The sequence below is a fragment of the Bacillus sp. CHD6a genome, assembly GCF_001293645.1.
Lineage (GTDB): Bacteria > Bacillota > Bacilli > Bacillales > Bacillaceae_I > Sutcliffiella_A.
The window spans coordinates 1-55,069 of record NZ_LBMD01000029.1; the positions used below are offsets into that span (position 1 = coordinate 1).

General features: G+C 40.3%; 52 protein-coding genes, 2 tRNA genes, 1 rRNA gene, 1 pseudogene and 2 riboswitches. Of the genes and pseudogenes, 17 read left to right on the top strand and 39 right to left on the bottom strand.

The genetic code is table 11. The features are described 5' to 3' along the window. Positions 1 to 43 precede the first annotated feature (43 nt). The 4 genes from guaA to AAV98_RS17080 all read right to left on the bottom strand — a co-directional run bounded on the left by guaA (position 44) and on the right by AAV98_RS17080 (position 6,296). Positions 44 to 1,564, bottom strand: coding sequence for a glutamine-hydrolyzing GMP synthase (gene guaA, locus AAV98_RS17065; protein WP_060666790.1), 1,521 nt, complete (start codon positions 1,562 to 1,564; stop codon positions 44 to 46). A 199-nt stretch (positions 1,565 to 1,763) separates the two neighbouring features. Continuing rightward, positions 1,764 to 1,865: riboswitch (purine riboswitch) on the bottom strand. A gap of 41 nt (positions 1,866 to 1,906) precedes the next feature. After that, complete coding sequence (locus AAV98_RS17070) at positions 1,907 to 4,126, bottom strand: transglutaminase TgpA family protein (protein ID WP_060666742.1); 2,220 nt, start codon at positions 4,124 to 4,126, stop codon at positions 1,907 to 1,909. 2 nt (positions 4,127 to 4,128) lie between these two features. Then, on the bottom strand, positions 4,129 to 5,343 hold the full coding sequence (locus tag AAV98_RS17075) for a DUF58 domain-containing protein (RefSeq protein ID WP_060666743.1): 1,215 nt from the start codon (positions 5,341 to 5,343) through the stop codon (positions 4,129 to 4,131). Then, the gene (locus AAV98_RS17080) at positions 5,343 to 6,296 is read right to left on the bottom strand and encodes an AAA family ATPase (RefSeq protein WP_269433477.1); all 954 of its coding nucleotides are present in this window, start codon (positions 6,294 to 6,296) and stop codon (positions 5,343 to 5,345) included. The genes AAV98_RS17075 and AAV98_RS17080 overlap by 1 nt, the downstream gene beginning before the upstream one ends. A 372-nt stretch (positions 6,297 to 6,668) precedes the next feature. On the opposite strand from AAV98_RS17080, the gene AAV98_RS17085 reads away from it, so the two are divergent. Beyond that, positions 6,669 to 7,361, top strand: coding sequence for a Na-translocating system protein MpsC family protein (locus AAV98_RS17085; protein WP_060666744.1), 693 nt, complete (start codon positions 6,669 to 6,671; stop codon positions 7,359 to 7,361). A 140-nt stretch (positions 7,362 to 7,501) separates the two neighbouring features. Further along, positions 7,502 to 7,903, top strand: coding sequence for an anti-sigma regulatory factor (locus tag AAV98_RS17090; protein WP_060666745.1), 402 nt, complete (start codon positions 7,502 to 7,504; stop codon positions 7,901 to 7,903). 107 nt (positions 7,904 to 8,010) lie between these two features. Here AAV98_RS17090 and AAV98_RS17095 read toward each other — a convergent pair whose 3' ends face one another. From AAV98_RS17095 to AAV98_RS17125, 7 genes are all read right to left on the bottom strand, one after another. Further along, complete coding sequence (locus AAV98_RS17095; RefSeq protein WP_060666746.1) at positions 8,011 to 8,379, bottom strand: VOC family protein; 369 nt, start codon at positions 8,377 to 8,379, stop codon at positions 8,011 to 8,013. Between the two features lie 152 nt (positions 8,380 to 8,531). Continuing rightward, complete coding sequence (locus tag AAV98_RS17100; RefSeq protein ID WP_060666747.1) at positions 8,532 to 9,134, bottom strand: 4Fe-4S single cluster domain-containing protein; 603 nt, start codon at positions 9,132 to 9,134, stop codon at positions 8,532 to 8,534. Further along, a complete protein-coding gene (locus tag AAV98_RS17105; protein WP_060666748.1) occupies positions 9,134 to 9,844 on the bottom strand; it encodes a ComEA family DNA-binding protein in 711 nt (236 codons plus the stop codon). Before AAV98_RS17105 ends, AAV98_RS17100 begins: the two co-directional genes overlap by 1 nt. Before the next feature lie 5 nt (positions 9,845 to 9,849). Then, entirely contained in the window at positions 9,850 to 10,059 is a 210-nt protein-coding gene (locus AAV98_RS17110; protein ID WP_060666749.1) for a DUF2997 domain-containing protein, read from the bottom strand. Positions 10,060 to 10,063: 4 nt separating this feature from the next. Further along, a complete protein-coding gene (locus tag AAV98_RS17115; RefSeq protein WP_060666750.1) occupies positions 10,064 to 10,516 on the bottom strand; it encodes a hypothetical protein in 453 nt (150 codons plus the stop codon). A 14-nt stretch (positions 10,517 to 10,530) separates the two neighbouring features. Next, positions 10,531 to 12,189 carry an AAA family ATPase gene (locus AAV98_RS17120; RefSeq protein WP_060666751.1) on the bottom strand — a complete coding sequence of 553 codons (1,659 nt, stop codon included), beginning with the start codon at positions 12,187 to 12,189 and terminating at the stop codon, positions 10,531 to 10,533. A 329-nt stretch (positions 12,190 to 12,518) separates the two neighbouring features. Beyond that, positions 12,519 to 13,505, bottom strand: coding sequence for a LacI family DNA-binding transcriptional regulator (locus AAV98_RS17125; RefSeq protein ID WP_060666752.1), 987 nt, complete (start codon positions 13,503 to 13,505; stop codon positions 12,519 to 12,521). A gap of 79 nt (positions 13,506 to 13,584) precedes the next feature. On the opposite strand from AAV98_RS17125, the gene AAV98_RS17130 reads away from it, so the two are divergent. Beyond that, positions 13,585 to 14,433, top strand: coding sequence for an HAD-IIB family hydrolase (locus AAV98_RS17130; RefSeq protein ID WP_060666753.1), 849 nt, complete (start codon positions 13,585 to 13,587; stop codon positions 14,431 to 14,433). 189 nt (positions 14,434 to 14,622) lie between these two features. On the opposite strand, the gene AAV98_RS17135 is transcribed toward AAV98_RS17130, so the two are convergent. The 7 genes from AAV98_RS17135 to AAV98_RS17165 form a co-directional block, all read right to left on the bottom strand. Beyond that, positions 14,623 to 17,214, bottom strand: a complete 2,592-nt coding sequence (locus AAV98_RS17135) for an ABC transporter permease (protein WP_060666754.1) — start codon at positions 17,212 to 17,214, stop codon at positions 14,623 to 14,625. Beyond that, on the bottom strand, positions 17,211 to 17,894 hold the full coding sequence (locus AAV98_RS17140; protein ID WP_060666755.1) for an ABC transporter ATP-binding protein: 684 nt from the start codon (positions 17,892 to 17,894) through the stop codon (positions 17,211 to 17,213). Before AAV98_RS17140 ends, AAV98_RS17135 begins: the two co-directional genes overlap by 4 nt. Positions 17,895 to 18,366: 472 nt before the next feature. After that, positions 18,367 to 19,374 (bottom strand): sensor histidine kinase, encoded by a 1,008-nt coding sequence (locus tag AAV98_RS17145; RefSeq protein WP_060666756.1) that lies wholly within the window; start codon positions 19,372 to 19,374, stop codon positions 18,367 to 18,369. Between the two features lies 1 nt (position 19,375). After that, the gene (locus tag AAV98_RS17150) at positions 19,376 to 20,062 is read right to left on the bottom strand and encodes a response regulator transcription factor (protein WP_060666792.1); all 687 of its coding nucleotides are present in this window, start codon (positions 20,060 to 20,062) and stop codon (positions 19,376 to 19,378) included. A 154-nt stretch (positions 20,063 to 20,216) separates the two neighbouring features. Next, positions 20,217 to 20,465 (bottom strand): hypothetical protein, encoded by a 249-nt coding sequence (locus tag AAV98_RS17155; RefSeq protein ID WP_156317843.1) that lies wholly within the window; start codon positions 20,463 to 20,465, stop codon positions 20,217 to 20,219. Positions 20,466 to 20,605: 140 nt separating this feature from the next. Beyond that, a complete protein-coding gene (locus AAV98_RS17160) occupies positions 20,606 to 21,130 on the bottom strand; it encodes a hypothetical protein (RefSeq protein WP_060666758.1) in 525 nt (174 codons plus the stop codon). A 163-nt stretch (positions 21,131 to 21,293) separates the two neighbouring features. Next, positions 21,294 to 21,845, bottom strand: coding sequence for an HD domain-containing protein (locus tag AAV98_RS17165; protein ID WP_060666759.1), 552 nt, complete (start codon positions 21,843 to 21,845; stop codon positions 21,294 to 21,296). 311 nt (positions 21,846 to 22,156) lie between these two features. Between AAV98_RS17165 and AAV98_RS17170 the strand changes: the two genes are divergently transcribed. Next, on the top strand, positions 22,157 to 22,798 hold the full coding sequence (locus AAV98_RS17170) for a hypothetical protein (protein WP_060666793.1): 642 nt from the start codon (positions 22,157 to 22,159) through the stop codon (positions 22,796 to 22,798). Between the two features lie 542 nt (positions 22,799 to 23,340). Here AAV98_RS17170 and AAV98_RS20770 read toward each other — a convergent pair. Further along, a pseudogene (locus tag AAV98_RS20770) lies at positions 23,341 to 23,559 on the bottom strand (ABC transporter ATP-binding protein); the annotation flags it as partial. 117 nt (positions 23,560 to 23,676) lie between these two features. Between AAV98_RS20770 and AAV98_RS17180 the strand changes: the two are divergent. The 5 genes from AAV98_RS17180 (at position 23,677) to AAV98_RS17195 (ending at position 26,858) form a co-directional block, all read left to right on the top strand. Further along, the gene (locus AAV98_RS17180; protein WP_060666761.1) at positions 23,677 to 23,880 is read left to right on the top strand and encodes a hypothetical protein; all 204 of its coding nucleotides are present in this window, start codon (positions 23,677 to 23,679) and stop codon (positions 23,878 to 23,880) included. Positions 23,881 to 23,913: 33 nt separating this feature from the next. Further along, complete coding sequence (locus AAV98_RS17185; protein WP_331456876.1) at positions 23,914 to 24,510, top strand: STAS domain-containing protein; 597 nt, start codon at positions 23,914 to 23,916, stop codon at positions 24,508 to 24,510. A 314-nt stretch (positions 24,511 to 24,824) separates the two neighbouring features. Further along, positions 24,825 to 24,986: a DUF1540 domain-containing protein gene (locus AAV98_RS20075; protein ID WP_082380942.1), complete on the top strand. Its 162-nt coding sequence runs from the start codon at positions 24,825 to 24,827 to the stop codon at positions 24,984 to 24,986. A gap of 230 nt (positions 24,987 to 25,216) precedes the next feature. After that, a riboswitch (purine riboswitch) is annotated at positions 25,217 to 25,316 on the top strand. A gap of 78 nt (positions 25,317 to 25,394) precedes the next feature. Further along, entirely contained in the window at positions 25,395 to 26,378 is a 984-nt protein-coding gene (gene guaC / locus AAV98_RS17190) for a GMP reductase (protein WP_060666763.1), read from the top strand. Between the two features lie 135 nt (positions 26,379 to 26,513). Next, positions 26,514 to 26,858: a hypothetical protein gene (locus AAV98_RS17195; RefSeq protein ID WP_060666764.1), complete on the top strand. Its 345-nt coding sequence runs from the start codon at positions 26,514 to 26,516 to the stop codon at positions 26,856 to 26,858. Between the two features lie 91 nt (positions 26,859 to 26,949). On the opposite strand, the gene corA is transcribed toward AAV98_RS17195, so the two are convergent. Beyond that, on the bottom strand, positions 26,950 to 27,909 hold the full coding sequence (gene corA / locus AAV98_RS17200; protein ID WP_060666765.1) for a magnesium/cobalt transporter CorA: 960 nt from the start codon (positions 27,907 to 27,909) through the stop codon (positions 26,950 to 26,952). Between the two features lie 130 nt (positions 27,910 to 28,039). Between corA and AAV98_RS17205 the strand changes: the two genes are divergently transcribed. Beyond that, positions 28,040 to 28,267, top strand: coding sequence for a hypothetical protein (locus AAV98_RS17205; protein ID WP_060666766.1), 228 nt, complete (start codon positions 28,040 to 28,042; stop codon positions 28,265 to 28,267). Between the two features lie 121 nt (positions 28,268 to 28,388). On the opposite strand, the gene AAV98_RS17210 is transcribed toward AAV98_RS17205, so the two are convergent. The 4 genes from AAV98_RS17210 to AAV98_RS17225 all read right to left on the bottom strand — a co-directional run bounded on the left by AAV98_RS17210 (position 28,389) and on the right by AAV98_RS17225 (position 34,738). Then, positions 28,389 to 29,096, bottom strand: coding sequence for a M48 family metallopeptidase (locus AAV98_RS17210; RefSeq protein ID WP_060666767.1), 708 nt, complete (start codon positions 29,094 to 29,096; stop codon positions 28,389 to 28,391). Positions 29,097 to 29,344: 248 nt separating this feature from the next. Continuing rightward, positions 29,345 to 31,498: a DEAD/DEAH box helicase gene (locus AAV98_RS17215; RefSeq protein WP_060666768.1), complete on the bottom strand. Its 2,154-nt coding sequence runs from the start codon at positions 31,496 to 31,498 to the stop codon at positions 29,345 to 29,347. A 3-nt stretch (positions 31,499 to 31,501) separates the two neighbouring features. After that, positions 31,502 to 32,821, bottom strand: coding sequence for an ATP-binding protein (locus tag AAV98_RS17220; protein WP_060666769.1), 1,320 nt, complete (start codon positions 32,819 to 32,821; stop codon positions 31,502 to 31,504). A 3-nt stretch (positions 32,822 to 32,824) separates the two neighbouring features. Continuing rightward, positions 32,825 to 34,738: a TerB N-terminal domain-containing protein gene (locus tag AAV98_RS17225; RefSeq protein ID WP_060666770.1), complete on the bottom strand. Its 1,914-nt coding sequence runs from the start codon at positions 34,736 to 34,738 to the stop codon at positions 32,825 to 32,827. Positions 34,739 to 34,961: 223 nt separating this feature from the next. Here AAV98_RS17225 and AAV98_RS17230 point away from each other — a divergent pair, with 223 nt between their 5' ends. Then, positions 34,962 to 36,896 (top strand): DUF2075 domain-containing protein, encoded by a 1,935-nt coding sequence (locus AAV98_RS17230; protein WP_060666771.1) that lies wholly within the window; start codon positions 34,962 to 34,964, stop codon positions 36,894 to 36,896. 366 nt (positions 36,897 to 37,262) lie between these two features. On the opposite strand, the gene AAV98_RS17235 is transcribed toward AAV98_RS17230, so the two are convergent. The 4 genes from AAV98_RS17235 to groES form a co-directional block, all read right to left on the bottom strand. Continuing rightward, a complete protein-coding gene (locus AAV98_RS17235; protein ID WP_060666772.1) occupies positions 37,263 to 38,111 on the bottom strand; it encodes a hypothetical protein in 849 nt (282 codons plus the stop codon). A gap of 25 nt (positions 38,112 to 38,136) precedes the next feature. Next, the gene (locus AAV98_RS17240; protein ID WP_060666773.1) at positions 38,137 to 39,132 is read right to left on the bottom strand and encodes a DUF4917 family protein; all 996 of its coding nucleotides are present in this window, start codon (positions 39,130 to 39,132) and stop codon (positions 38,137 to 38,139) included. A gap of 764 nt (positions 39,133 to 39,896) precedes the next feature. Next, complete coding sequence (gene groL, locus AAV98_RS17245; RefSeq protein WP_060666774.1) at positions 39,897 to 41,528, bottom strand: chaperonin GroEL; 1,632 nt, start codon at positions 41,526 to 41,528, stop codon at positions 39,897 to 39,899. A 234-nt stretch (positions 41,529 to 41,762) separates the two neighbouring features. Continuing rightward, on the bottom strand, positions 41,763 to 42,050 hold the full coding sequence (groES, locus tag AAV98_RS17250) for a co-chaperone GroES (protein ID WP_060666775.1): 288 nt from the start codon (positions 42,048 to 42,050) through the stop codon (positions 41,763 to 41,765). A gap of 349 nt (positions 42,051 to 42,399) precedes the next feature. Between groES and AAV98_RS17255 the strand changes: the two genes are divergently transcribed. Beyond that, positions 42,400 to 43,146: a CPBP family intramembrane glutamic endopeptidase gene (locus AAV98_RS17255; protein WP_060666776.1), complete on the top strand. Its 747-nt coding sequence runs from the start codon at positions 42,400 to 42,402 to the stop codon at positions 43,144 to 43,146. 42 nt (positions 43,147 to 43,188) lie between these two features. After that, entirely contained in the window at positions 43,189 to 43,395 is a 207-nt protein-coding gene (locus tag AAV98_RS17260; RefSeq protein WP_060666777.1) for a YdiK family protein, read from the top strand. 982 nt (positions 43,396 to 44,377) lie between these two features. Here the strand turns inward: AAV98_RS17260 and tatC are convergent. The 3 genes from tatC to AAV98_RS17280 are packed head-to-tail and all read right to left on the bottom strand — an operon-like array spanning position 44,378 to position 46,015. Further along, on the bottom strand, positions 44,378 to 45,136 hold the full coding sequence (tatC, locus tag AAV98_RS17270; protein ID WP_060666779.1) for a twin-arginine translocase subunit TatC: 759 nt from the start codon (positions 45,134 to 45,136) through the stop codon (positions 44,378 to 44,380). Positions 45,137 to 45,153: 17 nt separating this feature from the next. Beyond that, a complete protein-coding gene (locus AAV98_RS17275) occupies positions 45,154 to 45,336 on the bottom strand; it encodes a twin-arginine translocase TatA/TatE family subunit (RefSeq protein WP_010191755.1) in 183 nt (60 codons plus the stop codon). 40 nt (positions 45,337 to 45,376) lie between these two features. Continuing rightward, complete coding sequence (locus AAV98_RS17280) at positions 45,377 to 46,015, bottom strand: redox-sensing transcriptional repressor Rex (RefSeq protein ID WP_060666780.1); 639 nt, start codon at positions 46,013 to 46,015, stop codon at positions 45,377 to 45,379. A 281-nt stretch (positions 46,016 to 46,296) separates the two neighbouring features. Here AAV98_RS17280 and AAV98_RS17285 point away from each other — a divergent pair, with 281 nt between their 5' ends. Next, positions 46,297 to 48,237 carry an ABC-F family ATP-binding cassette domain-containing protein gene (locus AAV98_RS17285; RefSeq protein ID WP_060666781.1) on the top strand — a complete coding sequence of 647 codons (1,941 nt, stop codon included), beginning with the start codon at positions 46,297 to 46,299 and terminating at the stop codon, positions 48,235 to 48,237. Between the two features lie 18 nt (positions 48,238 to 48,255). Then, a complete protein-coding gene (locus tag AAV98_RS17290) occupies positions 48,256 to 48,438 on the top strand; it encodes a hypothetical protein (RefSeq protein ID WP_060666782.1) in 183 nt (60 codons plus the stop codon). 714 nt (positions 48,439 to 49,152) lie between these two features. Here AAV98_RS17290 and tsaD read toward each other — a convergent pair. From tsaD to thiL, 5 genes are read right to left on the bottom strand one after another with little or no spacing between them, the layout of a single operon-like run. Next, complete coding sequence (tsaD, locus tag AAV98_RS17295) at positions 49,153 to 50,187, bottom strand: tRNA (adenosine(37)-N6)-threonylcarbamoyltransferase complex transferase subunit TsaD (protein WP_060666783.1); 1,035 nt, start codon at positions 50,185 to 50,187, stop codon at positions 49,153 to 49,155. Further along, positions 50,184 to 50,633 (bottom strand): ribosomal protein S18-alanine N-acetyltransferase, encoded by a 450-nt coding sequence (gene rimI, locus AAV98_RS17300; protein WP_060666784.1) that lies wholly within the window; start codon positions 50,631 to 50,633, stop codon positions 50,184 to 50,186. Before rimI ends, tsaD begins: the two co-directional genes overlap by 4 nt. A 9-nt stretch (positions 50,634 to 50,642) precedes the next feature. Next, positions 50,643 to 51,338 carry a tRNA (adenosine(37)-N6)-threonylcarbamoyltransferase complex dimerization subunit type 1 TsaB gene (gene tsaB / locus AAV98_RS17305; protein ID WP_060666785.1) on the bottom strand — a complete coding sequence of 232 codons (696 nt, stop codon included), beginning with the start codon at positions 51,336 to 51,338 and terminating at the stop codon, positions 50,643 to 50,645. After that, entirely contained in the window at positions 51,335 to 51,790 is a 456-nt protein-coding gene (tsaE, locus tag AAV98_RS17310; RefSeq protein WP_060666786.1) for a tRNA (adenosine(37)-N6)-threonylcarbamoyltransferase complex ATPase subunit type 1 TsaE, read from the bottom strand. The genes tsaB and tsaE overlap by 4 nt, the downstream gene beginning before the upstream one ends. A gap of 12 nt (positions 51,791 to 51,802) precedes the next feature. Continuing rightward, complete coding sequence (gene thiL, locus AAV98_RS17315; protein ID WP_060666787.1) at positions 51,803 to 52,783, bottom strand: thiamine-phosphate kinase; 981 nt, start codon at positions 52,781 to 52,783, stop codon at positions 51,803 to 51,805. 215 nt (positions 52,784 to 52,998) lie between these two features. Between thiL and AAV98_RS17320 the strand changes: the two genes are divergently transcribed. Together AAV98_RS17320 and AAV98_RS17325 are read left to right on the top strand one after the other, a co-directional pair. After that, positions 52,999 to 53,259: a DUF3243 domain-containing protein gene (locus AAV98_RS17320; protein WP_442853690.1), complete on the top strand. Its 261-nt coding sequence runs from the start codon at positions 52,999 to 53,001 to the stop codon at positions 53,257 to 53,259. Positions 53,260 to 53,468: 209 nt separating this feature from the next. Next, the gene (locus AAV98_RS17325) at positions 53,469 to 54,392 is read left to right on the top strand and encodes a DUF2268 domain-containing putative Zn-dependent protease (RefSeq protein ID WP_060666789.1); all 924 of its coding nucleotides are present in this window, start codon (positions 53,469 to 53,471) and stop codon (positions 54,390 to 54,392) included. Between the two features lie 112 nt (positions 54,393 to 54,504). Here the strand turns inward: AAV98_RS17325 and AAV98_RS17330 are convergent. The 3 genes from AAV98_RS17330 to rrf form a co-directional block, all read right to left on the bottom strand. Next, positions 54,505 to 54,580, bottom strand: a tRNA-Asp gene (locus AAV98_RS17330). A gap of 5 nt (positions 54,581 to 54,585) precedes the next feature. Next, a tRNA-Met gene (locus AAV98_RS17335) sits at positions 54,586 to 54,662 on the bottom strand. Between the two features lie 171 nt (positions 54,663 to 54,833). Then, a 5S ribosomal RNA gene (rrf, locus tag AAV98_RS17340) occupies positions 54,834 to 54,950 on the bottom strand. Positions 54,951 to 55,069 lie beyond the last annotated feature (119 nt).

A 55,069-nucleotide genomic window follows, 5' to 3' on the forward strand; every position in this document is an offset into this window, starting at 1 on the left:
AAACAAAAGCCGACCAGGTGATCCTGATCGGCTTTTTCAATCATTATTCCCACTCAATCGTTGCAGGTGGCTTACTTGTTATGTCATACACAACGCGGTTGATGTGATCTACTTCGTTAACAATACGTGTGGAGATTACTTCTAGCACATCCCAAGGGATACGCGCCCAGTCGGACGTCATTCCATCGATGGATGTTACGGCACGGATACCGATTGTGTAATCGTACGTACGTTGGTCTCCCATTACTCCGACACTGCGGATGTCTGGAAGTACGGTGAAGTATTGCCAGATGTCACGGTCAAGGCCCGCTTTTTTGATTTCTTCACGAAGGATATGATCAGATTCACGAACAATTTCTAGTTTCTCATCAGAAATTTCACCAAGAACACGGATTCCAAGACCCGGACCTGGGAATGGCTGACGCCAAACGATTTCATCTGGAATGCCTAGTTCTGTTCCTAATGCACGAACCTCATCTTTGAACAATGTGTTTAACGGTTCAATTAGTTGGAACTGCATGTCTTCAGGAAGTCCGCCCACATTGTGGTGAGATTTGATCGTTTGTGCAGTTGCCGTACCACTCTCGATGATATCTGTATAAAGCGTACCTTGTGCAAGATAGTCGATGCCCTCTAATTTAGAAGCTTCGTCATCAAATACATAGATAAATTCATTTCCAATGATTTTACGTTTTTGCTCAGGGTCAGAAACACCTTTTAGCTTATTAAGGAAGCGGTCTTTTGCATCTACTTTAATAACATTCATGTTAAAGCCTTGACTAAACGTCTTCATTACAGCTTCCGCTTCGTTTTTACGTAATAATCCGTGGTCTACGAAAATACAAGTCAATTGGTCACCAATTGCTTTGTGAATCAGCACAGCTACGACCGAAGAGTCTACTCCGCCACTTAGTGCGCAAAGAACTTTTTTGTCGCCGACAACGTCACGGATTTTTTGCATTTCAATTTCAAGGAAGTTCTCGATTGTCCAGCTGTCTGTGCAACCACAAACGTTGTACACGAAGTTTCTTAAAAGATCGTTTCCATATACAGAGTGACGTACCTCTGGATGGAATTGAACACCGTACATTTTCTTGTCTTCATTACTGATTCCCGCAATTGGACATGCCGGGCTAGTAAGGTCAACAGCGAAGTCTTCCGGTTCTTTAACAACTAGGTCACCATGACTCATCCAAACCACTTGCTGTTCAGGAATGTCTTGGTACAATGCGGATTGGTTAGAAACTGTTGCAAGTGCTTTTCCGTATTCACGGTGACTAGCTTTTTCTACTACTCCGCCAAAGTGCATCGTCATCAACTGCATTCCGTAGCAAATGCCTAGAACAGGAATTCCAAGTTCAAAGATTTCTTCGTCACAACGGAAGGAGTTTTCACCATAGACACTGTTTGGTCCGCCAGAAAGGATGATTCCTTTTGGGTTCATTTTTTTGATTTCTTCTGCTGTAATCGTATGTGGATGTAGTTCGCTGTAGACACCGAACTCACGGATACGACGTGTGATTAGTTGGTTATATTGACTGCCGAAGTCAAGGACGACGACCATTTCTTGGATACCTTCCACCCGAATTCACCTCATAAGTTTAATATTTTTCGGAGCATATCTTTTCGTTTATTTTGACCTGAAATAGGTAAGATATGCTTTAAAACACAAAAAAACTAGAATCTTCCCCTCATATTTACATAAGAAGGCAGAATTCTAGTTTGCTAGAGGGGAACTTATATATGGATATAATTCGCCCTACCAGGAATAGAACTGCCTTCATAGTCGGGTAGTTGACGGCAACCCGGTAGAGACTCTCGAACCATATTATCGAGGATATATGAAGCCACTAAAATTTATAGTTGTATTAATTTGACCTTATTCTATCAGTGTGTTTCTACTAGGTCAAGATGATGTCTTTTTAATTAAATTTTCCCATAATTCCACCGATTTCTCCCATTCTTGCTCAGAGGAATCGCCGCGGTAAAGGACACGTTCATAACGAGCAGTGAGCGATTGCATATCTCCAGTACTGTAATAGTCATCAATATACTTGGCATACTCACGAAGGGTTTGACCTTCTTTGCGCGTGAGACCGATGGAATGCAACTGTCTTAACAAAGCAGGATACGCTTTATTAAAAGTACCCTCATCCTTTTTCCCTTTATAGCGCAGTATATAGTAATAAGGCATCCATTTATTTCGGCCAAAAAACAACACGGCACCCGCAGCAACTAACGATGCCACAAAAAGTGCTACCGGCTTCCAAGAGATATCTGTAAGATTCCACGTTCCATCCTTAGAACCGGATGCCCCTGCAGCCTCTTCATCTTCTCCGGGATCCAACTCGGGAATATTATTACGATCTGTTTCTGGTTGTTCCGGTTGTTCGATGGTATCTTCCTCTGTTGTTTCCCCTGTATTTTCTTCTACAGATTGATACACAAAGCTATACGGGTTAGAGAATCCACTTGTCGGTTCATAGGTTACCCAGCCTACTTCCGGATAGTAGACTTCCACCCAAGAGTGGGCGTTGTTGTTTGTTACTTCAAAAAGCCTGGTGTTAGTATCTGTTACATCGACAAACTCACCTTGTGTATACCCCTTCACCCATCTTGCGGGTATGTCGACAGCACGCAACAAGGCGACCATGGATGTCGAGAAGTTATCGCAATAGCCTTGCATCGTTTCAAACAGAAATTGATCCACATAGTCCTCATCCCCTGTTGGAACAGCAACTTCTGTCGTTTCGTATACAAAGTCGTTGTTACGGAAATACCTTTCCACCGCATTGACCTTATCAAAGCGCGAAGAGAACGACCCCGTTATTTCTTCTGCAAGTCCGACCACCCTGTCTGGCAAACTATCAGGCAACTGCGTGTAACGTTCCACAAACTCTTCGTTGCTTTCTTCTCCTGTTCCAGGCTGCGCTCCTTTTAAAGCTTCTATATAATACCTAGGAAAATGGTAATTTACCCGGTATTCTTCTAATTGAATTGGGTCTCCATCTTCATCCATCGTGCGAATTTTTTCTGTACTATCGTTTATGCTAAAATTAATCCCCTCTTCTTCGACTTGAATATCTGTTAAGCCAAGTGGATAGTTGATATGGGGATAGGTTTTCTCCATCGTCAATGTTGCAGAATACGCATCCGTCGGAACCTCATTACTCATCCAAGAAACCTGATCATTTCGTCCTCTATACAATTCGGCTCGTTCTCCATCTGTCGAATCCCAGCCTTTTCCTGTATAGATGTCTTTTGTTTCCACTCGCCAATAGTGAGTGCGCGTCAGTTCTGCTTGGAAAACGACGCTATCATCCGGAACAAACGGGCCCCCGAGGCGGGAATCATTTTCCCCATAGCCGATTTTGCGAACACCGCCACCTGTTCCAGAGCCATCTCCATTCCCAATAGCTTTCAAAAACGGCACAGGATCTGGCCAAATAGGCGCTGCTTTCGGCGAGAAGTAACCGGCTGTGGCAGAAAGAAGAATAAAGATAATCAGCGGTACTCCCCATCCAATCAAGAGCTTGCCACTTCTATATACCCCTTCCCGTTCTTTCAATCTCTCTAAATGGACAAACCCAACAATGGATAGTCCAACCACAATCAACCGCATAATCGCTTCATTCCCCTGATACGGTGTGAAGGTATCTAGAATGGCAACGTAGGCGATGGTAAATATAACAAATAACAACATTTGTTTTCGGTACAAGATCCAGTAGATTACCAGATAGCTTACAAGCCAAAGCAGGATAAACAGCAAGATACTCCTAAACATCCCTGTCATCGCAACCCAATCTTGTGCCCATATAATATTCACATTATATTTCAAATCATTCACAATGTACGCAAACCAGTCCTTACTCAGAAACCTGCCATCCATATAGAGGATATGAATAAAATAAAACATAAACCCGACATGAACGAAAAAGCTTAGGAGTGGGAGTATTTGCAAAAAGGAAAGCGAAAAAGAGATTAGAAGGAACACAACGAACACATATAAGTTCGCCGTATCTGTTACATCCCTTAATGGAAGGATCCATTCTAGTAATAATACAAATCCGAATACATGCATGAGCAAGGCATACCCGTTTCGTTGATAGGGGTTAGATTTTGCCATCACTAACTCACCTCACTTATAATGGGACTTTTCGGTTTAGTCGGATAAACAGTCTTAATTATAATATTTCTCCGCTTCAATAGATCCATATAGGAAAGTTCTTCTTTCGTCAATCGAACTCCCTCATCTTTTGTCAGATGAACTTCTAGATGGAGGTGTCTAGTAGAGAGTTTCTCAAGACTTTCTACCATCCCCCTGTTAAGTTTGCCTGTAATAAAAATAAACGTAACGGTTGGCTGGAATTTGCCGATTTCCATTTCAATCACTTTGGAAAAATCCCTTTTGCTGTTTGGTTGGATTTTAGCAAGGTGATAATAAATGCCTGCAAACTGTTCTTCCCCGCTTCGCAACGAGTACACCGAACGATCTTCCCCAACCGACACAAGGCCAACTTGTGATCCATACTTGAGGATAGCTTTGGTCATGGCAGCACTGTAGCTGACCGCACTTTCAAACGAGGCGCTTTGGGAACGGTCAATAAACAACAAAACATCATGTGACTGCTGCTGTTCAAATTCCTTTGTCATAATATCGTTACGGCGCGCGGTCGCTTTCCAATCAATCCATGAAAACCTGTCTCCAGGTTGATATTCTCTGACACCAACTGTCATAGATGTATCACGAACCATTTTCATTTTGGAGGATGTGGACCCTTGATCAAACTTATTTTCGTGTTGCCTATACGTCATTTCTGTATAGCTTGGATACACCAAAAAGTGCTGATTCAATTCGATGGTTCTCTCTTTTTCAATCAAGCCAAGGAAATCACCTGTGACTAAACGAATACCAGTCAATGTATGCTCCCCGCGGGGAACTCGGTCTAACGCATATTGAATCGTGATGTTGCTTTTAAACCACGGAAAAAGAATCCGCTTTGCCTGCTTTGTTTGCTGACAAAATAATAGGTCATTTGGAAGAACTTCTTCTACTAAAAGGAACGCAAGCGGAACAGGTACCGTTCTTCTAAGCGTTATGGTCCCTATTAACCTATCTCCAGCACGGTATTTTTCCTGATTGATCGTTCTTGAGACTTCAAAATCTTTAATCGGATAAACTAGAATAGTAAAAGCATAAAAGGCAAACGGCAGAAAGCTCACGAACAAAAACCAGCTGACAAACCCGCCTTGAAACATAGCATAAACAAAGGTGGTGACGACCAACAGCAGAAAAGAAACCAATTTCCAGATTTTTTTAGATTTCTGAAGAAACGCCTTCATTATCTGCTCATCGACCTTTGAACAGGAATTGGCGTACGATCAATTACCTTCTTCACCACTTGCTCTGCTGTCATCCCCTCAAACTTCGCCTCGGATTTCAGGATAATTCGATGCGGCAACACATAAGGTGCTAAATATTGAATGTCATCCGGAAGCACGAAATCTCTGCCATGAATAAAAGCATACGCTTGTGCCGCTTTCATCAATGCCACCGAACCACGGGGACTTGCACCTAAATAGACGGACTGATGAGTACGGGTACGATTGACCAAGTCAACGATGTATTCTTTTACTGTCACATCTACATGCACTTCTTTTACCCTCTTCTGCATTTCCTGAAGTTCTTCCAATGTTATAACCGGCTGCAATTCATTGATTGGTTGTTTCTTTTCCGTTGTATGTAAAATATTCACTTCTTCCTGTGGAGAAGGATAGCCCATATTCATTTTGAATAAAAAGCGGTCAAGTTGCGCTTCAGGCAATGGATACGTACCTTCATATTCAATCGGGTTCTGTGTCGCCATAACGAAAAACGGGCTTCCTAATGAAAGAGTGTTTCCATCCACCGTGACACTTCCCTCTTCCATTCCCTCTAACAGAGCCGCTTGTGTTTTGGGAGAAGTTCGGTTGATTTCATCCGCTAAGACAATATTCCCCATAATCGGGCCAGGTCTGAACTCGAACTTTAATTCTTTTGGGTTATATATGGAGCTTCCTGTTACATCGGAAGGCAAAAGGTCAGGTGTGAACTGGATACGTTTGAAGTTTGCCCCGACTGATTTGGCAAGAGACCGCACCATTAACGTTTTCCCAACTCCAGGTACATCTTCAAGCAGCACATGTCCTCCCGCAAGCAAGGCAACGATACTTAATTCTGCTACATGTTCTTTCCCAATCATAACATTTCCAATATTGTCCAATATTCGTCTCACTTGTAATGGTGTAGTTTCCAAAATCCGTACCCCCTAGATTCTATATTTATATATAAATCGACAACAATTTGATACCTAACCTACACTATATTCGCTTTTTTGTCAGAAAAAACCTTTATTACCCATGTAAATAGTTTCAATTTTCCCTATTTATAGAATAACAAAAAAAGGAGAACGAATGGTACTAAACGCGCTCAGGGAAAAAGTAGCAAAGAATATCGAATCATAAAGAAGGAATTTCGGATTCCGTGTAGAATTTTATAAATATAAGAGGGTGTAACCAACTTAAACATTTACCCCTATATCAAAAGGGTTAAACTTTATTCATCATGCATCCCTTAAAATCTTCACAGAGCACAGGGCCGTACTCCTTGTTCTTAAAGGGATGAGACAATGGAAGTGAAAGTGCAGCAATCCGAACTATCGAGTGAAATAGGAAGGTTACTCAGGAAACACTTCGGAAAAGGACCCGAGGCTGTTTTTGTAACCATCGCATCACCCTATGTCATCATCTATTTACGCCATTTTCTATCTCCTATTGAAAATATGCTGCTAGAAGACAATCACACGATGACGGTAGAAGAAATTCGAGATAAAATGATGCGTAAATTAAACCAGAAAATAAAAGAGATGATTCATTCCGTGACGGGATTACCGATAAAAGAGTTTTATTATGATTGGACTTTCGCGAACGGATCTGGCCTTTTAGTCGGAGTCGAGGAAAAAGCAGAGAAGTTTTTTGAATACAACTATCCAAATCGACATGAAGTGGAAACCATCATTACCAAGATCAGCGCCGAAGCAGAGAAACATCCAGACGTTACATATTCCCATATGTTGAACGACCGTACACTCATTGTCATTCGGGAAGGCATCCTCGTTCAAATAGAGGAACAGCTTATTGAACTAGGGTTTGAAGAAGCATTGACTCTTGCAAAACGTAAATTGGAAAAAAAGCTACTTTTTCAAGCAAAAACATCCTTCCAACAGCTGTTGCAAAAGGATATAACAGAAATATTTGTCAACTGGGACTTTGCCTTAGATAAAAGCATCATCGTGTTCATCTTAGCACCGCAAAAAACATAATCGGCAGTAATGATCTAGGCATGGAACTAGACATAAGCCAAAGAGAAGGCAGTAAACCCCTGCCCTCTCTTTGGCTTTTTTTGTTAATAGCATACCTCTCCGCTTATGGAAAATTGCTTTACCCCAGGAGGGACGCAAGGATGGAAATTAAACACCAATTCACGATCAAAGACGACAAAGATATCATATCAGTAAGAAAGTTTGGACGAGAAATAGCGACCAGTATGGGCTTTAACTATATTGATCAAGTACGTATCACCACCGCCATCTCAGAACTCGCACGAAATGTGGTTAAGTACGCCGGATGCGGCACCGTATCCATCGAAGTGATATATAAGTACACCCCCGGATTAAGCGTCATCGTAATAGATAATGGACCCGGAATAATCAGCATCGGCAAAGCCATGGAAGACGGCTACTCCACCTCCGCCAGCCTAGGCGCCGGCTTACCTGGAGTAAAAAGAATGATGGATGAATTTTTAATAGATTCCGTGATGGAGCACGGGACCAGGATAGAAGTGGTAAAGTGGTTGCGAGGGTAGAGGGCTGCGGGGACAGGTTCCCCGGCCCACCACACTTCTCCTAACACAATGTCCACAAGTTAATATAGGAATAAGTGGATTGTGGTAAATTGTTTTGTAAATAGAACTCAAACCCACTCCAAAAACTCTAACCTGTTACCAAATAGATCCCTTACATAAATTCTATTGGCCCCGGGTAAATTCTCATCCACCGCGTATTCCACCCCCTGTGAGCTCAAATAACTTTTAAATTCTTCTAGTTGGTAAACCTCAAAAGCCGGATGTGCTTTTTTAGCAGGAATAAAAGGCTCTTCCACTCCTAAATGAAGGTGAACAGTCCCTCTCGTAAACCACACCCCACCATTTTTTCTCAGGGACTCCGGCTTGTCCACTTCTTCAAATCCTAATATATCACCATAAAACTTGCGTGCTTTCTCCTCGAGCCCCTTTGGCATGGCGAGCTGGACATGATCGATTTTATTGATTGCAAATGACATAAAAAAACCTCCTGAGTAGCTAGAATATACTTCCATCTTACTCAAGGAGAATGATAATAGAAATGACGGTTATATAATGGTTTACCATAAGTTTTGCTTATTTCAAAAATTCTTTCGCAACATAAATGACCAACTGCAAAATGGACATTATCCTACAATCCCTCTAACAAATCCCTCAATGTGTTTTGGGTAACCATTCCATTTACTGCAACCGTCCCATTTTTTTCTAATCTGATCTCTAAACGATTGGGAATGTCATAAAGGCGATCTTGCAGGTGTGCATATCGATTAGTTAAAAATCGATACTGTTGATTAGCAGACCCTACCCATGGACGACTTAAATCTAATTGTTCTTGTATGAAAGGTCCATCAATCAGCAAATCGGTTACCTCTAAGAGGGACTTCCAATCTTCCCGGTTTGAAGTAGTTAAGAGCTCATAGGTATAACCACTAAAAGTCATAATAGAAAGCCCCTCCTCTTTTAACTTCCCTCCTAAAAGGGAAAGGCCATCAGATTGATCAAAAGGTTCTCCTCCTAAGAAGGTAACACCTTCAATTCCATGTTCTTCTTTACTTTTCATTATCTGCTCATAAATCTTTTGTATTTCTACTACTTTTCCAGCTTGAGTTGACCATGTCCAAGGTACTCCACAACCTTTACAGTGGATAGAACACCCTTGGACCCATAAGCAAGCTCGTAATCCAGGTCCTTCAGCTTTTGTACTCTCTAAAAAGCGATGTATTCTAAGTTCCATTAGAAATCTACTACTCTCCCTGAATTTGGATGAAGAGGCTCCTCTTTTTTGATCGAACTTATATAAATATGTGAACTCATTTTCTCTAGTATATGTGGCTTTAAAGATAAACGAAGTCCGAAATCTTCCAAAGAGGAAAAGGCTCCTGATTCGTTGCGAACCGCAACAATTTTTTTAGCCAGAATCAATCCGATAGCAGGTTGCGCAGAAAGCTCTTGTTCTGTTGCAAGGTTAATATCTACTGGGTCTAAAAGAATCTTCTGTTCGTTCACTCCCTTAAAGAACTTTTCTGCATCGCCTGAAACTGGATTGGGTTTACTTGGACGCTCAGGAATGTTGTATTCTTTATTTATTTGCTTCTTCATGGTATCTCGCATTAATACTTCCATAGATTCCAATGCTTCTATGCGCAAAAGGTACTCTGTTCTGATTTTAATCACGTGCACCACAGAAATAATCCAACTTACAAAATATAAAAATGACACAAAGGTTGCCAATGCTTCATTCTTTGAATCTACAAAAATCATCATTAACGTAAAAGGTAAAGTATAAACAATCCCCCAAATCGTCCATTTCCACTGTTTCGTTCGGTAAGAAATATAAAAAAAGGAAATGTAGTTAAAGATACCAACTGTCAAAAAAGCCCATAGCATCCATATGGAATGGGTATATTCCCAAACCTTCCCTTTTGAAGTAATCTGACGAGCCAAAGTGGTTACCTCTCTTTCAAGTTTAGTTTTGTTTCTTGCGTGATGTGGACTTCCGTTTCATGAAATTCTTCGGTATAAGAAGAGTCGATGGTTTCAGCTTCTAACAGTTCTTCTAATAACGTTATATAAGTAAGACATTCTTTCCCTTTTACTCCGAGAGTTTCTGCTAAAATCTTCCCGTCTTGTGTAATTTCAATAATTATTTTTTTCGGCATGCCACTATTCCCCCGAACTTGCCACCTGGAAACTTAACACAATCGAGTTCTGTTTGTTTACGTGCTCTGTTTCCAGGATTAATCCCTTTTCTTTCGCTCTCTCCACCAACATTTTATACGTTTTTTGTTGAACAAGACTGGTATACTCTTCGTGCAAACGCTCCACAAATTCTTCGGCAGCTTCTCTTGGTATATCTTTTTTAAATACAGCTTCAAATGTTTGATTTTCACTATATTGGAAGATAATTTGGATGTCACCGATTTTATAAGATAAATGATCATAATCTATTGATGTTGTTTGACATCCATAATTGTCTAAAGCTTGTTGCAATAATACCGAATCCTTCATAATAGTCGGGAGTATATAGATACTTCTAGAGGTTTGTTGTACTAATTCGGATGCCACAGCTTGGGTAACTGCAATTGCTACAGGAATAAGGATGATTTCGATACTCATCTTCCACTACCTCCTTAAAAGTCAACTGTTCGACCGCCACGTTTGCTTCGGATGTCTTCGTCTTTTGGCACGTGGAAATCAGTTGTATTTGACGTTTTATTATCTTTATATTCTTCCCGATATTCTTTTGGAGTTGCTGCAACTGCTCGTATATCCGCCCATTCACGAATGGCCCTTATCTGCTCGGATTGAGTTACGGAAAGTGGAACAGTCGTTTCGATAACTTTCTCTAAGTCTCGATATTCCAATCCACGATTTTGTGAAAAGGCTTCAAATAATGCAGAGATTACCACTTGTTCTATTTCTGCACCGATAAAGGTCTCGGTCAAATCTGCTAGTTTCTCTAATACACCATCATTAAACGTGAAGTCTCCTAATGCCTTAGGACTTTTTAATCTTTTAGAAAGGTGGATGTGGAAAATTTCTTTTCGTTCTCGCTTAGTTGGTAGATCCACAAAGAAAATTTCATCAAAACGTCCCTTTCTTAATAGTTCTGGTGGGATATATTGAATCTGGTTCGCAGTAGCAACAACAAATACCGGTTTCGTTTTCTCTTGCATCCAAGTAAGGATTGTACTTAAAATACGAGAAGCCGTTCCACTATCGCCACTGGAGTGAACGCCTGTTAAGCCTTTTTCCATTTCATCAATCCAAAGTATCGAAGGAGAAATGGCTTCTGCTGTTTCTATTGCTTTGCGCATATTTTCTTCACTGCTACCTACAATTCCACTAAAAATTCTCCCCATATCAAGCTTCAATAATGGAAGGTGCCACATTGAGCTAATGGACTTAGCAATTAAACTCTTCCCACAGCCTGGCACTCCAGTCAGAAGAACTCCCTTAGGTGAAGGTAAACCATACTCTTCGGCTGAATCCAACCAGGACTTGTCACGTTTTTTCAACCAGCGTTTAATATTTTCAAGGCCACCAACATCCTCCATGTTCGGTTCGCTTTTAATATATTCTAAGATGCCAGTTTTCTTAATAATCTGCTGCTTTTCTTTCAACACACTTTCTACACTGTCTATATCCAATCGACCTTCACTAACTAAAGCTAACGCAAACGCATTCTCTGCTTCTTGTAGGGTTAATCCAAGGGCTGCTTTCGCTAATCTCTCTTGTTCTTCCAACGTTAAATGAATGGTGATGCGAGTATTAGACTGATTAGCACGAATCATTTTGTTCAATACTTCTCTAATTTCTTCAAAGGAAGGAAGACCGTAATCTAAAATGCTAATGTCTTTCTGCAGCTCATATGGAATTACTAATGATGGAGATACAAAAATGACATTTTTCGGTGAAGGACTCTTCTCTACATAAGTAAGTAAATCTCGTACTTTTCGAATGATAGTTTGATCGGGTTGGCGATTGTTCCCTCCAAAGTAAACGTGAAAATCCTTCATGATAAAAATCGACGGTTCTTGGTACTTTTCAATGAATTCTAATGCTTTAATTGGATTCTTGGTTTCCTGTGTTTCGGAACGAGAACGGGACGTCAACCCATTTGTTACACTCCAAGTAAATACATTACGTGGTGTTTTAATAAGTTCAACGGCATCAGCTACTTGCTGTATATCATGGATAACACGTTCTTCTTCCCAAGTGGAAATATATATATAAGGAAATCTGGCTCTACAGTAGTTCGCAAATTCTTCAAGAAAAGTTTTAGACATTGCAGGTTTCTCCTTAACTAACAAATTCTAGGAATATATCAATGTTTCAATTATAAACCAGACTTTTGGAGAAAAATAGTAGACAAAGGTAATAATTAACAACAAATCTCCTTACAAATCCTATCTACCAACCACTATCTTGATATAGTCTGCAGAAATAGTCGATGTATGCCAAGTCCTTTTAAATCGCTCTATAATAGAAGTTAGAATTCAATTGGTCAAACGTTTGTTTAAAAATTACTACATAAACATAGTTTAGTTTTGATATAACGCCTATAAAAAAAGACACATGTTAAATGCATGTGTCTCGCTCTCTACGGCTCCCATTTTCAAGCTGTACCTCTAATAACAAGTTTAGGCTTTATTTGAATTGTGGCAGGTGACAAGGCCTCACCCTGTAGTCTTAAAACTAAACAGTCCATCACTCCAGTAACTAGTTCATCGAAAGAGTAAGCAATACTTGATAAAGGGGGTGTTGTGGTCAGACAAATGGGATGATTATCAAATCCAATAATAGATGCATCACGGGGTATGGATATACCATTAATAGTAGCGGACCGAAGTAATCCAGCTGCTACAAAGTCACTTCCAGCTAATATTCCGTCCACTCTTCCCTTATGTTGAAAAAGCTTATCGCCCAGTTGTATTCCATTTTCAATGGATATGATTTGATCATAGAGTTGAGATTTGGTGGAAGGTAGGTGATATGCTTCATGTGCTCTTTTAAATCCCTCCCACCGTTTTTGTTGGAGTGGTGATGTCTGGTGATCACAACAAAACACGAGTTTACGTCGGCCTTGTCCTAATAAATGACTCGTAGCTACAAATAGAGCCTCCTCTTCATCTACCGAAATCACATCAAATAACGTTCCTTCCAACTTCTCGTTACAAATAACCACTGCACTACTTCCCACTTTTTCTTTAATTTCACATTCCGTTAAGGAGGAGTACGTTATAACAAGGGCGTCCATTTCTTTGTGAAGAAGCCCCTCATACACTTCCCGCTCTGTTTGTTCCGAATAGAAAGTTTGGTAAACTACTGTCCTATATCCTTGATTGTGACATGCTTTCGATAAGATACTAACAAGCTGGCTGAAATAAGGATGATCTAGAACAGGAACGAGGATGCCAATGGTTTCTGTCGTTTGAAGCCGAAGATGCACAGCTTGATTGTTTCGTACATAAGAAAGTGATTGGATTGCTTGTTCTACTTTTTGACGACTTTCAGCCGAAACATGTGGGTGGTTGTTTAGAACACGAGAAACGGTGGATTTTGACACTCCACTTACACGTGCAATATCAAGAATGGTTGGCATTTTATCATCTCCACTTTTATCTTGACATGGGAACGTTCCCAGAAAGTAAGCTAATTGCAGTTAAGGAGGTTACTTTCATATGTCACAAGGTGTTTTTACTTTCACAAACGAAACAGATTTTCTGCTTTTTTTAGATTTTGATGAAACCTATTTTCCACATGAATGTAACGAAGAACAACGAATTATGTTAAAAGAATTAGAAGCTTATCTTAACCGGGTATCACTGACTTACCGTATCAAAGTCGGTTGGGTTACAGGAAGTAGTCTGCAACAAGTACAAGATAAGGTAAGAAAAGCAAATCTACATTATTTCCCCCACTTCATCTCTAGTAATCTAGGAACAGAAATATGGGAAATCGACCAAAAAAGAAACGTAAAGCCCGTTTCACAGTGGGATGATCATATTTCCCATTCTGGATTTTCGCATCAGTTAGTAGAAGATATACTTATTGAGCTAAAAAATGTATATGGAATTAAATTATATCCCCAAACTCAGTTAGGGCAACAAGAGTATAAAATGAATTATTATTATTATAAAACATCCCATGCCATTGTTGAATATCACCTTGCCATTATAAAGCGACTTGCATGTAACAGCGGTATCTCAGTGAATATCAATCGTTGCAACCCAAAAGCAGGCGATCCAGAAAATGCGTATGACATCGACTTCATTCCTAAAGGTACAGGCAAGAAGGCTGTCGTACAGTTTATGAGACATTATTATCAAGTTCCGTTCGAACGGACACTAGCATTCGGTGATAGCGGTAATGATATTGATATGTTAAAAGCAGTTAAACACGGTTATCTTTTAAAAAATGCCACAGATGAAGCGAGAAAATTGCATCGTTTCATTACCAACAAGGAATACGGAGAAGGCGTTATGGAGATATGCAAAACAATCTTTAAAGAAGATACGGTATCAAAATAAGTATTAGCCAAATCTCTTTAAGGAATCTCTGAAAAGCACTGCACGTCATAAAAAAGGCCCTTATTAATGGATATCATTAGTAAGGGTCTTCTTTACAATAGGTATTGGAAAACCACTTATAAGCAAGGTGTTGCTCCTTGTGCAACACCTCCTTTAATACTAAGCTGATTTTACCGCTTCATCAAATTCTTATATATTCTCTTGTTTCAACCCATCAATAATGTTTTCTTTTCTAATTTTAGAGGTGGAATATAGCATGGCCGAGCTGACAATGATGAAAATAGCTGCTATCACAAACAGAATATCCAGCCACGGCAGGCTAAAACCATATTCAAAGGTAACATTGACGGAGCGATGCAATACATACATAACACCTATACTAATTGGCAATCCAATTAGGAGAGAATTGACTCCATAAAAGATGCTTTCGTAATGAATCATTTTGTTAAAACCTTTCGGGGTCATTCCGACAGACTTTAGCATCGCAAATTCCCTTTTTCGCAAGGAGATACCGGTAGAAATGGTATTAAAGATATTGGCGATAGAGATTAAGGAAATCAAGGCGATGAATCCATAGGTGAATACCGATAGGAACATAATCATTTGTTGATCACGCTCTCTGCTTTGCACCGCGTTATGGATATACATGGAAGTAGGGACGACTTCCTCCAACGTTTCTTGCATCTCCATTGGATCACTGCTATTCATATACAGATAGGATTGGACTTGATTTGCCCCACCCTCATTAAGAATACTATTGAACGTTTCCATGGGGACAATGACATCCAGACCGCCAAGACTTGCCGTTTTGATTCCCATTACGAGTTTGTCGGTAAGTGCACCGATTTCCACTTCTGAAAGAGTTGTGTTTTCATTTGTATCATAGTCGCTTAATAGTAGCTCTATCGTATCACCTGGTTTTGTTTGAATGGATTCCGTTTCCACAAACTTAGACGCTTGGGAATTTTCGTAATCCTGATAGGAAATCGTATCAATAATAATAGCCTTCGGGTTTTTAGGGTCCTGATAAGTTGCAGCATCCGTTCCGACTCTATCTGCATACTTTTGAAAGCTGCTTTCACTTAAGCCATATAAATTGATGTAATAGGGGTATTTTCCGTCTTGGAGAGCCCAATGGTCCTTTTCTATACGTTCTACTAATAATGGGGGAAACATCTCTTTATCTATGAAACTCGTCAGCTGGACAGACTTATGGAGACTATGTTCCGTGATACCTTCTAGGTGTACCAACGACTCCAAACTGGAAATGTCTCCGCTTCTATCTGAAACTAAAATATCAAAGTCGATGCCCTCCTGCGACAATTCCAACGACTTGCTCAAATTATCTGTAAAAAACGAAACGGATAAAAAGAGAACGATACTGATAACAAGTGAAAACAATGTGGCATAATACCTTTTCTTATTCCTTTTTACATTTTTCAGTCCGATTTCCGCTTCCAAGCCGAATAATTTTCTGGTCAGCTTGGATGTCTTCACCGCTTTACCCGTTAGCTTGATATCCTGTGTCTGGCGGATTGCATCAATGGCCGAAACTTTGGATGCTTTACGGGCGGGCATGTAGGTGGAAATGAATATGGTGGTGATTGAAATCAAGCAAGCAACTAGAACAGAAGCAAGCGTGACAACTACTTCGAGCTTTGCACTTGTTCCCAATGCATCCGCTATATAAGTGTTGATGAACATAAAGGTAATGGCTATCCCACCAAGTCCCGCTAAGACTCCAATGGGGATACTAATCAACCCAATGACGGTACCTTCAAAGAAGACCGAATTACGCTTTTGCTTCTTGGTTGCCCCAACACTTGAAAGCATACCCAAATGCCTTGCCCGTTCCGAGACGCTGATTGCAAAAGCATTATATATCAAAGAAACAGAACCAATCACAATGACAGCCATGATGATACCTGCCAAAGAATACAAGGTCGTTTGGAGATTATCGTTATTGGAGACTCCATAATATCGGAGCAGTTCCTCATTGAAACCTATCCCACCAATATCATGTTGTTGTGCCAGTTCTTTCGCTTGTTTAAAAATAGAGCGGTTTAACTCTTTTACCACCACAACGGCATCAACATCTACCGCTGAATTCAGATTTTCCTGATCGATATAGTTAATCACTGTATATCCGGGTGCCCACGGTTCTTCCCAAGAAGGCCTTTCCATTGTTCCAACAACAGTGAACGTTTCTGTTGAATGGAGTTCCAAGTTTTCAAGATAACCCTCTTCCCCTTTTTGAACAGAATAGTTCTGCAGCAAAGGTTCCTGTTCACCTTCCATCATACGATTTCCAATTTCAACATTTATGACAGCACCGATTTTGTAGTTAATTCCTGTGTCTTTCGCAATATGATCAGACACGACTACTTCATTTGCCGCTTCAGGCAGACGTCCACTCGTTAATGTAATGGGAAATTGCTCCAGACCTTCTCGATTGTATCCTTTAAAAAAGAGATAAGGCTTATTGCTTCCCTCATTCCCTTCCAACATTGCATAACCGATATCGCTGGAAAGAATCAATGTTTCCGTATTTCCATCTTCTTTGATCGCTTTTATTTGATCACCGGTGACGTTTTTATATTGAACATGCCACTCTCCGTTGTCTGCAATAGATTCCCTTTTCAAAAGATCGAGAAAGGAAACTCCAAGCGTCGCAACAGCCATCACCATCGCAACAGAAATGATGACGCCAATAATGGTCACCAACGTCCTTCTCTTATTTTTCTTCAGATGCCTTAATGTCAGTTTATTAATGATGTTCATGGACGGATCACCTCGTCCTTGGCAACTTTTCCATCATTGATTTCAATGACACGGTCAGCCTGCAGGGCAATCCTTTCATCATGGGTAATGACGATAAGGGTCTGATTGTAGGTCTTATTGAACATTTTCAAAAGTTCCATGATTTCGCCGCTATTTTTGCTATCCAAGTTACCCGTCGGCTCATCTGCCAGAATGACCGCTGGATTACTGATAAGCGCCCTTCCTATCGATACACGCTGCTGTTGTCCGCCAGAAAGTTGATTAGGCAAGTGATTCAAACGATGGTCCAATCCAAGGATGGATGCAATATTATTGAATTGCTTTTGATCCACTTTGTGTTCATCCAATAGTAACGGCAGTGTCATATTCTCTTCTACTGTCAAAATCGGGATCAAATTATAAAACTGATAGATTAACCCGATTTGCCTGCGTCTGAAAATTGCCAGCTGTGTTTCATTCAATTGATAAATATCCGTGTTATCTACCAGCACCTTGCCACTTGACGGTCTGTCCACACCACCCAGTAAATGAAGAAGCGTGGATTTACCAGATCCGGATGGACCGATGATCGCGACAAATTCTCCTTTTCTAACTGAAAATGATACATCATCCAATGCTTTGACCGCCGTATCTCCCTTACCATAAACCTTAGACAGATTTTCTATTTGTAAAATGCTCATCGCATTCGCCTCCATATGTAAAATGTATCTTAACTATATCTGCCTAAGATGACTATAAAGTGACTACCATGGTGACAGTTTAGTCACTTAAGGGGATAGATTCATGTCCCACAGGACGAATCTATCCCCTTGTGTCGAAGCCACTGAAAAACTGATAACGTAAAGTTTTTTATGATTCCTAGCTGTTGATTGGAGCAAAAGGCGAAGACTCCTGAGGGGGATAGCGGTAGCTTGAGACCCCTCAAGCGTTGGAGGCCACTGAAAAACTGATAACGTAAAGTTTTTATTGATTCCTAGCTGTTGATTGGAGCAAAAGGCGAAGACTCCTTAGGGGGATAAAGGTAGCTTGAGACCCCGCAGCGAAGCGAGGAGGCTCAAGCACCTTCCCTAGAAAAGCGAAGCCATTTGCGGAAATCAACAGCGGTGTTTATAAAAATACTAAAATAAAGACTTTTTCAGTGGCCTCCTTCTGTCAGGTGCGAACCTTGTTATAGAACTTGATATGAAACTCGGTTCCTTTTCCTATTTCACTTCTAACCTCAATATCCCCCTGCTGGCTTGTGATGATGGTGTATGCCATGGCAAGCCCGATTCCCACGCTATCTTCTCCAGCATTTTTCCCTTTATAAAAACGCCTGAAGATATAAGGGAGATCTTCCTTTAGGATTCCATTCCCATTATCTTCTACCTTAATTTCTGTATAGAGGGGGTTTTCTGAAAACGAAATGGATACCTTGCCTCCTACTGAAGTATGTTCCACACAGTTTTTTAAAATATTGATCAACGCCTCTGCCGTCCAATGTTTGTCTCCTGTAAACGTGACAGACTCATCCCCTCGCACCAATAAAGTCTGCTCCTTAATATCCATTGGAATCAACACCGACTGCAAAGCCCTTTCTATAAGCGTGCGAACGGAAACTTTGTCTTTTTTAAAGATGACCGTCCCGGCATCAATTTTGGATAATTTTAAAAGGGAAGAAACAAGCCACTCCATTCTTTCCAATTGCACACGGATATTTTGGGTGAATTCAGCACGCTTTAATTCATCCAGTTTATGATCGCTGAGCAAATCAGCCATGACCATCATGGAGGTAAGCGGCGTTTTCAATTGATGCGAAATATCGGAAATCGCATTCGTTAATTTGACTTTATCCTGTTCCAAAAAGGTGCGCTGCTCAGAAAGCATAAGGGTAACTTTATAAATATCACTTTTTAAAATACTCAGTTCGCCCTCATGATTGTCACGGACATCCAATTTATAATTGCCATTACTGATCTGCCGTAAGTACCCTGAGAGGGATTCAATTTCCTTATATCTCCACCTCGTGAAAACCAAACTACAACCAATAAGCAGCACAGTGGTTATGAGAACAAGTATTACGGAAGATATGGTAAAAAATATGGTTGCTGTTACGCTGACTACTGCGCAGATCAAGATCATGGTGATTATGTATAGTTGGATTTCTCTGTTTCTCCACATCTCAGCGACCTGCCTTATAGCCCATGCCACGCACGGTACGAATGATTACAGGGCTTTGAGGGTTGTCCTCCAACTTTTCCCGCAATCGCTTAATATACACGGTGAGTGTGTTGTCATTGACAAAGTCACCTGCCACATCCCATATCCGGTCAAGCAGCTGAGCTCTGGTCAACACCTGCCCAATATGGTTGGCGAAAATCATCAACAGCCGGTATTCCAATGCGGTCAGCAGCACCTCTTCCCCATTTTTGAATACTTTTCCTTCCAACGTATTAATGCGGATATTCTCGATCTCTATGTAGGTTTTGGCTTGCTCCGGCTGCTTATGATATCGTCGTAAGACCGACTTAATACGCGAAAGCAGCTCACGGACACGGAACGGTTTCGTAATATAATCGTCCGCTCCCATATCAAGCCCCATCACCACATTGACCTCATCATCAAAAGCGGTAAGAAAAATCACCGGCTTGTCCTCACGCTTTTTCACCTGTTGGCAAAGATCATACCCGCTTCCATCAGGTAAAGACAAATCAAATAAACATAGATCTATCTCTTCAAGTCTAGTAGCGATCGCCGCCTCTGCCGATTTGATATCATGACAAAGAATGGTCTCATATCCTTCCTGTCGAAGTGAATACTCCAAACCCGCAGCAATCGTCCTATCGTCCTCTACCAATAACACTCTCATCTTTGAACACCCTAACCAAAAGCCTTTTCTTTTATCATATTTTATCTCTTCCTTCGCGTCAAAAACGTCATTTACACAAGGCACTACCATTCTCCCGAAGCATGGCAAGTGAATACAAATTTAAAGGTGATGCATAATTGCACCACCTTGTTCATTACTTTTCATCCAGTCCATAACGAGCCGCCATTTTTGCTTTGAATTCCTTTACCAGCCTTCTACAATAAAACAACTCTCTACATGTTTTAGTCTGATTTATTTGTTGTTTGATGTAATAGTATTCCTCTAACTCTTGCTTAGTTAATTTGCAGCCACGCTCCCGATAGGGGATGATGTCTCCCATTTGGATCACCTCTGAACCAATATATGCAGTAGAAGTGATGAGAGTGAGGTTTTGAGGAAGCACCTAGCTATCCCATAAAACATTTTCCTACTATACTATGCAAAAATAGTCGATATAAATCGATACAATTTCAAGGGCGATATCCTAACAAAAAAAATCAGCTTAATCGAACGTTTGTTTAAAAATTACTATTCAGTTAAGCACTACTCTACATCCTCTATCTCGACCTCTAAGTTATACGCTTCCGCCAATTCCGTAAACAAAACCTCGTGTTCTTCATATATTTCACCATATTCTTCGTAGAGAAGATCTCCTTTTTCCAACAAGCTTTCGTCTCCGTTATAATATCCTTCTGCAAAAATGGAGTAGGTTTCTAACAGTTTTTTATGCGCCTCAATCAACTTATCTTGTGATGGTTGCAACTCCTCCATTGTAATAACAATGGCCTCTGTATCTTCTACCACTTTTTCAAGCGCCGGAATAGTCGTTTCAACTAAATATGTATATGCACTTTCTAAATCCTCTTCCATAAACACAAATTCATCAGCTGCAATTTCCACATCCACAGCAGCTTCAATGACTGGATTGCTATCCTCAATATAGACAATTAGTTCGTCTTGCGCATCAACATGCTCTGTTATCGTATCTACTATTTCGCCACAAGCAGTCAGCACACTTCCTATGGTCATTAAGCTAACCACTAATAATGCTCTTCTTACTATTTTCATATTTCCATCTCCTTCCTTTATTATTTTAGCAGGGAATTAGAAGTAGTTATAGACTTTATTCCATTATATTGAATTGGAAAATGCAGGAGGACCGGATGAAGACCTCACCACCTCCGTTTCCACCTCAGAGATGTCCTCCTATCCTCTAAGCAAGCCCCTTCTTCTATGACTCTACAAAACCAAAAACTTCTCTAACTTCCTTTTCTAGTTCACCAATCAACTTAAATCCATCTTTCTTTGGAGTTAACGCCTTCACAATGTTTGAGTAGTACCAATGTTGCTTGTCTTTTCCACGATTAAACCGCCCCCAAATGATATCCCCATGCTCTTCCATGTCCGACCGAATGGAGCGTAAATTGTGCAGCTTATCTGCAACAATGACTTGCACTTCTTCCATGGATGCATCTTTTAACTCATCAATGGTGTGCTGTTTTCTTTCTTCCCATGATAGACTTTTGTCATTTTCAGAAGCAGCCACGACTAAATCTGCTACACGACCACCGAACTCTTTAACCAGACCATCATAAGTGGCATCCGTATCTTCGAGTGTGTCGTGCAAAAGTCCAGCAGCTACCACTTCTTCAGAACAACCTGCACCTTGCAACATCATTCCCACCGCAAAAGGGTGCGTGATATAGGGTATCTCCGTCCCTTTTCTTGTCTGGTTCTTATGTGCTGATGCAGCGAAGATAATAGCTTTCTCTACTACATTCATATTTTACACTCCCCTTTAGTTGTTATTTGAATATACCTTTCGAAAATAGTCGATATTTCTCGAACTAGTTTTAAGCCTTTTCTTACAATAAAAAAATTCCATTTAATCATACGTTTGTTTAAAAATTACTATTCAAACTGCATTCAGTTCTTACTGCTCTTCTCTTAAGTTTATACGGAATTATTTAAAAAAGACACATGAAATCCAAAAGATTCCATGTGCCTCATTAATGACCCTATAATACACGCATGAAAAATGTCCAATTAACAATAATAGGAATGTGCTTTTAAATGTTGAAAGGAGTAGAAGGAATGAAAAAATTATTGTTTGTGCTCTTCATGTTACCATTTCTTGTGAACATGCTACCTGGGTCCATCAGTGCCAATGCCAATAAACAGGAAGCTTGCATTAGTCAGTCTGAGGTAGCGTTCAAAAATCAATTCAGAAGACTTTGGATTGATCATGTATTGTGGACAAGTAATTATATTTCAAGCGCCACCACTCCAGGAGCTGAGGATCAAAAACAGGTGCTAACCAGACTCTTGAAAAATCAAGAGGATATTGGAAACTCGGTGAAGCCGGTATACGGAGAGGAAGCAGGAAACAAGCTAACGGAGTTGCTTAAGGAGCATATTGTTATTGCTGGAAAAATCGTAGATGCCGCTAAAAATGGGGACAAAAACTTGGTGAATCAGCTAAACAAGGAATGGTACAGAAATGCGGATGATATAGCGGCGTTCCTTAGTGAAGCCATTCCGAACTTATCCAATGAAGATTTAAAAGAAGCTATGTATATGCATTTGGAGTTGGTAGCCGATGACTTAACAGCAAGCTTAAATAAAGACTGGGATGCCAGAATCGTTGCCATTGATGAAGGGGTCACGCACATCATCCTCATGGCAGATGCGATATCTGGTGGTGTGGTGAAACAGTTTCCCGAGAAGTTTAAATAACCGTTCTGAGCAACAGGTAAGATTTGAAAGATTCCTTTTTTAGTAAAAGCTACTCCTAGGGATTGAAGCCACTGAAAAAGAGCTTGATTTTGAAATTTTACTTAACACCGCTGGTGATTTTCGCAAATGGCTTCGCTTTCCTAGGGGCGGTGCTTGAGCCTCCTCTCAAACGCTGAGACCACTGAAAAAGACCTTGATTTTAAAATTTTATTAAACACCGCTGTTGATTTCCGCAAATGGCTTCGCTTTCCTAGGGAAGGTGCTTGAGCCTCCTCGCTATTCGCTGCGGGGTCTCAAGCTACCTTTATCTCCCTCAGGAGTCTTCGCCTTCTGCTACAATCAACAGCTAGGAATCAATAAAAACTTTAGGTTATCAGTTTTTCAGTGGCCTCCAAACGCTTGAGGGGTCTCAAGCTACCGCTATCTCCCTTAGGAGTCTTCGCCTTTTGCTACAATCACCAGCTAGGAATTGAAAAAAACTTTACGTTATCAGTTTTTCAGTGGCTTCGAGGGATTGGAGTAGCTTTTTACACCCTGTGGAACTAACTCTCTTTATTGTTGACCATCATTCTGTATTTTTTCAACTCACTTACAACCACTTCTCTCATTCTCTCCTCTACTATCTTACTCGCGATGCTTTGGTAATTCGTAACGACAATGACGCATTTTCCTTCTTCATGAGCCAGCTTTTGAAGTAAGGCGATGATACTTTTAGCTGTGTCTTCATCCAAGTTACCTGTGGACTCGTCCGCCACGATTAGTACAGCGCTACTCTCACACGACTCCTTCCCTTCCATGTAAAAAAAATGTCGCAATTTTGTATCTTTTTTCCTATATCTAAGTTAGGATGGGAGTAAGAAGGAAGGCAGGTGATACCGATGACGCATACACATAGCTTGGTTTACGAAACAATGGAAGAAGCGGCAGATGAAATTTTGGCGTTGATTAGTAAATTTGTAGATGTGAACACTTTTTTCATTGCAAAGAATGATAAAAAGGATGTCAACATTAAACATGCCTTCAATCGTAATGATGTGGTGCTTCCCTCAGGGTTTGAAACGTTATACAGGGATTCCTATTGACAGTTTATTGTAAAAAGTGGTCGGGAACCACTTATCATTGAAGATTTGAACTTATCTCACCTAACTAAAGACATGGAAGTTACCAAAAGTCTTGGGGGCGGATCGCTAATCGGTGTTCCCATTTACTATAAGGATGGGGAGAATTATGGTACCTTGTGTGGGATGGATTTGCGTCCCTTCCATTTTACAGAAAATCACAAGGATTTATTTAAAGCCATGGCCAAATTGCTTGGAAACGTATTGGATTTAGAAAAGAAAAATTCACAAATACAAATGCTCTCGGTGCCTCTAGTCCCAATATTTGATGATATGGCTGTCCTTCCTCTTATCGGCGAGGTGGATTCGGAACGTACGTCCAGGGTCATCGAACACACTTTGGCTGAAGCGGCAAAAGGAGAATTAGAGCACATTATCATCGATTTATCCGGACTCGCTCGCATCGATTCGAAAAGCGTCGAAAACTTAATGCTTATCTCCAACTCTCTTAAACTTGTAGGAGTCCGCGTTATCTTTACCGGAATTCGACCAGATCTTGCTAAAAAAGTGAACCAATTAGTAAATACCTTCAAAGACATTTCATTTAAATCAACACTTAAACAAGCTATCCAGTCAATTAGAAAAGGCTCTTAAATGGTTATTTCATAGTCATAAGAAACAAATAAAAGGCTTTATATGCTATATCATGGCATATAAAGCCTTTTCTATTGTTAATGAAAAACGAACTGTTTGTATTTTGATATAGAATGCGGAAATAGTCGATGTTTATCGATTCCATATAAACCGCTTAGGGACAATGGAAAATAATGAATGGTACAAACGTTTGTTTAAAAATAGTTATATAGAATAAATTTTAATCTCCCAACTTTATGATGAAGTGTATACAATCTTCTATCTGTATAGAATGAACAAAGCTTGTTTATCCTAAACGTTAAGGAGGTGTTTATATGGCACAGGATGTATTATGTGAAGTAAGCAGTTGTGTTCACAACATTAATGCTCAAAACAAATGTGGCGCAACTCAAATCTATGTTGTAAACAACAAAGAACGTAACGCTTCAAACAGCGAAGAAACAGATTGCAAAACATTCGAACCTGCTGGACTCTAACTTTTATACAAAGCGGCAATCATGACGGTGATTGTCGCTTTTCTATTTTTAGTATTGATAATAATTATCATTATTATTCGTCCTTTACCAAACATCTTTACTAGATAGGAAAAAGATAGAAAAACTATATTTTATATAAAAATCGCATGAATCTCTTAATCAAACCCCTAAAATACGAACATTTATTATTTACATAACCAAAAAGTTCGCTTATAATCATAGTTGTGTTTAATTATATATTTAATTTCATTCGTATATTCTTAGAGATATGGTCTAAGAGTTTCTACTAGGAGCCGTAAAATCCTAACTACGAGTGGGTGGATTCCTCTGCCCATTTTTAGTCTGGATCTTTTTGTTGTGTAAAAACCGAACATTACTATGAAAATTAATCTTTTAGGGGTGTGTCTCATGGAAAATGTATTTGATTATGAAGATATTCAGTTAGTTCCAAATAAATGTGTAGTAAACAGCCGTTCTGAGTGTGATACAACGGTAACACTCGCTGCCCGTCATTTTAAGCTTCCTGTCGTGCCAGCCAATATGCAAACAATCATTGATGAAAAGATTGCCCTTTATCTTGCTGAAAACAATTACTTTTACATCATGCACCGCTTTGAGCCACAAAAGCGTCAGGCATTCATTGAGAACATGCATGCAAAAGGTCTTTACGCTTCCATTAGTGTTGGGGTGAAAGAAGAAGAATATTCATTCGTTGAAGAGCTTGCTGGGGCGGGACTTACTCCTGAATTCATTACAATCGACATTGCCCACGGGCACTCCAATGCTGTCATCAATATGATCCAGCATATCAAAAAACACTTACCAGAGAGTTTCGTTATTGCTGGTAACGTTGGTACGCCTGAAGCGGTACGTGAACTAGAGAATGCCGGCGCAGATGCAACTAAGGTAGGAATCGGTCCTGGTAAAGTATGTATCACGAAAATTAAAACAGGTTTCGGTACTGGTGGCTGGCAGTTGGCAGCACTTCGTTTATGTGCAAAAGCAGCAAGCAAACCAATAATCGCTGATGGCGGAATCCGTACTCACGGTGACATCGCGAAATCCGTACGTTTCGGTGCTACGATGGTCATGATCGGCTCCCTTTTTGCCGGTCATGAAGAATCACCAGGAGAAACCAGTGAGGTAAACGGAAAGCTAGTGAAAGAATACTTCGGCTCCGCTTCCGAATTCCAAAAAGGCGAAAAGAAAAACGTAGAAGGCAAAAAAATGTTCGTCGAGCATAAAGGTGCCTTACAAGATACCCTAACGGAAATGGAGCAAGATCTTCAGTCTTCTATCTCCTACGCTGGAGGAACGACTCTAGACGCCATCCGTCACGTAGATTATGTGATTGTGAAGAACTCTATTTTTAATGGGGATAAGGTTTATTAAGGTTTAGTGGAAAAAAACAGGACAGCATATTTAATCCAGAGGGGTTAGATATGCTGTTTTTTTAATTGGAATGAAATAGATCCGATTACATTTAAAGGGTACAGGGGAAAATAAAAAAAGGAAGGAGGGATACGAATGAATAATCAAGAACACGAACATCACGTTCATGATAACCATCCCCACAAGCATAGTCTTGCATGTGGTCATACAAAAATACGTCACAATGACCATATAGATTATGTCCATAATGGACACTTGCACCATGAACATAATGGCCACTGGGACGAATGTATTATCCCAGTAAGCGATAAGAATCCTGATACTTGCAACGAGATTACATGCGGATGTGATCACTCAGAAGATTGTGGCCATGAACTAGTGCCACATGGTGATCATATGGATTATTTAGTAAATGGACGATTACACCATGTACATGGAGACCACTGTGATGATCACGGACCTGTCGAGCTCGTAAGATAATCATTGTTGAAGCTTGAAGCAATAAAGCAGAGGGACAGTTCTCCGCTTCCACCCGATTTGGATGAAAGCGACTACCTGTCCCCCTGCTTTTTTATTTAAACCAGCCCTTCCACTTAAACCAAATAAACAAGCTAATCCCCATGACGACCATGACTCCAAGCGCGATAAAGTACCCGTATCTATAGGTTAGCTCAGGCATATATTGAAAGTTCATACCGTAAATACCTGCTATAAAAGTCAGTGGTGCAAAGATGGACGTGATGATGGTAAGGACCTTCATAACATTGTTGGCTTGATGTGAGTTCAAGGAAAGGTAATTATCCCGAATGTCCGCCGTCAATTCCCGGTTGGAGGTAACCATGTCAGAAAGTTTCAGGAGATGGTCATAAATATCCGCGAAGTACTCTTTCCTTTTCATAACCCCATCCAGGCGATGCGTATTGAGCATGCGGTACAGCAGATCCCGCATCGGGTTGATCGTATGTCGCAGGTCCAATAAGGAATACCTCGTATCAAACAGCTCATCCATCAGCTGATTCATCGATTTTTCTTGCGTGTTGTCCTCAATTTTGTCCAACTGATCCTCCAGCTTATATAGCAACGGAAAATAAGCATCCACAATGTCGTCTAGAATTTCATAGAACACATAATACTCATCCCAGCTTTCCACGTTTTTGGGTGGCTTGTCCAAGCTTATCCACACCGCATCCACCTCTTTAGAAGGCGCCTGATGAAAACTTACGACATAGTTTTCCCCTAAAAAGAAATTCACTTCCTCTTTATGAAGCTCGTCTTCCCTTTGTTGAATACTGTGCGTCACGAAAAACGTATGATCGTCATAATGGTCCAGCTTCGGCCGCTGCAATCTATGTATGCAATCCTCAATGGCCAATGGGTGGAAGTGGAACGTACTGTCTAAATGTTTTATTTCCTCTTCCGACGGTTGATTGAAGTCAACCCAGATCCATTTGTATGCATCCCTATCAAGGTTATTGATACTAATATCTTTGGTGATTTGATGATCTTTTGTCATTCCGGCAATTCTTATCATTTGGCTTCCCCTCACATTCGTATAGGGTTTTTATACCCAGTTTTGTGGGGTTTTAAAAGTAGCGTACTAAAATCAAACAGGCACTTAATGGGGTTATGGGTTATAGACTAGAGGGAAAGGAGTGTCAGCTATGCCTTGGCATCAGAAAATTCCTCACTTAATGAATCAGCCTATTGGCGTCTCGTTTTTAGATGGTACCGGAACTTCAGGGGTGTTATGTGGGACATCCAACGGAAAACTCTTAGTAATGGAGTATCTATACCATTCACAATTCGCTTTAAAGCAATATGATATGAATACGGTACAGAATATATATGGGTATCCGGGGTGTTCGGGTCAGCGGTTTTGGGGATATTAGAAACCCTTGGGGCGAAGCAAAGGGACGGTTCTCCTGCTCCTTTTAGAAATCGTAGGAAGCGTTAGAACAGTCCCCCTGCTTTTAAAAGTATAAGCAGTAAACTTCCCTAAGCCTCCCCTGCCTAAATAGTCATCTTCCAACTCGACTGCGCCAACCAATTTTCCTGCTCTTTATAATCAGGCGATATTTTTCCTACAAGTCGCCAGAAGGAGCGGTCGTGATTGAGATGAATCATATGGCACATTTCGTGTACTACCACATAATCGATTACTTTCATCGGAGCCATCGCCAACTTCCAATTGAAAGTTAACTGTAATTGGGAATCACAGGTTCCCCATGTAGTCTTACTATCAGATATACGGATAGAACGTGGTTTTACTTTAAAGTTACTTTGATAGGATCTTACACTCTTCTCCACTATAGCTTTGCATTGCTGGTAATAAAATCTCTTTAAAGCTTGTTTTATCCTTCCGTCCTCCACCTGTTTCACATATACATTTATATGTTTCTCATCAAACACGACATAATCTTGTCCAATCGTGGAATCTTGATAAACCTTTACAGGATAGGCGTTTCCTAAATAAAGAACCCTCTCCTCCTGACTGTATTCCTTCTCCTGCTGCGCAAGCAGTCTGTCCTTCATCTCCTTTGATTTTTCTTGAATCAGTTCCCACCTTTCCTCCAGCAATTGAATCACTTGCTCGTCCTGTGTACCTTTAGGAGCCTGGACTTCCACATTTCCATAAACGTCCATACGAATTGCAATGGATTTGCGATTTTTATATTTTATCTCAAAATGGATGGTTTCTCCTGAATATGTATGTATCATTTTATCACCTTACTTCAATGTACTTTTTCAAGTAATTATATTTGATTTTGCATGGAAAAAGTAGCGGTGATTAATTCCTTACTCCAAGTTCCAGATGAAAGAAAAGAAGCAGAGGTCCGTCCCCTGCTTCTTTTAACAACCAAAACACTATTATCCTTATATTTCTATTTAACCCACTATTTTCTTTATTTTAGGCTGTTAGGTCGAGAATCGGCAATCTTGACCCATTATTTGTATAAATAATGGGCCTATTTTCTAGCTCTACAATCAATTATTCTAAATTTATAATCTGTAAGGTACTGAATTGTACCTTCAATGTCCATTTCATGTGCAGTATGCATTTTCCAGAATAGTGTATCCGGTAAGTAGGGGGAGAACTTTGAGTTAAATAGTTCTTCCTTTGTAATATGAGGTAGTATCCTCGCTTCTTCCCAATCTTCATTTTTAAGAAAGTTAAAAACATCTCTTGAAAGAGGTCCTTCTAGCCTAACTCTATTTAAACTATCCTCAATTTTCGCATTAAACCCTAATGATCGAAGCATCCATACTAGTGTTTGAGCAATTACAGTGCCAGTAAAAGTTTCTATTATAAAGCTACCCTCTTCTTCTTTAATTACTCTTTCAGTAAGATGAATTTCATTTTCGTGATAAAAACGCCTTTTATCATTAAGAGAGTCCAGTGCTTCTTGGTTTGTGTAGTGAAACTGGTGGTCTCCGCATAGGATTTCCATTATTTTCTCTCCGATTTTTTTATGTAACTTTAATCCACTACTAGAGTATCTAGGCGGTTTTCCATTCACTGCATTTGATACATAAATTTTACTCTTTTCAGTATCAATTATTTTTATTGTCCACATCTTCCCAGAGAGAATAATATTATCTCCTTCCGTACCTAAAAAAGTACTCTTATCTAATGTTCCAATCTTTCTTACGCCTTCAAACACTGTATACTCTTCAGGTGTAATAAAAACTGCATAGAAATCTCGGCTTCTTAAAATACGTTCTCCATTCAACCCTACAATAAGTTGATTAGGTCCTTTAATCATCTCTAAGTAGTCATGTTCTAACATGTGATTAATAAGCAGCTGAACATCAACAGTGCTAAATTGATGGAAAATGTGGTTATTTTCTAACTTCTCAAGTAATGTACTTATTGTTATCCCGTTTGTTTCGGTGCAAATGGAGATGATTTGATGAAACAATATATCAAAAGGAAGAGCGTATCCTGATGCAGGTTCAACCCATTTACCTAAACCAAGTTCCATTACAGCAAGTGATTGCAATAAACTGTCATTCTTTGTGGTGTACATCTGTAGCATTTGTTTTGCATTTTGCTTTCGACCAGACCTACCAAGTCGTTGCTTAAGTGAAGATACGGTAAAAGTACTGTTTAATTGAATGACTATATCTACATCTCCAATATCCAGTCCCAGCTCCAATGTACTTGTAGCAATTACGGTTTTAGGTATCTTAGATTCCACCATTGTTTTTTCTACATACTCCCGCTCTTTTTTATCTATGGAAGAATGGTGAGCATAATAGGTCTCTCCAACCTTTTCACGCTCAGCTAAACGGTTTAAGAATACGGTGAGTTCTTCAACTGATCCACGATCATTACAAAAAATAATTGCTTTCTGATGTCGTGTTAGTTCTCTTATGTCTTCGAATAAGGACACCTCTAGTTTACTTCCTACTTCATCCTCTTCTTTTTCTGGGAAGTGCATTAAATAATACAATAACTGCTTCTCACTTCCCTGTTCATGAATAATTTCTACTTCTTCTTGAGATGTATAATTAATCCAGTTTTTTATGAATTCGAAGTTATCAATGGTTGCGGATAATCCAATAATACGAGGTCTGTTTTGAGAAAGTATTTCTATCCTGGATAAAAGTGAACGCAGATGAACACCACGGTCATTATTAAGAAAAGAGTGTATTTCATCAACAACTACAAAATCCAAATTCTTAAAAAGGTTACTAATTTGCTCAGTCCTATTAATAAATAAACTTTCAATTGACTCAGGGGTGATTTGCAAAATGCCAGTTGGTTCTTTTAATATTTTCTTTTTTACGTTCTGACTAACATCTCCGTGCCATTTATGAATTGATATATTAGTGTGTTCACAAAGCTTTTCAATTCGTATAAATTGATTATTGATTAATGCTTTTAAAGGAGAAATATACAATACCTTAAGTTGGGATAATGCTTCTTTCTCCACTAGAGATAAAATAGGCAAAAAAGCTGCCTCTGTTTTACCAGAAGCAGTGCCTGATGATACAATAACATCTTTCGAACAGTTGATGATGAATGGTATGGTTCTATCTTGAATAGGAGTAAATCGATCCCATTTCATATCCCATATCTTCTTTTGAATATTCTTAGATAACAGATTGAAAGTCATACCCTATTCCCCCTCTGAAGCAGCAAACCTAGAGATAACAGAATTCTTGGGTTGGGTTGACAGTGCTTCCTTCTCTCCAAAAATATCATTTCGATTAAATTCTGGATTTTGATGAAGAATATTCAATGCTCCTAAAAAGCTACGAATAACGTCCCCTACTGTCAAATTCTCATCCGCACCAGGTCTAGAATGTTCTTGAATGATAAAGCGCTTCATTTCATCATCTGTTACACTCGATTGGTATCCATAATGAGTGGCATGGATTTCACTTAGTTTTTGTAACAAAACAAATGTTTCATTATGTTTTAATGGCGTTATTTTAATAACAGGTTGAGATAAGTCCCTAAATTCATTTGTTTCAAAGCGATTAGATTCTAACCGGCGTTTTAATGCTCCGTAACTAAATAGCCCTCGCCTTTCATCCTCTAAAAATTCTGGAGTCCCGCCTACAGTGAAATATATTCCTTCCACATTCCCTTGTAAGGTATCATTATAAATCTTTAAAATGGTCTCATAATTCTTGTCCCTTGTTTGGGGATGAGTTATCTTATATAAGTTTATAGCTTCATCCAAATTAACCACTAAACCAGAATATCCAATGTGCTTCACGAATTGAGATATAACTTTAAGGTAGTTGTAGTAGTTATCATCATTAATTATATTTCGAACCCCTAAGTCTGTTCTTGCCTCTGTCTTAGTGTTATATTCTCCCCTTAACCATTTAATAGCTTTTCGTTGCAACTCATTGTTATCTTCTACAAAACCCTTAAAATATTGTATTAAAATGCGTGAAAAGTCGAATCCCCCAATTAGATCATCCATTTTAGAAACAGTGTTGGTTATTTCAATTTCAACATCTCTTATAAAGTCAGTATTATTAAACTCTACGGAACCATAATTTTTCTCCACAACCACTTTAGATTGTACGTCACTAATCCATTTATCGAGGATAGTTGGTAAAGCACCACCATCCGGCACTGTACCAATTGCCATGTTCTTCATAAGTTCGGTATAGATGGCAACCGCTTTTCCTTCACTTCCATATAATCGCCGTTCTGGAGTAAAGTCTGCTTTAGTAACTACAAACTTCTCTTGAAAAGCAATTTGCTGTATAAGTGCCTGTATAAAACTCTTTCCGCTTCCAAAGGGGCCAATAAAAAGCTTTATGATCGATGAACCCATTTTAATATTTTGTAAGTCCGATAGAATTTGTTTGGCTTCCTCTGCCCTACCTACCATGATATATTGCAACCCTCTACTTGGAACAACTCCCCCAGAAAGGGAATTAATTATAGAGGATGAGTCTCGCTTCTTTATATTCAATCTTTACGCTCCTTTCAACATCTGAGCAATATCTGTGAACTCATCGAAAATGATTATGTTATCCCCTTCTGACTCCACAATATTATCCCCCAAATGTTCATTTGCTTTTTCGTTCAGCTCACTTAAAAATAAGCCTAGCATTTTCCCATTTTTCTTCACAAAAGCAACAGCTTCGTCTTGAGAGTATTCACCGTTATTGAAAAAGCTTAAAAATTCTTTTTCTGCTTCTGTTAATGAGTTAATAAACTCATCTTGATCTCCATCACTTGTAGCAAATAAGGAATCCAGACCAGTGTCTAATTCAGTATTGATTGTAGGTGTTACTATAAGATTAGGTGGCTGATGTTCACTTGCACCTTTATCTATTAAAGTTGCAGGTTTGTCAGTAGACTCCAATTCCACTTTGTTCTCAGCACCGCTAAAAACCTCTTGTAGTTGCTGACTCTCTTTACTTAATTGTTTAATATCTTCCTCATTAAACTCAATTTTAGATTTTGAAGATATAACATCTATCCCTTCAGCTGTTCCTTCTACATTTTTTTGGGGAATAGCACTTCCTGTCTTTGAATTATTTTTTTCCTTAACACTTTTAAATCGCTCGTTTGATTTTGTGGCCTTTTCTTTACAACTCTCTAAAAATAAAGTCTTAAAATCTTCTGGCAGCACTTCTTCCTCCACTTTTATCCCTCTTTTTTCTCCGTTTAAAGTACGTGTGATATTTTCGGACATTCGAAAAAGTGCTGTAACTTCATCAAATATTATGGATGTGGGTTGGATTTCGTAATGATAGACATGGATAGGATCATTGTCTCTTCCAACTACTGCCCCTGAAAATAAATTAGCTACATTTCTTACGCGTTTGCTAGTAAACCATATTTGTTCCACTTTTTCATTATTTATATTGTGATGTTCTTCTATTAGTACCAGACCCTTTTTAAATACTTTATAAATTTTATTTTTATTATCTAAAAAGAACTTTGTTTCTCGGTAATTATTGATATATTGCTTCCAGTGCGTAATAGATATTTTGTCTATAGGTTTTTTATCTTCGACTATAGCTTTGTACACCGGTGGCATATAATCACTAGATTTCCATTCTGAGGCTAATGCCTCTTCTTGGAGTTCGTATAACATATCTTGAATCCAGCGGGGAAGGTAGTTAGAAAGCTTAGGATGCATATCTTTATAATTTTCAAATAATCGCACTAACATACTGACATTAAAAGATGCCCTAGGGTTAAAGGAATAGTTTATAAGTTCATATACAAATACAAAAATGTAACTGAGATCTACTTCTAAATAATTTCCTTTAAGCGCTTCTTCTCTCCAGTGGAAATACCATTTTAGTTGTTTGTCATTCATGTGGTCAAAAGTTGTCCAATATGCTTGTAATGGAATTTCTTTGGTTGGTCCTTGGGTTCGATTTTTATAGTTATTTGATTTTCTAATAAAATCTGCATGGGAATGAGAGTAGGAAAACTCAACGCGAACACTTCCAGAATTCCTTGTAGATTTTTTTGGGTTTAGTACTTCATTTACACTTTTTAGGATAGAATCTGACGTTTCTAAACTAGCGTACTTAGGTAAAATGATTTCTTTCTCATTGTAAAAAGGTTTTACGAATAGTGAAGTTGGATTTTGGATTTTTGGTTTATTCTCTTGAGGTGTCGGCTGAACAGATACATTAACTGGTGAGGGTCTCTTTAACGGTTTATTTTCAGATGTTGAATCTAACTGATTGTGCCATTTCTTAATAAAAATCATATCAATCCAACCTAATAATATTGGGATATATGTCCAGCAAAAAATTAAATAAATAAGTCCCCTGATATACTTTTTGTAATAAAAAAGATGTGCGCCTATACCTCCAAGAAAAAATGCCAAGAGATAGCCGGTCGTCTTTGATTTTTGATTCATTCTATTACCTCCTATATATAAGATTCTAAAAATTTACATATATATAAAATCATACCTTACAAAGACGCTTAAATAAATAGTTTTAGATAATTAAAACAAATATGAGTATTGTTTTTATATTCTCCTTTATTCCTATATATTTTTGTTTTTCTGTATTTTATTACTACTCCTTCCAATAAATGATAAACTAATAACAAAACAACCAATCCCTGAGGTGAACCCCTTGATCATTTACGAAGCTACCAAAACCGAGTTTATATCCGATGTTACAAATGAACTTCTAGTAGAACGTTTATACGAGTCCTATCAAAATAAAATTGGCCGCACAGGCAAAAGTGAAATTAACTCTTGGGAGAATTCTCTCCATCGAATGTCGAATGTTTTGCAGGATCAAGAGATTCCTAGTGATACATCTGTCGCAATAGAATTTAAGATTCCCAATACCTCAAAGCGTGTGGATTTTCTAATAGCCGGCCACGATGGTGAGCAGGATCATGTGGTGATTGTGGAGCTGAAGCAGTGGTCAGAGGTGGAGAAGGTAGTGACCAAGGATGCCCTTGTCTCCACTTACCTTGGGGGTAGTTTGCGGACTGTGACGCACCCTTCTTATCAGGCTTGGTCATACGCAGCCTTAATCGAAGACTTTAATCAAAATGTGCAGGATCAGCATATTGTGTTGAATCCATGTGCTTATTTACATAATTACCGAAAAATAGAGAACGATCCTATAATGGATCCCCACTATGCGGATCATTTAGCTAAAGCACCTGTCTTTGGAAAAGGTGAAATTCAGCAATTAAGGGGTTTTATCAAGAAATACGTGCGCTTTGGTGACCGTAATCAGCTAATCTATCAGATTGAGCACGGAAAAATAAGACCTTCCAAGTCGTTGCAAGACTCCCTTGCTAGCTTGCTGAAAGGAAACCAAGAATTTGTATTAATTGATGAACAAAAAGTGTTCTATGAGGATGCCTACCAGTTAGCACTGGGGAGCATAAAAAATAACCAAAAGAGTGTCATGATTATTGAAGGTGGACCTGGAACCGGAAAGTCCGTTATGGCAATTAACCTGCTAGTGAATCTTATTAACCAAGGATTAACTGCAATGTACGTATCCAAGAATTCGGCTCCTCGCAATGTGTACGCATCTAAACTAAAAGGGACAATCAAGAAAACACAAATAGACAACCTGTTTAAAGGATCTGGTAGCTTTACGGAATCTGATGAGAAAGAATTTGATATTCTTATTATTGATGAAGCACACCGGCTGAATGAAAAATCAGGCCTCTTCAGCAATAAAGGCGATAACCAAATTAAAGAAGTCATTCATTCCTCTAAATTCACTATTTTCTTTATTGATGAGAATCAAAAGGTAACACTTAAAGACATTGGCAGTATTGACCTCATAAAAAAATACTCGCATGAATTAGGTGCCGAGCTGATTCAAGGAAAGCTATCTTCACAATTCCGCTGTGATGGTTCGGATGCATATATGGCGTGGCTGGATGATGTTCTTCAAATTAAGAAAACAGCCAATGCAAACGACCGCGGAGTGGATTACGACTTCCGCATTTTCGATGATCCGAATTCCATGCTAAAAGAAATAGAAAAGCTCAATAAGAAAAACAATAAATCACGTATTTTGGCAGGTTACTGTTGGGAATGGCCAAAAAACGGCCGAAATAATACGCTTCACAAAGACATCGAGATTCCTGAACACGATTTTAGTATCAGTTGGAACCTCAATGACAGCATCTGGGCAATCGAACCAGATTCCGTCACCGAAGCTGGCTGCATCCATACCTCTCAGGGCCTAGAGTTTGACTATGTTGGAGTAATCATTGGCCCAGACCTTTCCTTTAAAAATGACCAGGTTGTGACAGATTATAAAAAACGAGCAAAAACAGATCAGTCGCTTAAGGGAATCAAGACCCTAGCAAAAGAAAATCCGGATAAAGCTCAGGCACTAGCAGACCAAATTATTAGAAATACCTATAGGACGCTTATGACGAGGGGGCAAAAAGGTTGCTTTATTTTCTGTACTAATCCTGAATTGAATGCGTATTTTAGGGAACGGTTGAATAGATCAGGAGTCTATGAGGATTTGTCGCCTAAGGTTGGGATGGTTGCGGAGGATCGAGGTAAGTATAAAAGTTGAGGGAAGGTTTGGAGAGGCAGGGTCCTCAGCCCGTCTTTACTCTAAGTGAAAACTGGTCGAGGAAACTAGTCCTCTTGATTCTTATAATAAGCGGAGATACTCCGGTTAAATTTTAAACCAGAGGGAAGGTCCTTTGCTTCCTTACTTTACGGTTTCTTATCGAATAGATAGACTAGTGAGGTATTCACTTTCTTTCACACTAGTTGTTAGAAAAACCTACTTCGTGCAAGTATTTCGTGAGTTCCAGTAATTAAAGAAAGAAACGAAGCAGAAGTCCGTCCCCTGCTTCTTCCGTTTAAAATTTTTAAAAAAGTATAAAGTAGTTGTAGCTAGTTATAAAGTAGCGTTTTGATAATCCTATATATTTTAATATTTATTTCGTTTTATTAATTTATCCATTTCATTGAAATGTTCTTCGAGTAAACTGATTTGTGTTTGACCTTCATCAATTACTTCTGCAAAATGCTTATTAAAAGAACGCACTTCAAATTCACTATTATCTACTTTCTTTAAATCAAAGAAAAACAAATGTTCATACGCTATGAGTAGCCCATTTATCGCATTTTCTATACCTAAAAATCTTGAAGTATCCCTTTCTTCAAACATCACGTATTCCAAAAAGAAACGAGTGCAGTCTTTTATATTAAAATTAACCTTATACTTATCAGCCTTTTGAATCCATACAACAACTACTGCAGCTAATACGGTAAGGTTACTCGCAACTTTCGTGAAATATTCTTTATTGTAGCTAAACTCAACATCCTCACTTTTTATATGGTCCGAATTATGCGATTGAAAATTCATGTTACCATAGGAATGGCATTTATTTGGCTTAATGTTTAATTGGTCATATATATTAGCTTCTATATTAGAAACCATACTATTGATAACATCGACGGTTCTCTTTAGATCTTCAACGTTACCACTGATACCGGATACTTTAGATAACTCATTGGTTATCTGTTCAATCTTAGAAGCCGATACGTCCAATTTATGAGTGGCATTTTCATATGTACTACTTTGATAGAATGAATAAATTATAGCTATCACCGCTAATAAAATTGAAACGATTGTACCTGCAAAACCTATATATGCTACAACTTGTACATTATCGGCAAGTCTTCCTGAAATAACAAATATTAATGAAATTACTAAAAAACATACAACATAAAAGAAGTCTTTCTCGGTAGGGAACCCTTCCTTTTTCTCACGCATAGTTTGACCCTCTTTCTAACTACAATTATTGATTAACCTGTATTTCTTTTTTAAAGTAGTCTAAGAAACTACCATGTTTGAAAAATTTCACATTCTTGTGTGCAAATTCACGTCTGATTTTAGCCACTGTTACTTCTATTTCTCTCGTTACTTCATCATTATTCATATATATCGAATAAGCAATATTTCTAATGTTTGAGTGTTTTATAGCTTCTATAATATGTTTATCCTCACTACCTAGCCTACTTCCAAAAATCGTTATTCCCCCACTGGCATTCTTTAATTGGTTATAGCAATGATTTAAATAATCGTTGGAGGCTATACTCTTTAATTTCTGTTCGTTCCTTCCTTCTGATACAAACAGTGGGGTTTTACTTTCAGTCATAGTTTGTTCTATTCTTGTCAATAAATCAGTGCCCTGATTCCTTCTTAACTTTATAGTAACTCCATCCTCACGGTACAAATGTAAAGCCCCATGAAGAAAGTATATCGGAGTATTATAATCCCTAACTTCCGTATTTGTAACATCAAAGGTAGAATTACTTCCGAAGAATACATCACATAATCCATCTGTGTTGTGGTTTAACGTCCAATAAGGTATTAAGTCATAGTTTGTTGTAAAGATTCCTTTGTTGAATTTCTTAAAGAGGTTATTCAGGAGTTCTATCTCCTCAAAGTCCGTATCTTCATATTTAATATGTACTTTATGAACAGCCTTCAGGAGTGCTTGCTTTATATTGTTATAATGTTCTCTAATTGGTTTCCCATCAACTTCAACAATAGCATTCACGTCTTCCGCTAAGTTCAGTGCATATAAGACCCATTCAAAGTTCTCTGTCCTAAATCCATTAAACAACTCTATCTCTTTATCTGAAAATATTGCGTCGAAGCCGTCTTCTTCGCCACTACAAACCTTATAAAGAGACGAATATTTAAAACTTTCACAAAAACCAATTGATAACCCGTTCCCAAATAAGAAGTAGTCATTATGAGATTGATATAATTGACTATAGTCCTCCAATGAAAGCACCCCACATATATAGAATTTCCCATCGACACTTATACTCAAATTATAACACCGTTTTCCTTATTTTGCCTTAAACATTGAAAGACGGCTATTCTCTATAAAAATATCACGTTATTATTAATGGGTTTCAGAAGTTACTAGCAATCTCATACATTTCGGAAACTTCATTTACTACCGGCATGTATGTCTCTATTATTTTTTCTCCATTCATTGCCATGGGACCACCTCAGGATGTTATTTTAACAAAAATTAGGATTTTTTCCTATCATCACCAGTTAAGTGGGGTAGAGTCGCAACCAACATAAACTGAAGTAATTATTTTACTAATTAATTAAAGGGCAACCTTATTGTGCCTCTACTTCACATTTGAGTAAGCTGCCTTACCGTATTGATTGTGGTAGCAATTTACGATACTTCTACGCAAACAAAAAACCTAAGTGAAATTAATTCTTTTAGGTCTTCTAATAGTTTGATCTATTTTGACATTATATAACTCAATTTTCGGGGGGGAATTCTCCTAATCGAATTTTCTCATTAATCACAAGGTAATGATTTCTACCCCTTTCAAATACAGACCCTTTTTCCTAATATTCTTTTAACTCAATGTATGTGGATTTATTCACCTTAGTAATCAATAAATTCTTGATATGCGAACTTTAACAACACAAAAAAGACTACCTCCTTTAACTAGGAAGTAGTCTTATTCTTACTAACTACTTATACATCGAACTTCTTCACAAGAGTGAACGTTCGGCAGGTTACATCATTCCGCCCATTCCACCCATGCCGCCCATGTCAGGCATGCCGCCGCCAGCGTTTTCTTCTGGGATGTCTGCTACTACTGCTTCGGTAGTTAGGAACATCGCAGATACGGAAGCTGCGTTTTGTAGTGCGGAACGAGATACTTTGGTTGGGTCAACGATACCAGCGTCAAGCATGTTTACCCATTCGCCTGTTGCTGCGTTGAATCCAACTCCGATTTCTTCTTTCTTTAGACGATCTACGATAACAGATCCTTCTAGGCCAGCGTTGTGCGCGATTTGGCGTACAGGCTCTTCCATTGCGCGAAGAACGATGTTAACACCTGTTGCTTCGTCGCCTTCTGCTTGGATTTCTGCTACTTTGTTGTAGATGTTTACGAATGCTGTACCACCACCGGCTACGATTCCTTCTTCAACAGCAGCACGTGTGGAGTTAAGAGCATCTTCAATGCGAAGTTTACGCTCTTTTAGTTCTGTTTCTGTCGCCGCTCCAACTTTGATTACAGCTACGCCACCAGCGATTTTAGCTAGGCGCTCTTGTAATTTTTCACGGTCGAATTCAGAAGTTGTATCTTCTAATTGTGCACGGATTTGGCCAACGCGAGCTTGGATCTCGTCTGTGTTGCCGTGTCCGTTTACAACTGTCGTGTTTTCTTTAGTTACAACGATTTTGTCAGCGCGTCCTAATTGGCTGATGTTCGCAGTTTTTAGGTCAAGACCTAGTTCTTCTGTGATCACTTCTCCGCCAGTTAGTACTGCGATGTCTTGAAGCATTGCTTTACGACGGTCACCGAATCCAGGAGCTTTAACTGCTACTGCATTGAATGTTCCACGTAATTTGTTCACTACTAATGTAGCCAACGCTTCGCCTTCTACATCTTCTGCAATCAGTAACAACGGCTTGCCTTGTTGTACTACTTGCTCAAGAACTGGAAGGATTTCTTGGATGTTCGTGATTTTCTTATCTGTGATTAACACATAAGGGTTTTCAAGAACAGCTTCCATTTTGTCAGAGTCTGTTACCATGTATGGAGATGCATATCCACGGTCGAATTGCATACCTTCTACTACTTCAAGCTCTGTAGTGAAGCCTTTGGATTCTTCTAGAGTGATAACGCCGTCGTTCCCAACGCGCTCCATAGCTTCTGCAATCAATTGACCTACTTCTTCGTCTGCTGCAGAGATCGCTGCAACTTGTGCGATGGAAGCTTTGCCTTCGATTGGCTTAGAAATTGTTTTTAATTCTTCGATTGCTACAGCAACCGCTTTTTCGATACCTTTACGAACGCCCATTGGGTTCGCTCCAGCTGTAACGTTCTTTAATCCTTCGCGGATCATTGCTTGCGCAAGAACTGTCGCAGTTGTAGTACCGTCACCAGCAACGTCGTTTGTTTTGCTTGCAACTTCAGCTACAAGTTTCGCACCCATGTTTTCGAACGCGTCTTCTAATTCGATTTCTTTCGCAATCGTTACACCATCATTTGTGATTAGTGGAGAACCGAATTTCTTTTCAAGTACTACGTTACGTCCTTTTGGTCCTAATGTTACTTTCACTGCATCAGCTAGTTTGTCTACACCGCGAAGCATGGAGCGACGGGCTTCTTCACTGAACTTAATTTCTTTTGCCATGATAGATAGACCTCCTTAGGAAAATTAGAATTTATTTTTGTTACTGCTCGGTTGATTTTCGCTGCAAGTGTTCGCTTTCCGCGGGGCGTGTGCTTGAGCCTCCTCACTTCCTTGCGGGGTCTCAAGCTACCGCTACCTCCCGCTGGAGTCTCACACCTTCCGCTACAATCAACCAGTTTGAAATTTTATAAGATGCGGGGCTAGTTCGGTTAGCTCTCCGCTTTGATGATTAGATTATTTGCTTACTACTGCAAGTACGTCTGTTTCTTTTAGGATAAGAAGTTCTTTTCCTTCGAATTTCACTTCAGTTCCTGCGTATTTAGAGAAGATTACGCTGTCGCCTTGTGCTACTTCAAGTGCTACACGCTCTCCGCTTTCTAGTACGCGACCAGATCCAACTGCTACTACTTTACCTTCTTGAGGTTTTTCTTTCGCAGAGTCCGGTAATACGATACCACTTGCCGTTTTTTCCTCTGATTGAACAAGTTCAATTACAATGCGATCGCCTAATGGCTTTAACATGAAAACAACCTCCTTGGTTTCATATGTATTATTTTTATTAGCACTCTTATCACTTGAGTGCTAACACAATTATTATAATAATGAATCTGCTTCTGTTTTGCAAGTATCTTTATCTAAAAAATTTTCGACTTGCAACCCTTTTCATTATCTTCATGTGCCTGGAGGTTTAAACGTATTCTTTTCGTAAAATCTGCGAGTTATGGGAACCTTATCGTTACAAGGACATATAGATTATATGGTACAATACGAAAAGTGAATAATGCATAAGGCTCATTTCTTAAAGCTGGTTTCTATCCTTATGATATAACAACAAAGCTTACGAAAATAGCCTTCATAAGAGGAGCTTATTATGACAAAAAACTATTGGTTGGTCATTATTACATATGTCCTGATGCAGCTGTCCGGATTGCTTGGGTACCCGCTGTTGATCTGGCTTGGCGTCGGGGAGGGCATGGAGCGTGCCACCAGAGAACCTTATTTGATTGGCATCTGGGCATTTATTAGTTTTACGATTGGGTTGGCAATTGTAGCCTGGATACTCCGGAATGAATGGACAAAAGGAGATTTCCGAGGCGAAACGGCTTCCATCCCTAAGACAGTTCTTTGGGCGGCTGTCGGCTTCCCGCTTGCACTGATTGGGCAGGCTGTGGCGATGCAGGTACAGCTTCAGCTTTTCGGCATTCAGCCAGGATCTGAGAATACACAGCAGATCATGGGATTTGTCTCAGCATTCCCTGTCATGATTTTCGCTGTAGCAGTGGCTGGACCTATCTTGGAAGAAATCATTTTTAGGAAAATCATTTTTGGTGCCATTTACAAGAAGTATAACTTTGCCATCGCGCTGACAGTGAGTTCGCTCCTTTTTGCCGTGGTCCATCAAGATTTCAAGCATCTGCTCATATACTTTGTCATGGGAGGCATTTTCGCTTTCCTATATGTAAAAACGAACCGCATCATCGTGCCGATTATCGCACACGTTGCCATGAACTCCTTTGTGGTCACCGTGCAATACGTGTTCCGCGATGATATCGAAGAAATGATGCGTCAAATGGAAGAAATGCAGAAGAACCTACCGAATTTCATTTCGTTCTTTTAAACAGCTCTCCGTTAGAGCTGAACTTACCTGGAGGATTTGCACATGAAAATAACACCATTACGAATGGTTTTCTTCTATGCGATCATGGGCAGCTTGTTCTTGTACCTGGCGATTGTCTCCGTGAGAGATACCATCTGGCACTGGCACACGATCCTGCTGATGCTCATTGCCACTTTTGACTTTGGTGTAGCTATTCGGTCTTATTTGCTACATTTAAAGATTAAAGAGATACAACAGAAGAAAAAGTGATTGGGGACTCGTACCTGTTTGGGGTACGGGTCTTTTTGTTTAGGGGAGTCCTGTGGATACAGTTGATTTCCGTTTCATGCGCTTCGCTTGCCTGCGGGCGGTTCGGGAGCCTCCTCGGCTTCGCCGAAGCCACTGAAAAAGACCTTGATTTTGAAATTTTATTAAACACCGCTGTTGATTTCCGCAAATGGCTTCGCTTTCCTAGGGAAGGTGCTTGAGCCTCCTCGCTTCGCTGCGGGGTCTCAAGCTACCTTTATCTCCCTCAGGAGTCTTCGCCTTTTGCTCCAATCAACAGCTAGAAACCAATAAAAACTTTACGTTATCAGTTTTTCAGTGGCCTCGCTTCGCCTGTGGGGTCTCCCCTGTCCCTTCCTCCCGCGGGCGTCTACGCGCCTTTCACTGCAATCAACTTTGGGTTAGCATTTACTGAAGGATGTTTTGGGTTGGTTTTTCTAAAAATGGGGTTAGGTAATTAAGGGATTGGTCTTTCTGGAAGTGGTTTTGGGTAATTAGGTTTGTCCTTTTATGGGTGGTGCGCGGATGCTTTTGAAATGTTACCTATTTTGAAGAAAAACAGGGGGACATCACGCGGTTTAATGGGCTTCTGGAAAGGTTCGGTCAATTCGGTCAGGTGTTCGGACAATTTCCTCTTTTATAAGCAGGGGGTTCGGACATTTAAGGTTGCTGTTCGGCCAACTTTTAACGAGCTTTGGACAACTCAAAATTTCGTTCGGTCAATTTTGGAGAATCTTCGGTCAACTTTTCCAAATCTTTGGTCACTTTCGGGGAATCTTCGGTCAACTTTCAAAAATCTTCGGACATTTGGCACGATTGGCCCTGTCATTTGTTCCTATAATCCACCGATCCAATCCACCCAAGTCCATCGCCGCCATGCGACCTGTCCCAACGGCCCACCTAAATAGCCCTCGCCAAACCAAAAACAAGCCCGCCCCCTTCTCAAAAAGGGACGAGCCTGCCTCATCTAATTATTCATCTTCTCTTCCTGCTCCATCAACGCTGCCGCTTTCTGCGCTTTTCGATAAGATACACGCGAAATCACAATACTAATCTCATAAAGTATGAACAGCGGGACGGTTACCATCAAATGCGAGATCAGTTCTGGCGGTGTAATCAATCCACCGACCACAAGCAGGGCAAAGTAAGCAAACTTACGAATTTGCACCAAGAAGTCTGGTGTAATGAGGCCTAGTCTTGTTAAAAACATCACAATTACCGGCATTTGAAACAGTAAGCCAAACGGTAGGGTCAGCTGAAACAAGAATTGAAAGTATTCGTTGATTCCGATTACCTGGTTTATTTCCAACCGGTCTGCTAGTCTACCCATGAAATCCACGACGAACGGGAATAAAATGAAGTAAGAGAAAGCTAGTCCGCTTAAAAATAGGAAGATGGATATTGGTATATAGCTTAACGTTACTCTCCGTTCTTTTTCTAACAAGCCCGGGCTGATGAAGGCCCAAAGCTGATAGAGTGTGACGGGGAACGTGATAATAAATGCAATTAAAAAGGCAAATTGCATAAAGATCTTGATGGGGTCTGTCATACGAAAGGCGTTCATCGTCAGCTCTTTCGCTTCATCTGTTTGCTGTAAATAGACAATGATCGGTTCGGCCAAGAAGAAGCCGCCGATTGCCGAAACGAAAAAGAAGGATGCTGTGATGATAATTCTTTTTCGGAGCTCGCCTATATGGTCATACACCGACATTTCTCTATCTAGCATATATGTTCATCCTTACATTACTTCGTTTCTTCTTTTTTCTCTTTAGAATCGTCGTCATCGGCCAATCCTTTAGTTGCGTTTTTGAATTCGCGCAATGTGTTACCTGCTGCTTTCCCTAGTTGAGGCAGCTTGCTTGGACCGAAGATAAGTAGTGCTACAAATACAATAAGTAAGAGGCTTCCCATTCCTAATGAACCCATATTTGACACCTCCTCGAAATATTCTTATTCTACAACTTTTTTACTCGCTTGGATAGTGCTTGAGAAAATATACCAATGATTGCAGTTCCACCGCCAAATCAATGTGATGGATGCGTATCTCTTCTGGAACATTGATACGTGCTGGTGTAAAGTTCAGTATGCCCTTTACGCCCTTTTCTACAAGTCTATCCGCTATTGGCTGTGCTACCGGAGCCGGAACCGTCAAGATGGCTACCGTTACATTCTCAGGCATGTGCTCTTCGATATCGTCTAAATGATAAACAGGGACCCCTCCGATTTCCGAGCCAATCTTAGACTCGTCCACATCAAAGGCCATCACTATTTTCGTATTATTGTTTTTCATAAAATTATAATGTAGGAAGGCGGTTCCTAAATTACCTACACCTATTAGAGTAACATATGTCAATTCGTCTTGGTCGAGCGTTTTCCTGAAAAAAGTTAACAAATATTGAACATTATATCCATATCCCTTTTTCCCCAACGCGCCAAAGTAACTGAAGTCCCGGCGAATCGTGGCGCTGTCCACCTTTACCGCTTCACTAAGCTCCGCTGATGACACGCGCTGCTTGCCGGACGAATGCAAATTTTGGATGAAACGATAATATAACGGCAGGCGCTTAGCCGTTGCCTGTGGAATTTTCATTTGTTCGTTATTCATTTTACTCCCCCATTTGTCGAACCTGTTTGCCTTTCTATTTTAACATGGAACGAAAACGATTACATTTCTATGTCTATACTAATTTTTCTGCTTGGAATGGTTGCCCTAAGGGTCCGATGCTCGAAGTTCAGGACTCGGGCCAAAACCGAATTGGGCGATAATCTCAATTTACGGGCAATTCGCCCAAAACCAGCCCCTCCATTAAAAGCAAGATACCCAAAATCTTGATGTAAACCCCAAAGAAAGATACACTTAACCTAGAATTACTCGAGGTGAAGATGATGATTATTTTACAAGTGAATCAGTTGACCAAATACTTTGGCGCTGACCTTATTTTATCGAATATAAAACTAGAAGTACAATCCAAAGATAGAATCGCCCTTGTTGGACGCAACGGGGCTGGAAAATCTACTCTATTAAAAATCATATCCAATCAGCTTTCCTTTGATTCAGGGGACCTGATTAAACCTAAAGGCGTGTCGATTGGCTATCTTGCCCAGGACACGGGTTTGCAGACTGAGCGCTCGATCTGGGACGAAATGCTGACCGTATTCACCGGCCTGCGCGAACTTGAAACGCAAATGCGCACTCTTGAGGCCAAAATGGGAGACCCCGCTTACTTTGAAGACGAAACGCAATACGCTCGCATTCTAAAAGAATACGACGAGGTGCAAGAAGCCTTCAAACAAAAAGGCGGCTTTCAATATGAAGCAGATATCCGCTCCGTCCTGCACGGACTGCGCTTTTCCGAATATGACTATGAAACGCCAATTGAAACGCTCAGCGGCGGACAGCGTACACGACTTGCGCTTGCGAAACTACTTTTAACCAAGCCGGACCTGCTCATACTGGATGAGCCGACCAACCACTTGGATATCGACACCCTATCTTGGCTAGAAAACTACCTCCAAGGCTACCCTGGCGCGTTGCTGATTGTTTCCCATGACCGCTACTTCTTGGACAAGGTCGTTAACATTGTTTATGAGATTTCCCGTAAACAGTCCGCTAAGTTCAATGGAAATTACAGCAAGTATCTGGAACAGAAGGCTGAGCAGTATGAGCGCGAGATGAAAATGTTTGAAAAGCAACAGGACGAGATTGCCAAACTGCAGGATTTTGTCGCAAAGAACCTAGCCCGTGCCTCTACAACTAAGCGTGCGCAAAGCCGTCGCAGGCAGCTAGAGAAGATGGAAGTGATGGACCGTCCAAAAGGCGATGAAAAATCTGCCTCCATTATGTTTGATATTGACCGCCAAAGCGGAAATGATGTCCTTAAAGCAAGAGACTTATCTGTTTCGTATGACACGAGCCCTGTCTTCCGTCATGTGGACTTTTCGATGAGCCGCGGCGACAGTGTTGCACTTGTCGGACCAAATGGGATCGGAAAGTCTACCTTGTTGAAAACCCTTGTTGGAAAATTAAAGCCGCTCGAGGGCACGTTTTCTTTTGGAGCGAATGTGTCTACCAGCTATTACGATCAGCAGCAGGCAGACCTCACTTCCAACAAGACCGTATTGGCTGAACTGTGGGATGAGTATCCTCAGAAAATGGAAAAAGAGATCCGCACCGTTCTAGGAAACTTCCTCTTTTCCGGAGATGACGTCTTGAAGCCTGTATCCACGTTAAGTGGTGGCGAAAAGGCTAGGCTTGCCCTTTCCAAGCTGATGATGGAGCGCTCCAACGTCTTAATTCTCGATGAGCCTACCAACCACTTGGACTTGGACAGCAAGGAAATCCTAGAGAATGCCTTAATTGATTATCCCGGCACGATCCTTTTCGTTTCCCATGACCGTTATTTTATTAACCGGTTGGCGACGAAGGTCTATGAGTTGAGTACCGTCGGAGCAACAGAGTACCTTGGTGACTATGACTATTATGTTGAGAAAAAAGAAGAAGCATTAGAGCTTGAGCGATTGGAAGCGGAGACGGCTACTTCTAAAGGTTCAAAGGCCGCTTCAGCCACAGTGAATGAGGCACCTGATAAAATGAGCTACGAACAGGAAAAAGAAGCAAAGCGCCTTGAACGTCAGCGCAAACGCCGCGTGGAAGAGATCGAAAAAGAAATGGAAGAGCTTGAGCAGAAAATCGAGCATAACGAAAGCGAGCTTTGCTTGCCTGAGGTGTATCAGGACCATGAGAAAGTGCTAGAGCTGAATACTGCGAATGAAGCATTTCAAGAAAGGCTGCTTGCGTTGATGGAGGAATGGGAAGAGCTTGTGTAAGTAGGTGAGGGGGATCAGATGAACAAAACTTTTTCAGTCATTTTACTACTTGTTATTACGCTTAATACGATTAGGTACGCGTCCTATATCTTTACTGGCCCAATAGAAGCTTATTATTTTGTCATGCTGGCTATCAACCTCATCGGATTAGGCTTTGGGATATACTATTTATTTTTCCAAAAGAAAAAACAGCGAAACTAGTAAAAACCGCACAGTTCACGGGACTGTGCGGTTTTTCTATATCTCTATCTTGTCGCACTAGATATGGTGGAGGCTTTTTTGATCAATACCCAGGGCCTCTCTGTTACCAATCTCTAAACAATTTACCTGTTTTGGTTATAGAGACAGCTTCTCTGCTCCCTTTTTAGATCAGGTGCATCCGTTTCAGGTGTTGATAAACGTTAAACCACCCACCCAATTAAAAGTTAGGTAACTGGAAAGATTTCTATTTGCCCGAAGCAGCGTGCTGAGTAGCAAAAGAGTCTTATAGAAGCTATCTATACGACCAAAGCCACTCTCAAAGCAACCCTTCAGTCATATAGAACCCTTCCACATCCACCTACTAAAATCCAAAGTTACCAACACCCTGCCCCCAACCCGCACAATTTGTCGAATAAAAAAGGTATCCTGCTGAAGCTTGTCGATTGGCTCCAGTTACCCACATGCTTATACACATATCCACCCTTGTTTTATAAGTTATCAAGATAAATATCCACACTATCCACAAAAATACACAAAGTTATCCACATTTTTTATTCACATTTCCATGGTTCATTTTAGTGGATATTTGTCTTTCTATCCACATTTAATCCACAGGTTTGTGGATAACATTCTGCATTGCCCCTAAAGCCGCTCCCCTCAACAAAGCAAGCGCATTCAAGAGGCAAAAGAAAAAAGCCTCCCAACTGAACAACGTCAGTTAAAAGGCTTCTCAATATCTAAGCCTGGATTGGCATTCAAATCCATCCCAGATCGCTTTCCTAATCGATACATTACACTACCTACTGTCGCAATCATCGCCGCATTATCCGTACACAAGGATAACGGTGGGATCACCAGGTTTTTCCCTTCTTTATCCACAGCTTCGTCTAATGCCGCGCGCAACCCTTTGTTTGCCGCTACACCGCCTGCAAGCAACACTTGATTCACGCCGTATTCCTTCATCGCACGAATTGTTTTTCCAACGAGCACTTCGATGACGCTCTCTTGGAAGCTTGCCGCAAGGTCCTCAGGGACAATTTCCTCCCCTTTTTGCTTTGCGTTGTGCAGGGTGTTGATAACTGCTGACTTCAAACCTGAAAAGCTGAAATCATAGGAGTCTTCCTCAAGCCATGCTCTTGGCAGCTTAATAGAAGGTGTCCCTTCCCCAGCCATACGGTCGATATGCGGGCCACCAGGATAAGGCAGTTGAAGGGTACGTGCCACTTTGTCGTAGGCCTCTCCTACTGCATCATCACGTGTTTCCCCGATTACTTCAAAAGAACCGTGCTCTTTCATGTAGACAAGCTCTGTGTGCCCACCTGACACGACGAGGGCAAGCAAAGGAAAGTCCAGGTCAGCTACCAGCTGATTGGCATAGATATGACCTGCAATGTGATGAACGCCGACAAGTGGTTTTTGATGAGCGAACGCCAGTGCCTTGGCCGCGTTCACACCAATCAACAGTGCGCCAACAAGTCCAGGTCCTTCTGTCACTGCAATAGCATCAATGTCTGACATGGTGACGCCGCCCTGTTCCAGCGCTTCTTCTAACACCACCGTCATCTGCTCGACATGGTGACGGGAAGCGATCTCTGGTACAACTCCGCCAAAACGCTGATGACTTTCGATTTGGGAGGAGACGATGTTCGCTACGATCTCTTTTCCATTTTTAATGATCGCGACAGCCGTCTCATCACAGCTCGTTTCAATTCCTAATATTAGTTCGTCTTTTTCTTGATTTCGTTTCATATATTCACCCACATCACTAGTGCATCTTCATTGTTATCCACATAGTATTTTTTCCGGATTCCACCGTTTTGGAAGCCGTGTTTCCGGTAGAGCCCCTGTGCCACCACATTCGAAACCCTTACTTCAAGCGAAACAGTGGTTGCTCCGACCATTTTACAATATTCCATCGCTTTTCCTAGCAAAAGATCCCCAAGCTTACGCCCCCGACAAGCAGGATCAACGGCAATATTGGTAATCTGCGCTTCTCCCATTACAATCCAGATTCCGCAATATCCAATCACCCGGTCCTCTTCTTTCATCACAAGGTAATGCGCATATGGATTGTTGGTCAACTCATAATAGAAGGCATCCTTTGTCCAAGGTGTGGCAAATGACTTCAATTCCACTCGGTGCACTCCTTCAATATCGTAGACCGTCATTTTCGTTATTCCAATTAAAGAATTCATTCCGCTCACCTATTTTTCTTTACTTTCCAGCCATTTCGCCTCTGCTTCCGCAAGCCTTGTATAGTTCGGCACGAAGGAATGAGCATCCTCTGCCTCCCTTTTCAAGCCAAGAAAAGCAAGCTCACTTGGTCTTGGGTTATGTTCGCTGACCTGTGCAAAATGCGCTAGTTCCCCAAGGTACTCTATGATGGTTTCCTTATGGAGGTGCACATCGTTTCCAATGAACAGTACGGGTTCCTGTCTGTCTTTTAACCCTTGCAGCCAGTCTGTCATCAGGATGTTGACATCTTCCACTTCCGTCATCAACTCGCCGTCCTTGTAACGATACAGCCCCGTGTACACCTGACCTCGTCTCGCATCCTGCAAAGCACAGATGCTTCCGTCAAAATATCGGCCGTTCGCCGCCACAAGCTCTAAGCTTGAAACGCCAACAAGCGGAATGTTCAACGACCATGCCAACGTCTTCGCAAGTGTCACACCAATCCTTACTCCCGTATAAGAACCAGGTCCTTTTCCGACCACAATACGCTCCAAATCAGATGGGGCAACATCGCAATCTTGCATCAGCTTCTCCACTGCCGGCATCGCTCGCAATGAATGATTCTTTTTTACATTTGTCACGAGTTCCCCGATCACTTTTTTTTCATCAACTATAGCTACGCCCAACACATAAGTCGACGTATCAATCGCTAGCACTTTGGTCATTCGATTAACTCCTTACATATAGCTTCATATCTTTCGCCTTTTGGTGTGAGGACAATCTTACGCTCATCATCTCCATGGTGATAGATATAGATTTCCAGCCGTTCACTTGGTAAAAACTCTTCAATCAGGTGGGCCCACTCTACCACGGTGACGCCTTCTCCTTCAAAATAATCATCAAACCCCAAGTCCTCTTCACTGTCAGCCAAGCGGTACACATCCATATGATAAAGCGGAAGACGGCCCTGATACTCCTTGATGATGGTAAAGGTTGGACTGTTCACGTTCCTTTTAATCTCCAGTCCTTTTGCCAAGCCTTTCGTAAAAGTCGTCTTTCCGGCGCCAAGATCTCCTTCTAACAACAGAACCTCTCCGCCTTCCATCAACCTGCCAAGCGCCTCGGACTTTGCCATCGTCTCCTCAGCTGAATGTGTCATAATCTCCACTTGCAACATATCATCCTACTCCTAACCTCTATTAAAATGATTATAGCCTTCTTTTTTTAATTCCTGTACAGTGTCATGAGATTTTAAAAAGGCTCGTCCTTCGCCACTAGAGACGGTGCCTATTTTCGTAATCATGATTCCGGCTCTCCGGCACTCCTCCTGTAGCTTAACCCAGTCCGCCTCAGGAATGGAACCGACCAATTCAAAGTCTTCTCCACCGGTCATCGCCCATTGAAAGGCTTTTTCCGCACGGTAATTTTGTAAATCTTTACTAATAGGTATTGTTTCCTTATTTATAAAAATATCTACCTGGCTCGCCTCTGCAATCTCCAAAAGCTCACTTGCCAAGCCGTCACTCACATCGTTTAATGAAACACGTTCAAATTTGCTTAACAACCTTCCCAATGTTACTTGGGGGTTAGGCCGCTGATGGTACTCAATTAAAGATGGATGTTTAGAAGAAGCGCCCTCATTATGTAAAAGAATATCCAACCCACCTGCTGAATCCCCAACCGTTTCAGAGACAAACACCACATCTCCCTCTTTAGCATGGGAACGGAGCAGCCGCTTGCCTTCTTCCACTTTGCCGATTACAAAAACACTCAACACCATCGTTTTGCCGGAAGTCGTGTCCCCGCCAATCAGGTCCATTTCATATTGGTCCCCAAGTGACTTCATGCCATCATAAATCGCTCTTAATTCCTCCTGGCTCCAGCCCTTAGGAATCGTGATGGAGACTAGATAATACAACGGATATCCACCCATAGCCGCCACATCGCTAATATTAGCTGCCAATGCCTTATACCCGATATCAAAAGGCTTCATCGTATCACACGTAAAATGAACACCCTCTACCATCGTATCCACACATACGACTTTCTCAAAGCCTTCTTCCACACCAAAGATAGCCGCATCGTCTCCAATCCCAACCACCTTTTGTGCATGGAACAATCGCTCAGGCTGAATATCCTTGATAAATGCAAATTCATCTGAAATGGACAAGGTCAACACTCCTCTACTTCCGACTGCTACCCACTATTATAGCGAAAGCACCTTCATAAAGAAAATAATTCTGCCACAAAAAGTAGGATTAGGTTTAACCTTCCCATAAAAAGGATATGGACAAGAGAACGCTTAAATTTAGAGGAGGAAAATAAGAAATGGCATACACAGACCGTGAAGCTACTCAAGACAGAGTAGAACGTAAAGTAGAAAATATGGACCCTGACAAAAAAGAACAGATCCTGGCCGACTTCGATACCTTCAAGAGCTATTTAAGTGACAAAGTATCCAAAGGAAAAAAAGTGGGCCTTGGAGAAGAACAGCTTGCTATGGCCGCAGAAAAAGTAGCAGATTACTTAGCAAAGCATGAAGATCCTAGAAACAGTGAAGAAAAGCTTCTTCAGGAGCTATGGAAAGTCGGCGATAAGGACGAGCGTCATAAACTCGCCCATATGCTTGTTAAACTTGTAGATTAATAGTATTAGGATAAATTACCTTTATATTCTTTCATTTGCTATACACTATTTAAGCAACCACCTCTTTAGGTGGTTTTTTTATGGGTAAAATTTCCTTGATATTTATTTGATAAAAAAAGAAGGAATTTGTCATAATTTATAGAATATTTTAAACTTGGTTGCCGATATATACTATATAGGGGGCAAATACTAACTTAGGAGGGAATACAATGCGCTTTACTAGTTTTTTCTTTTTTCTTATCATGGCAGTAGCATTAACAGGGTGTAACAACGGAGGAACAGAAGCAGATGCCGAGGAGTCAATCGGCTTAGAATACACCTTCGAAAATAATGGACAAGAATTTGAGATAATCCACGTGTACCAGTTGTATGATGCATTCTATGAAGAAGGGCTAAAAGGGGAAGAAGCAACTGCATCGTACACTTCAAGCATCCTTGATCAGGTTGCAGATAAATGCTATAAAGACGGAGAGTTCGAGCAAAACGCGGAATATGTTTTAGCTCCACCAAAAAATAGAATTGCTGCTCAAGACAATCTTAAAAGAATGGATAGCCAAAAAATTAATGCCTCTATAAAAGAATCATTAACTAAGTCTTCGGATGAATTACCTATCGAAGGAAGCAAAACGACGGTATGTGTATTCCCAACTGACAACAACGCACCGGCTACATTCGTCACTGCAGGCGTTGGAAAATTGGTAGTATTATTTGATCGAAATACCACGAACAAAATTTTAAAAGCAGGTGTCGCTAACAAATATCACCACAGCTACTGGGTAGACAATCATTATAATGGCGAAACATTTACTGTTTTAGATAAGCTTGTCATCGAAGGGAAAGGAACCTTGTTCCAAAAACTTGTTTACCCTGACATTAATGCAGCACCGGTAGATGAAGATTACAACAAAGACCTTTGGTCTAGAATTGAAGGCGATTTGGCAAATGAAGACGATAAAAAGGCACAAGAGATCTTCAAAGGTGGAAGAAACGGATTACCGAGCCAATACGGTTACAGCGAAAGCTATAAAATGCTTCAGTCCTTCATGAATGCAAATGAAGGTGCAACCATTGAAGACTGGACAGCAGCTACTTCTGAAGAAATCTTGGAAGCACATAAGGCAAATTATAATTAATAGTAGGTTGTATGTAGATGGGATGGGGCCTTGTTAAGGGGCTTCATTCTTTTTTATTTCTCTAAAAAAAGACAAAAAAAATAACGAAACCTAGTTTCGCATTTTAAAAAAATGGCGGTCCCGACCGGGATCGAACCGGCGATCTCCTGCGTGACAGGCAGGCATGTTAACCGCTACACCACGGGACCTTATTTGGTTGCGGGGACAGGATTTGAACCTGCGACCTTCGGGTTATGAGCCCGACGAGCTACCAGACTGCTCCACCCCGCGACAATATTAACAAACTTGGATTTCTCATGCTTTATTGTTACCGACTGTCCCGATCTCTGAAAGTAAAATCAGTGATGTAAGTCGATCGGTACAACTCGAAGTTTATACAAGAAGCTTATGCTCGTTGCTCCACCCCGCGACAATAGTATATGTTATGTTATAAAAGCACTTGCCTGGCAACGTCCTACTCTCACAGGGGGAGATCCCCCAACTACCATCGGCGCTGAAGAGCTTAACTTCCGTGTTCGGTATGGGAACGGGTGTGACCACTTCGCCATCATTACCAGACATATGCTATTATAATATAACTTGTAGGAAAAATCAAGAAGTTTTTTCAAACTTTTTGTTCCTTCAAAACTAGATAATGTGTTCATATCAAGATGTTCTATCGTTCAAATTAGTTCAAT

Excerpts from the sequence above, each read along its gene's own strand:
- guaA (WP_060666790.1), bottom strand. The coding sequence starts at position 1,564 with ATGGTCGTCGTCCTTGACTTCGGCAGTCAATATAACCAACTAATCACA.
- AAV98_RS17070 (WP_060666742.1), bottom strand. The coding sequence starts at position 4,126 with ATGGCAAAATCTAACCCCTATCAACGAAACGGGTATGCCTTGCTCATG.
- AAV98_RS17075 (WP_060666743.1), bottom strand. The coding sequence starts at position 5,343 with ATGAAGGCGTTTCTTCAGAAATCTAAAAAAATCTGGAAATTGGTTTCT.
- AAV98_RS17085 (WP_060666744.1), top strand. The coding sequence starts at position 6,669 with ATGGAAGTGAAAGTGCAGCAATCCGAACTATCGAGTGAAATAGGAAGG.
- AAV98_RS17090 (WP_060666745.1), top strand. The coding sequence starts at position 7,502 with ATGGAAATTAAACACCAATTCACGATCAAAGACGACAAAGATATCATA.
- AAV98_RS17095 (WP_060666746.1), bottom strand. The coding sequence starts at position 8,379 with ATGTCATTTGCAATCAATAAAATCGATCATGTCCAGCTCGCCATGCCA.
- AAV98_RS17100 (WP_060666747.1), bottom strand. The coding sequence starts at position 9,134 with ATGGAACTTAGAATACATCGCTTTTTAGAGAGTACAAAAGCTGAAGGA.
- AAV98_RS17110 (WP_060666749.1), bottom strand. The coding sequence starts at position 10,059 with ATGCCGAAAAAAATAATTATTGAAATTACACAAGACGGGAAGATTTTA.
- AAV98_RS17115 (WP_060666750.1), bottom strand. The coding sequence starts at position 10,516 with ATGAGTATCGAAATCATCCTTATTCCTGTAGCAATTGCAGTTACCCAA.
- AAV98_RS17120 (WP_060666751.1), bottom strand. The coding sequence starts at position 12,189 with ATGTCTAAAACTTTTCTTGAAGAATTTGCGAACTACTGTAGAGCCAGA.
- AAV98_RS17125 (WP_060666752.1), bottom strand. The coding sequence starts at position 13,505 with ATGCCAACCATTCTTGATATTGCACGTGTAAGTGGAGTGTCAAAATCC.
- AAV98_RS17130 (WP_060666753.1), top strand. The coding sequence starts at position 13,585 with ATGTCACAAGGTGTTTTTACTTTCACAAACGAAACAGATTTTCTGCTT.
- AAV98_RS17135 (WP_060666754.1), bottom strand. The coding sequence starts at position 17,214 with ATGAACATCATTAATAAACTGACATTAAGGCATCTGAAGAAAAATAAG.
- AAV98_RS17140 (WP_060666755.1), bottom strand. The coding sequence starts at position 17,894 with ATGAGCATTTTACAAATAGAAAATCTGTCTAAGGTTTATGGTAAGGGA.
- AAV98_RS17145 (WP_060666756.1), bottom strand. The coding sequence starts at position 19,374 with ATGTGGAGAAACAGAGAAATCCAACTATACATAATCACCATGATCTTG.
- AAV98_RS17150 (WP_060666792.1), bottom strand. The coding sequence starts at position 20,062 with ATGAGAGTGTTATTGGTAGAGGACGATAGGACGATTGCTGCGGGTTTG.
- AAV98_RS17160 (WP_060666758.1), bottom strand. The coding sequence starts at position 21,130 with ATGAAAATAGTAAGAAGAGCATTATTAGTGGTTAGCTTAATGACCATA.
- AAV98_RS17165 (WP_060666759.1), bottom strand. The coding sequence starts at position 21,845 with ATGAATGTAGTAGAGAAAGCTATTATCTTCGCTGCATCAGCACATAAG.
- AAV98_RS17170 (WP_060666793.1), top strand. The coding sequence starts at position 22,157 with ATGAAAAAATTATTGTTTGTGCTCTTCATGTTACCATTTCTTGTGAAC.
- AAV98_RS17180 (WP_060666761.1), top strand. The coding sequence starts at position 23,677 with ATGACGCATACACATAGCTTGGTTTACGAAACAATGGAAGAAGCGGCA.
- AAV98_RS20075 (WP_082380942.1), top strand. The coding sequence starts at position 24,825 with ATGGCACAGGATGTATTATGTGAAGTAAGCAGTTGTGTTCACAACATT.
- guaC (WP_060666763.1), top strand. The coding sequence starts at position 25,395 with ATGGAAAATGTATTTGATTATGAAGATATTCAGTTAGTTCCAAATAAA.
- AAV98_RS17195 (WP_060666764.1), top strand. The coding sequence starts at position 26,514 with ATGAATAATCAAGAACACGAACATCACGTTCATGATAACCATCCCCAC.
- corA (WP_060666765.1), bottom strand. The coding sequence starts at position 27,909 with ATGATAAGAATTGCCGGAATGACAAAAGATCATCAAATCACCAAAGAT.
- AAV98_RS17205 (WP_060666766.1), top strand. The coding sequence starts at position 28,040 with ATGCCTTGGCATCAGAAAATTCCTCACTTAATGAATCAGCCTATTGGC.
- AAV98_RS17210 (WP_060666767.1), bottom strand. The coding sequence starts at position 29,096 with ATGATACATACATATTCAGGAGAAACCATCCATTTTGAGATAAAATAT.
- AAV98_RS17215 (WP_060666768.1), bottom strand. The coding sequence starts at position 31,498 with ATGACTTTCAATCTGTTATCTAAGAATATTCAAAAGAAGATATGGGAT.
- AAV98_RS17225 (WP_060666770.1), bottom strand. The coding sequence starts at position 34,738 with ATGAATCAAAAATCAAAGACGACCGGCTATCTCTTGGCATTTTTTCTT.
- AAV98_RS17235 (WP_060666772.1), bottom strand. The coding sequence starts at position 38,111 with ATGCGTGAGAAAAAGGAAGGGTTCCCTACCGAGAAAGACTTCTTTTAT.
- groL (WP_060666774.1), bottom strand. The coding sequence starts at position 41,528 with ATGGCAAAAGAAATTAAGTTCAGTGAAGAAGCCCGTCGCTCCATGCTT.
- groES (WP_060666775.1), bottom strand. The coding sequence starts at position 42,050 with ATGTTAAAGCCATTAGGCGATCGCATTGTAATTGAACTTGTTCAATCA.
- AAV98_RS17255 (WP_060666776.1), top strand. The coding sequence starts at position 42,400 with ATGACAAAAAACTATTGGTTGGTCATTATTACATATGTCCTGATGCAG.
- AAV98_RS17260 (WP_060666777.1), top strand. The coding sequence starts at position 43,189 with ATGAAAATAACACCATTACGAATGGTTTTCTTCTATGCGATCATGGGC.
- tatC (WP_060666779.1), bottom strand. The coding sequence starts at position 45,136 with ATGCTAGATAGAGAAATGTCGGTGTATGACCATATAGGCGAGCTCCGA.
- AAV98_RS17275 (WP_010191755.1), bottom strand. The coding sequence starts at position 45,336 with ATGGGTTCATTAGGAATGGGAAGCCTCTTACTTATTGTATTTGTAGCA.
- AAV98_RS17280 (WP_060666780.1), bottom strand. The coding sequence starts at position 46,015 with ATGAATAACGAACAAATGAAAATTCCACAGGCAACGGCTAAGCGCCTG.
- AAV98_RS17285 (WP_060666781.1), top strand. The coding sequence starts at position 46,297 with ATGATTATTTTACAAGTGAATCAGTTGACCAAATACTTTGGCGCTGAC.
- AAV98_RS17290 (WP_060666782.1), top strand. The coding sequence starts at position 48,256 with ATGAACAAAACTTTTTCAGTCATTTTACTACTTGTTATTACGCTTAAT.
- tsaD (WP_060666783.1), bottom strand. The coding sequence starts at position 50,187 with ATGAAACGAAATCAAGAAAAAGACGAACTAATATTAGGAATTGAAACG.
- rimI (WP_060666784.1), bottom strand. The coding sequence starts at position 50,633 with ATGAATTCTTTAATTGGAATAACGAAAATGACGGTCTACGATATTGAA.
- tsaB (WP_060666785.1), bottom strand. The coding sequence starts at position 51,338 with ATGACCAAAGTGCTAGCGATTGATACGTCGACTTATGTGTTGGGCGTA.
- tsaE (WP_060666786.1), bottom strand. The coding sequence starts at position 51,790 with ATGTTGCAAGTGGAGATTATGACACATTCAGCTGAGGAGACGATGGCA.
- AAV98_RS17320 (WP_442853690.1), top strand. The coding sequence starts at position 52,999 with ATGGACCCTGACAAAAAAGAACAGATCCTGGCCGACTTCGATACCTTC.
- AAV98_RS17325 (WP_060666789.1), top strand. The coding sequence starts at position 53,469 with ATGCGCTTTACTAGTTTTTTCTTTTTTCTTATCATGGCAGTAGCATTA.